Origin of the sequence: Shewanella sp. SW1 (assembly GCF_025653545.1) — a bacterium.
GTDB lineage: Bacteria > Pseudomonadota > Gammaproteobacteria > Enterobacterales > Shewanellaceae > Shewanella > Shewanella oncorhynchi.
Genome location: NZ_JAKKSG010000011.1, coordinates 56,887 through 114,557 on the forward strand (window position 1 = coordinate 56,887; position 57,671 = coordinate 114,557).

The 57,671-nt window shown below is 48.0% G+C and carries 56 protein-coding genes (2 of these 56 only partly in view); 14 read left to right on the plus strand and 42 right to left on the minus strand.

All coding sequences use genetic code 11. The features are described from left to right. Positions 1-658, minus strand: partial view of a CHAP domain-containing protein gene (locus L5M71_RS11400; protein WP_263147831.1) — the 5' portion only. 8 nt of this gene lie to the left of the window's left edge; the window shows 658 of its 666 coding nt (coding positions 1-658); the start codon lies at positions 656-658; its stop codon lies beyond the left edge, outside the window. A gap of 190 nt (positions 659-848) precedes the next feature. Next, the gene (locus L5M71_RS11405) at positions 849-2,192 is read right to left on the minus strand and encodes an anaerobic C4-dicarboxylate transporter (protein ID WP_105251110.1); all 1,344 of its coding nucleotides are present in this window, start codon (positions 2,190-2,192) and stop codon (positions 849-851) included. A gap of 264 nt (positions 2,193-2,456) precedes the next feature. Here L5M71_RS11405 and L5M71_RS11410 point away from each other — a divergent pair, with 264 nt between their 5' ends. Together L5M71_RS11410 and L5M71_RS11415 are read left to right on the plus strand one after the other, a co-directional pair. Beyond that, positions 2,457-3,635: a PrnB family protein gene (locus L5M71_RS11410; protein ID WP_105251111.1), complete on the plus strand. Its 1,179-nt coding sequence runs from the start codon at positions 2,457-2,459 to the stop codon at positions 3,633-3,635. A 4-nt stretch (positions 3,636-3,639) separates the two neighbouring features. Continuing rightward, positions 3,640-4,761, plus strand: coding sequence for an aminotransferase class V-fold PLP-dependent enzyme (locus L5M71_RS11415; protein WP_263179382.1), 1,122 nt, complete (start codon positions 3,640-3,642; stop codon positions 4,759-4,761). Positions 4,762-4,931: 170 nt separating this feature from the next. Here the strand turns inward: L5M71_RS11415 and L5M71_RS11420 are convergent, their stop codons facing one another. Further along, positions 4,932-5,255 (minus strand): YceK/YidQ family lipoprotein, encoded by a 324-nt coding sequence (locus L5M71_RS11420; RefSeq protein WP_105251113.1) that lies wholly within the window; start codon positions 5,253-5,255, stop codon positions 4,932-4,934. Positions 5,256-6,025: 770 nt separating this feature from the next. Here L5M71_RS11420 and L5M71_RS11425 point away from each other — a divergent pair. Both L5M71_RS11425 and L5M71_RS11430 read left to right on the plus strand, forming a co-directional pair. Then, a complete protein-coding gene (locus L5M71_RS11425; RefSeq protein WP_263207384.1) occupies positions 6,026-6,883 on the plus strand; it encodes a hypothetical protein in 858 nt (285 codons plus the stop codon). Between the two features lie 186 nt (positions 6,884-7,069). Continuing rightward, positions 7,070-7,939, plus strand: coding sequence for a hypothetical protein (locus L5M71_RS11430; protein ID WP_263207386.1), 870 nt, complete (start codon positions 7,070-7,072; stop codon positions 7,937-7,939). Positions 7,940-8,256: 317 nt separating this feature from the next. On the opposite strand, the gene glnA is transcribed toward L5M71_RS11430, so the two are convergent. After that, on the minus strand, positions 8,257-9,666 hold the full coding sequence (gene glnA, locus L5M71_RS11435; protein WP_113941334.1) for a glutamate--ammonia ligase: 1,410 nt from the start codon (positions 9,664-9,666) through the stop codon (positions 8,257-8,259). Positions 9,667-10,685: 1,019 nt separating this feature from the next. On the opposite strand from glnA, the gene typA reads away from it, so the two are divergent. Continuing rightward, positions 10,686-12,497, plus strand: a complete 1,812-nt coding sequence (gene typA, locus L5M71_RS11440; RefSeq protein WP_105251119.1) for a translational GTPase TypA — start codon at positions 10,686-10,688, stop codon at positions 12,495-12,497. Positions 12,498-12,609: 112 nt separating this feature from the next. Here the strand turns inward: typA and L5M71_RS11445 are convergent, their stop codons facing one another. The 4 genes from L5M71_RS11445 to L5M71_RS11460 all read right to left on the minus strand — a co-directional run bounded on the left by L5M71_RS11445 (position 12,610) and on the right by L5M71_RS11460 (position 16,193). After that, positions 12,610-13,635 (minus strand): GGDEF domain-containing protein, encoded by a 1,026-nt coding sequence (locus tag L5M71_RS11445; RefSeq protein WP_263207388.1) that lies wholly within the window; start codon positions 13,633-13,635, stop codon positions 12,610-12,612. Positions 13,636-13,807: 172 nt separating this feature from the next. Next, positions 13,808-15,022 (minus strand): 4Fe-4S binding protein, encoded by a 1,215-nt coding sequence (locus tag L5M71_RS11450; protein WP_263207390.1) that lies wholly within the window; start codon positions 15,020-15,022, stop codon positions 13,808-13,810. A 266-nt stretch (positions 15,023-15,288) separates the two neighbouring features. Beyond that, a complete protein-coding gene (locus tag L5M71_RS11455) occupies positions 15,289-15,942 on the minus strand; it encodes a DUF2959 domain-containing protein (RefSeq protein WP_263207392.1) in 654 nt (217 codons plus the stop codon). A 29-nt stretch (positions 15,943-15,971) separates the two neighbouring features. Continuing rightward, the gene (locus L5M71_RS11460; protein WP_006079786.1) at positions 15,972-16,193 is read right to left on the minus strand and encodes a hypothetical protein; all 222 of its coding nucleotides are present in this window, start codon (positions 16,191-16,193) and stop codon (positions 15,972-15,974) included. Positions 16,194-16,274: 81 nt separating this feature from the next. Here L5M71_RS11460 and L5M71_RS11465 point away from each other — a divergent pair, with 81 nt between their 5' ends. The 6 genes from L5M71_RS11465 (at position 16,275) to azoR (ending at position 20,598) form a co-directional block, all read left to right on the plus strand. Next, entirely contained in the window at positions 16,275-17,243 is a 969-nt protein-coding gene (locus L5M71_RS11465) for a virulence factor BrkB family protein (protein ID WP_063884972.1), read from the plus strand. Between the two features lie 36 nt (positions 17,244-17,279). Further along, on the plus strand, positions 17,280-18,233 hold the full coding sequence (locus L5M71_RS11470) for an alpha/beta fold hydrolase (protein WP_263207395.1): 954 nt from the start codon (positions 17,280-17,282) through the stop codon (positions 18,231-18,233). Continuing rightward, entirely contained in the window at positions 18,230-18,835 is a 606-nt protein-coding gene (locus L5M71_RS11475; protein WP_012586536.1) for a hypothetical protein, read from the plus strand. Before L5M71_RS11470 ends, L5M71_RS11475 begins: the two co-directional genes overlap by 4 nt. 17 nt (positions 18,836-18,852) lie before the next feature. Continuing rightward, on the plus strand, positions 18,853-19,290 hold the full coding sequence (gene dtd, locus L5M71_RS11480; RefSeq protein WP_263197195.1) for a D-aminoacyl-tRNA deacylase: 438 nt from the start codon (positions 18,853-18,855) through the stop codon (positions 19,288-19,290). 92 nt (positions 19,291-19,382) lie between these two features. Beyond that, complete coding sequence (locus L5M71_RS11485) at positions 19,383-19,820, plus strand: thioesterase domain-containing protein (protein WP_263207399.1); 438 nt, start codon at positions 19,383-19,385, stop codon at positions 19,818-19,820. A 181-nt stretch (positions 19,821-20,001) separates the two neighbouring features. Further along, positions 20,002-20,598 carry an FMN-dependent NADH-azoreductase gene (azoR, locus tag L5M71_RS11490; RefSeq protein WP_105251130.1) on the plus strand — a complete coding sequence of 199 codons (597 nt, stop codon included), beginning with the start codon at positions 20,002-20,004 and terminating at the stop codon, positions 20,596-20,598. A gap of 167 nt (positions 20,599-20,765) precedes the next feature. On the opposite strand, the gene L5M71_RS11495 is transcribed toward azoR, so the two are convergent. The 3 genes from L5M71_RS11495 to L5M71_RS11505 form a co-directional block, all read right to left on the minus strand. Continuing rightward, entirely contained in the window at positions 20,766-20,951 is a 186-nt protein-coding gene (locus L5M71_RS11495; RefSeq protein WP_168826480.1) for a hypothetical protein, read from the minus strand. Positions 20,952-21,026: 75 nt separating this feature from the next. Next, the gene (locus tag L5M71_RS11500) at positions 21,027-21,350 is read right to left on the minus strand and encodes a rhodanese-like domain-containing protein (RefSeq protein ID WP_219255030.1); all 324 of its coding nucleotides are present in this window, start codon (positions 21,348-21,350) and stop codon (positions 21,027-21,029) included. A gap of 119 nt (positions 21,351-21,469) precedes the next feature. After that, positions 21,470-22,045, minus strand: coding sequence for a helix-turn-helix domain-containing protein (locus L5M71_RS11505; RefSeq protein WP_219251347.1), 576 nt, complete (start codon positions 22,043-22,045; stop codon positions 21,470-21,472). A gap of 164 nt (positions 22,046-22,209) precedes the next feature. Between L5M71_RS11505 and L5M71_RS11510 the strand changes: the two genes are divergently transcribed. Next, positions 22,210-23,397 carry a benzoate/H(+) symporter BenE family transporter gene (locus L5M71_RS11510; RefSeq protein WP_263207403.1) on the plus strand — a complete coding sequence of 396 codons (1,188 nt, stop codon included), beginning with the start codon at positions 22,210-22,212 and terminating at the stop codon, positions 23,395-23,397. 51 nt (positions 23,398-23,448) lie between these two features. Here the strand turns inward: L5M71_RS11510 and L5M71_RS11515 are convergent, their stop codons facing one another. Then, on the minus strand, positions 23,449-23,925 hold the full coding sequence (locus tag L5M71_RS11515) for a GNAT family N-acetyltransferase (RefSeq protein WP_263207405.1): 477 nt from the start codon (positions 23,923-23,925) through the stop codon (positions 23,449-23,451). An 806-nt stretch (positions 23,926-24,731) separates the two neighbouring features. On the opposite strand from L5M71_RS11515, the gene L5M71_RS11520 reads away from it, so the two are divergent. Continuing rightward, complete coding sequence (locus L5M71_RS11520; protein ID WP_263207407.1) at positions 24,732-25,133, plus strand: hypothetical protein; 402 nt, start codon at positions 24,732-24,734, stop codon at positions 25,131-25,133. A 581-nt stretch (positions 25,134-25,714) separates the two neighbouring features. Here L5M71_RS11520 and L5M71_RS11525 read toward each other — a convergent pair. The 30 genes from L5M71_RS11525 to gmk form a co-directional block, all read right to left on the minus strand. Then, complete coding sequence (locus L5M71_RS11525) at positions 25,715-26,458, minus strand: hypothetical protein (RefSeq protein WP_263207409.1); 744 nt, start codon at positions 26,456-26,458, stop codon at positions 25,715-25,717. 31 nt (positions 26,459-26,489) lie between these two features. Continuing rightward, complete coding sequence (locus L5M71_RS11530; protein ID WP_263207412.1) at positions 26,490-27,749, minus strand: beta-ketoacyl-ACP synthase; 1,260 nt, start codon at positions 27,747-27,749, stop codon at positions 26,490-26,492. Continuing rightward, the gene (locus tag L5M71_RS11535; RefSeq protein WP_263207414.1) at positions 27,750-28,475 is read right to left on the minus strand and encodes a 3-ketoacyl-ACP reductase FabG2; all 726 of its coding nucleotides are present in this window, start codon (positions 28,473-28,475) and stop codon (positions 27,750-27,752) included. Positions 28,476-28,587: 112 nt separating this feature from the next. Then, positions 28,588-29,124, minus strand: coding sequence for a hotdog family protein (locus tag L5M71_RS11540; protein ID WP_411569131.1), 537 nt, complete (start codon positions 29,122-29,124; stop codon positions 28,588-28,590). 1 nt (position 29,125) lies between these two features. Next, positions 29,126-30,325 carry a beta-ketoacyl-[acyl-carrier-protein] synthase family protein gene (locus L5M71_RS11545; protein ID WP_263207416.1) on the minus strand — a complete coding sequence of 400 codons (1,200 nt, stop codon included), beginning with the start codon at positions 30,323-30,325 and terminating at the stop codon, positions 29,126-29,128. Positions 30,326-30,371: 46 nt separating this feature from the next. Then, complete coding sequence (locus L5M71_RS11550; RefSeq protein ID WP_263207418.1) at positions 30,372-31,160, minus strand: DUF3261 domain-containing protein; 789 nt, start codon at positions 31,158-31,160, stop codon at positions 30,372-30,374. 4 nt (positions 31,161-31,164) lie between these two features. After that, a complete protein-coding gene (locus tag L5M71_RS11555) occupies positions 31,165-32,454 on the minus strand; it encodes an NAD(P)/FAD-dependent oxidoreductase (RefSeq protein WP_263207420.1) in 1,290 nt (429 codons plus the stop codon). A gap of 23 nt (positions 32,455-32,477) precedes the next feature. Further along, on the minus strand, positions 32,478-34,919 hold the full coding sequence (locus L5M71_RS11560; protein WP_263207422.1) for an MMPL family transporter: 2,442 nt from the start codon (positions 34,917-34,919) through the stop codon (positions 32,478-32,480). Positions 34,920-34,921: 2 nt separating this feature from the next. Continuing rightward, on the minus strand, positions 34,922-35,689 hold the full coding sequence (locus L5M71_RS11565) for a LolA family protein (protein ID WP_263207424.1): 768 nt from the start codon (positions 35,687-35,689) through the stop codon (positions 34,922-34,924). Beyond that, positions 35,689-36,120 (minus strand): acyl-CoA thioesterase, encoded by a 432-nt coding sequence (locus L5M71_RS11570; protein WP_263207426.1) that lies wholly within the window; start codon positions 36,118-36,120, stop codon positions 35,689-35,691. Before L5M71_RS11570 ends, L5M71_RS11565 begins: the two co-directional genes overlap by 1 nt. Then, positions 36,117-37,691 carry a histidine ammonia-lyase gene (gene hutH, locus L5M71_RS11575; protein ID WP_025008040.1) on the minus strand — a complete coding sequence of 525 codons (1,575 nt, stop codon included), beginning with the start codon at positions 37,689-37,691 and terminating at the stop codon, positions 36,117-36,119. Before hutH ends, L5M71_RS11570 begins: the two co-directional genes overlap by 4 nt. Further along, the gene (locus tag L5M71_RS11580) at positions 37,688-39,547 is read right to left on the minus strand and encodes a glycosyltransferase family 2 protein (RefSeq protein WP_263207429.1); all 1,860 of its coding nucleotides are present in this window, start codon (positions 39,545-39,547) and stop codon (positions 37,688-37,690) included. Before L5M71_RS11580 ends, hutH begins: the two co-directional genes overlap by 4 nt. Continuing rightward, on the minus strand, positions 39,541-39,927 hold the full coding sequence (locus L5M71_RS11585; protein ID WP_131524001.1) for a thioester dehydrase: 387 nt from the start codon (positions 39,925-39,927) through the stop codon (positions 39,541-39,543). Before L5M71_RS11585 ends, L5M71_RS11580 begins: the two co-directional genes overlap by 7 nt. After that, complete coding sequence (locus tag L5M71_RS11590; RefSeq protein ID WP_263207431.1) at positions 39,920-41,284, minus strand: AMP-binding protein; 1,365 nt, start codon at positions 41,282-41,284, stop codon at positions 39,920-39,922. The genes L5M71_RS11585 and L5M71_RS11590 overlap by 8 nt, the downstream gene beginning before the upstream one ends. Continuing rightward, a complete protein-coding gene (locus tag L5M71_RS11595; protein WP_263140735.1) occupies positions 41,281-41,829 on the minus strand; it encodes a hypothetical protein in 549 nt (182 codons plus the stop codon). Before L5M71_RS11595 ends, L5M71_RS11590 begins: the two co-directional genes overlap by 4 nt. Then, positions 41,829-42,077: an acyl carrier protein gene (locus L5M71_RS11600; RefSeq protein WP_011787696.1), complete on the minus strand. Its 249-nt coding sequence runs from the start codon at positions 42,075-42,077 to the stop codon at positions 41,829-41,831. The genes L5M71_RS11595 and L5M71_RS11600 overlap by 1 nt, the downstream gene beginning before the upstream one ends. Before the next feature lie 9 nt (positions 42,078-42,086). Then, positions 42,087-42,341, minus strand: a complete 255-nt coding sequence (locus L5M71_RS11605; RefSeq protein ID WP_113941114.1) for a phosphopantetheine-binding protein — start codon at positions 42,339-42,341, stop codon at positions 42,087-42,089. Then, positions 42,325-43,200, minus strand: a complete 876-nt coding sequence (locus L5M71_RS11610; RefSeq protein WP_173242769.1) for a lysophospholipid acyltransferase family protein — start codon at positions 43,198-43,200, stop codon at positions 42,325-42,327. Before L5M71_RS11610 ends, L5M71_RS11605 begins: the two co-directional genes overlap by 17 nt. Then, positions 43,193-43,930, minus strand: a complete 738-nt coding sequence (locus tag L5M71_RS11615) for a beta-ketoacyl synthase chain length factor (protein ID WP_113941113.1) — start codon at positions 43,928-43,930, stop codon at positions 43,193-43,195. The genes L5M71_RS11610 and L5M71_RS11615 overlap by 8 nt, the downstream gene beginning before the upstream one ends. 337 nt (positions 43,931-44,267) lie before the next feature. Then, the gene (locus L5M71_RS11620) at positions 44,268-45,164 is read right to left on the minus strand and encodes a DUF3014 domain-containing protein (RefSeq protein ID WP_219255063.1); all 897 of its coding nucleotides are present in this window, start codon (positions 45,162-45,164) and stop codon (positions 44,268-44,270) included. Between the two features lie 203 nt (positions 45,165-45,367). Further along, complete coding sequence (recG, locus tag L5M71_RS11625; protein ID WP_263207460.1) at positions 45,368-47,443, minus strand: ATP-dependent DNA helicase RecG; 2,076 nt, start codon at positions 47,441-47,443, stop codon at positions 45,368-45,370. 191 nt (positions 47,444-47,634) lie between these two features. Continuing rightward, complete coding sequence (locus L5M71_RS11630) at positions 47,635-48,231, minus strand: DNA-binding response regulator (RefSeq protein ID WP_113941110.1); 597 nt, start codon at positions 48,229-48,231, stop codon at positions 47,635-47,637. Further along, entirely contained in the window at positions 48,231-49,310 is a 1,080-nt protein-coding gene (locus tag L5M71_RS11635) for a sensor histidine kinase (RefSeq protein WP_263207434.1), read from the minus strand. The genes L5M71_RS11630 and L5M71_RS11635 overlap by 1 nt, the downstream gene beginning before the upstream one ends. A 118-nt stretch (positions 49,311-49,428) precedes the next feature. Then, complete coding sequence (locus tag L5M71_RS11640; protein ID WP_263207436.1) at positions 49,429-50,133, minus strand: tetratricopeptide repeat protein; 705 nt, start codon at positions 50,131-50,133, stop codon at positions 49,429-49,431. Between the two features lie 248 nt (positions 50,134-50,381). After that, positions 50,382-51,326: a calcium/sodium antiporter gene (locus tag L5M71_RS11645; RefSeq protein ID WP_198572540.1), complete on the minus strand. Its 945-nt coding sequence runs from the start codon at positions 51,324-51,326 to the stop codon at positions 50,382-50,384. Positions 51,327-51,507: 181 nt separating this feature from the next. Next, a complete protein-coding gene (locus tag L5M71_RS11650; protein ID WP_263207437.1) occupies positions 51,508-53,172 on the minus strand; it encodes an AMP-binding protein in 1,665 nt (554 codons plus the stop codon). A 507-nt stretch (positions 53,173-53,679) separates the two neighbouring features. Next, positions 53,680-54,063: a RidA family protein gene (locus tag L5M71_RS11655; RefSeq protein ID WP_006079838.1), complete on the minus strand. Its 384-nt coding sequence runs from the start codon at positions 54,061-54,063 to the stop codon at positions 53,680-53,682. Positions 54,064-54,088: 25 nt separating this feature from the next. After that, complete coding sequence (gene spoT / locus L5M71_RS11660) at positions 54,089-56,194, minus strand: bifunctional GTP diphosphokinase/guanosine-3',5'-bis pyrophosphate 3'-pyrophosphohydrolase (RefSeq protein WP_006079840.1); 2,106 nt, start codon at positions 56,192-56,194, stop codon at positions 54,089-54,091. Between the two features lie 42 nt (positions 56,195-56,236). Continuing rightward, positions 56,237-56,515, minus strand: coding sequence for a DNA-directed RNA polymerase subunit omega (gene rpoZ / locus L5M71_RS11665; RefSeq protein WP_007651394.1), 279 nt, complete (start codon positions 56,513-56,515; stop codon positions 56,237-56,239). Between the two features lie 58 nt (positions 56,516-56,573). Beyond that, complete coding sequence (gene gmk, locus L5M71_RS11670; protein WP_263207438.1) at positions 56,574-57,197, minus strand: guanylate kinase; 624 nt, start codon at positions 57,195-57,197, stop codon at positions 56,574-56,576. Between the two features lie 252 nt (positions 57,198-57,449). On the opposite strand from gmk, the gene L5M71_RS11675 reads away from it, so the two are divergent. Beyond that, positions 57,450-57,671, plus strand: partial view of a hypothetical protein gene (locus L5M71_RS11675; protein ID WP_263207439.1) — the beginning only. The gene runs 1,476 nt beyond the window's last position; the window shows 222 of its 1,698 coding nt (coding positions 1-222); its start codon is at positions 57,450-57,452; the stop codon falls past the right edge of the window.

Sequence of the window (57,671 nt, forward strand, 5' to 3'; positions counted from 1 at the left end):
GCTTACTGGGGAATGGCGTATTTGCGGATTCTGCTATCGGGGATGCTGTGATTTCCGGGGCCTGCCATCTTAACCAACCTTTTACTCGAGGCGCATCAATATACCAGAGGCCGTTTTGTTGAATTAATGCCAACCGTTCGCGTGATGGGCCAAAGGGGCCGGGATTTTGCTGGGCAATTTCAATACTGCTATCGGTAACTGAGGCAATGATTGCAACGTGACCGTAGGGGTTAAATATCCATGGAGAAAACACGAGTAGATCATCCTGCATAGGTTTGGTCTGACTCGCATTAGTGTATTGCCACATAGCGCGTTTTTCATTCCACATGCCATCGCTTAACTTGTTATCAAAAAAGTCTCTAGCATGGCCTAAAGCGTCAGGCATTTTATGCTGGTAGCGTTGGTAAAAGTAGCGCTTAACAAATTCAACACATTGATATTGAATACCTAAGTTATAACCATCTATAGATAGGTTGCGTCCTGAATAGGTATTAACTCCTCCGTTATAATAGATATTAACCCCGTTTAGAGTGTCGATGACTTCTCCTACTTGATGGTGGGAATTAAAGTTAATCCGAGTTATCAGACTGTAGGCACAGTATACGAGCCCCATCAGTATCGCGAAAAAAGCTAATAGAATGGATAAGCGTCTAATCATCTTTAGTACGGCAAGCTAAAAAGAGTTGTTGAGTAAGATACTTATCTCACTTTCGGGCTGCGTATTTTATGTTCTGAAGAATATGGGCGTCTAGGGTATGGGTTTTATATTGGCACAGGTTAATACTTTTGGGTGATCTAAGGTTATCTAAAATAAAGGCCGCATCAGCGGCCTTTGTTATTTGTGGCGGTTAGAGTAAAGCGGTTGCGAGTAGATAACCGACAGCCGATGCTGTCGCTACACCGATAAACCCTGGGATGATAAAGCTGTGGTTAATAATGAACTTACCTATTTTAGTCGTACCTGAACGGTCAAAGCCGATACAGGCCAGATCACTTGGATAGGTTGGTAGCACGAAATAACCGTAGCTTGCAGGGAGGAAGGCGATTAAGAGTTTTGGATCGACCCCTAAGGCGAGTCCCATAGGTGCGATTGCTGTGAGTGCTGCCGCTTGGCTATTAACAAGCTTAGAGATGAGAAACAGCACTAAGGCATAGGTCCAAGGCTGGCTTTGTACTACATGGGACAGGTTTTCCTGCAGTACATCCATATGGCTGATGAAGAAAGTATCACTCATCCACGCCACACCAAATACTGAGAAAATTGCCACCATGCCCGCTTTAAAAACGGGACCGTTAGAGATGTTAGTCGGTTTGACTTTACAGGTCATCAGAATAAAAGCACCTGCAATTAACATCATCATCTGGATCACTAAGTTCATCGAGAGCAAGGTCGATTTACCTTTAACGTCAAAGGCGGGACGCAATTCACTAAATGAACCTAACAGTACCACAGCAGCGATAGCGGTGAAGAAAATCCCCGTTGCCCAGTAAGCTTCCTTCGGATATTTTTGATTTAACAGGGTTTCGCTCTTGTCATAGATAAAGGCTCTTTGGACTGGATCTTTAATGCGTTCTTGAAACTCTTCATCTTTATCTAAATCTTTACCACGACGCAGACTCCAAAGTGCAGCGGCCATGACACCGCAAAGCGATGCTGGCACTGACACCATTAAAATTTCGAGCAGATTGTAAGCGCGGCCTACACCCTGTTGTGATGCCAGAATTGACACCATAGACACCACAGCTACCGACACGGGCGAAGCGCAAATCGCCATTTGCGAGGCGACAGATGCCACCGCCATTGGGCGCTCTGGGCGAATATTTTTCTTCAGCGCGATATCGGAAATAATCGGGAACATGGTGTAAACCACATGGCCAGTACCGCAAAGGAAGGTCAGCGTCCACGTGGTCAGCGGCGCTAGAATCGTGATGTATTGTGGATGACGGCGCAGTAAGCGCTCGGCATACTGCATCATCACATCTAATCCACCCGCGGTTTGCAATACGGCTGCACAGCCAATGACTGCAAGTATGGTTAGCATAACTTGCACTGGCGGTTGTCCCGGCGCTAAACCGAAAACAAAAATCAGTAGAAATAAGCCAATACCGCTGATGAGGCCGAGTCCCATGCCGCCGTAGCGGGTACCTAGCAGTAGGCAGCTAAGCACTACTATAAATTCCATTAAAATCATCCGATTTACCTCTGCGGAACTTACCGCTTAGCTATTAGTTGAGTGATGAGTGTCTTCAGGAACATTCTGCGGAGTAAAAGTGTTTGAAAAATTGCGCTGGCGCATGGTGTAAATAAAAAATGGCATTAGTTTTTTCGGAAATTTGACCTAACGCTAGAAACACGTGGCGATAAGTTGCATTCTGGTTACGAGTTTTACGGATTGGGCTAACGCTTTGAGCTCACTCCGTTTAAAAGAACGATAACAATACTCAAGGATAAGCCCGTGAAACCTGCCACCTTTAATACCGAAGCCTTTGATGATTGGATCCGCAGCCGCTTTGTGGAACTCAATTCCGAGCTAGAACAGCTTTACTACCAACAAACAGATCGGGCCAATGTGCTCGATATCGGCGCAGAAGCTAAGTTGGCGCTGGAGAGCGAAGGGCGAGAGTTGATTAAGACCTTGCTCGATGAGGGGAATACTGATGAAGGTTTCGACAGTGCCTTCGATTTACTCGGCAATGTGGGCTTGTATATGGCGGCCTGTCGGCGCCATGAAATTACCGAGCCTTCGCGGGAAACGACATCGCCATTAGCTGAGGCTTCTGCGCTCGCCATGCATATTGGCGCTTCAATAGGCGTCACGCCGCGCTTTGCCACCGCACATTTAACCACACACAATCGTGCCCACAATGGCATTTATAAGCGCTTTACCGATCTGAGCGCCGAAAAGCTGTTTGTGGATTACAACACCAAAGGCATTTTGGCCTATAAACGCGCCGCCGATGCGCTATTGAAGATCCAGCCTTTGGGCATTTCCCATCCCATCAGTCACGATTTACTGCGAGTCGCTAAACAAGCATTACAGGATGTGATTGAGTCGAATACCCAATTATTTAATCGATTAGATACTGACCGTTTCTTTTACTGTGTTCGCCCTTACTACAAACCTTATCGGGTGGGCTCGGTCATTTATCGTGGCGCCAATGCAGGAGATTTTGCGGGGATTAATGTCATCGATTTAACGCTAGGTCTTTGTTTTGCAAACGAAGCCTCCTATTCGCAAATGCTGGTGGACAAGTTTTTATACATGATGCCGGAGGATCAACAGATATTGCGTGAGTGCATGCGTCGGCCGAATTTGATGGATGACTTCCTGCAGGCAAAAGACTGCTCAACCCAAGATTGGTATCAAGAAAACTTGCGACTCTTTATCGAAGTCTGCGAATTACATGGCGAGACTGCGATTCAGCATCATAATGAGTTAGTAACTAAATATATTGCTGAGCCTTCGACAAGTATGGAGCAGCAGCATTTAGCTAAAGTTACCGCGAGTGGTCCGCCACTGCATGTGCTACTCGGCTCATTGGAGCGACTCAGAGACAGACGCGCCGCTGCTCAGCGCAGCGATATTCGGACTCGTTACTGTGATATTAAAAAACTAAAAGAGAGTTTGAGATAACACTATGTTTGAAGATTTTAAAAAGGACTTTTACCTAGCAGGTCCAGGATATCTATTAAACCATTCCGTTGGCCGGCCATTAAAATCGACCGAGCAGGTCTTTAAAGAAGCCTTTTTTGCGCCTTGGCAGGAGTCGGGGCGTGAACCTTGGGGCCAGTGGCTGGGTGTGATTGATGATTTTACCTTTGCTTTATCTAAACTATTTAACGGCCACCAAAAGGATTTTTGCCCTCAGGTCAATCTTTCCAGTGCGCTGACTAAAATTGTCATGTCCCTCGACAGATTGAACCGCGAACACGCCGTTGTGTTAATGAGTGAGATTGATTTCCCCAGCATGGGTTTTGCCCTTAAAAAAGCGCTGCCTGCCAGTTGCGAAGTACGTTTTATTCCTAAAGGGCTCGATATCACCGACCCTAATGTGTGGGATGCGCATATCAGCCGCGATGTGGACCTGGTGTTTGTTAGTCATGCTTACTCGAATACGGGGCAGCAGGCGCCATTAGCTAATATTTTCACCATAGCCCGTGAGCGAGGTTGTTTGAGCTTAGTGGATGTAGCGCAATCGGCGGGGATTATTCCGCTGGATCTCGCGCGCCTACAACCCGATTTTTTAATCGGCTCGAGTGTGAAATGGCTCTGCGGCGGCCCTGGTGCTGCCTATCTTTGGGTTAATCCCGCCATATTGGAGAGTTGTCAGCCTAAAGATGTGGGTTGGTTTAGCCACGAGAATCCGTTCGAATTTGATATCCATGATTTTCGTTACCAGCATTCCGCACTGCGCTTTTGGGGAGGGACACCATCAATCGCGCCTTATGCCATTGCCACCCATAGCATTCATTATCTTGCTGGTTTAGGTACTCCGTTGCTGCGTAAATACAATCAGCAATTGATTGATGCTGTGGCACAAGAGCTCGACCATGAGTTTGTGTCGCCGCGGGATACTGAAAAGCGCAGCGGCACGCTTATTCTGCAGTTCGGTAAACAGCAGCATCAAATGATGACGGCATTGGCGAACGCGAATATTAGTGTTGACGCCCGCAGTATGGGGATCCGGATTTCTCCGCATATTTATAACAATATGTCTGATATCAAGTTGTTACTTGATGTGATTAAAGCAAATCGCTAACTTAAATGATTTAAAATGGCTTGCTAGGCTAGGCTAGGTTGTACCACGTAATTACAACTAACAAGGCACAACACTCTGGGAGGCAAACCGCGACATGGTCGTTCCCGTATGCCGGCGTTAACTCACCGTCACACAGGCAACTTGAGGTTATTTATTGGGTGCGATCATGCTTAAATCTTGTAGTCATAGCGGCAGACCATAGGTCGCGGGGTGTGGAGCTTGGGATCGCTGGGCGTGATCGCTAAATCTGCAGGTAGCATAACAGTATCGATGATCAACGCACTGCTCATATCAACGAGTGTCAGCGGGATTGTAAAGAGCAGCAAGGGCGGGGCCGCCAACGCGGAGATAATCATACACTCCTCGCCATTATCAACAGCCGTTTGCACACTTGAGAAAGAATGACCCCAAGTTGAATCTTCTCCCATCCTCGACGTTATCGTTGCACATCCCGTGAGAGAACAGCACACGACCAACCAAGTCAACCAACGCATAACCACTCCATTGTTTATATGTGAAAAACTGTATTGCTTCGGTATGACCTACTCACTTGATCAACTGAGAGCGTTAGTGATGTGGAACCAGATCTGGTTTCATTTGACGCCAACCTGTTCTGTTTCAACAGCTTGGCATTCTAACTATATGATTATATCTGTCAATTATTCATCAACAGAAACGAGATACAGCCAACCTCAATAACCTAGTTGTTAACGGCGACTATTGTTTTGGATAAGTATTATACCAATCACATTAAATATCTCATCAGTTCAGAGCCTCACAAGCATCTCAATCCAAGGCGTATTGACGCAGAAATGGTATTCCCTTTTAAGTCAATGCAACACCGGAGTGGGATGCTTGTGTGGCTCCCGAAGGGCGGCTGATGTTCACTACATGGCAACGCGCTTTATACTGCGTTTAAGGCTTTCGACAGAGCACCACTATGCCTTCAAGCCTTCGCCTTGTCTAAAGCGCGTTGAACTCCCGCTGAATGAACAGATATTTAATACGATTGGTATTAATCATTGAGGTTTGTATGCCGTGCTCTTGCAGAACTCAGATGAGTTTTGAACATACTCTTTAAAATCAGTCTCCACTTCCCTCACTGGCCATCTAGCTACTTTTATTACTTTCCTTAAAACTGTTTCAGTAAATATTCGCTTGAGGGTAGGCCGAGAGCATATTATGTTGCTGATTTAAAATGGATGACTGGATTTACGCTTGGCGATGGCCACGCTACAAGTAGAGTCTACCGAGAGGTAACAGGATGAACAATAAAGCAGCGGCGTCGACAGAGCAAGACACACAACCGTTGAACGACAGCCGGTATGAAGACCTGCCGCGCAGTGAGTTCCTGCAATTACCCCAAGAGGAGCAAGACCGGCTCAATAAGCTACGTCAGCAGCGGGTACGCGAGGCACCGACCCTCTATGAGTGGGATATTAAGGTAGCGACTGTGTATGGCATTGGGTGGATCATGGTCCTTATTCCGTGCGGGATTACGGCTCTAGTTGGGTTGGTGACATACTGGTATGGATTTGAGCAATGGTATTATTTTCTCATCATAGTGATGATTTTTGGGCCATTTATGCGCTACCTCTGGTTGGCCGACAAACAGTACCATTATCGGCTCACCACTGAGGGTTTAGTTACTACCTATCATGACGCGATTCCGGATGCAGCTTACGCGGTAGTGCGGGGGTTGGCTTGGTTTGGGGTGGTGGTTTGTATTGTCGGGGTGGCCTTTTTAGGCCCAGCAGCGCTGATTGGTGCAGGTGGAATGGCTCTGGGGGCATTTTTCTTTACTGGTTTTAAAAATGTAGAAACCACCTCAATAAGTGCTATCAAGCGTGGACACTCCCATATGATAAAAGTGACCCACAAGAGGCCATATATATCGTGTGATACAGACAGGTTTTATTTCGGATATTATTCAAATCTCGACTGTTATTGTCATCCCGAAGATATGCATAAAGTGTTGTCGCTACTGATGAAGCAATTACCGGGGTCGGAACTCTTTTTATTGAAAAATGAACGAATAGTTGGCCTCTCTAAAGTTGGTACCCGTGACGGCGAACCTGCCCAACTGGCAGATTTTACCCCTGACAATCCCCTGCCCAGTTAACGTTTTTTCTCGCGCCTATTATTTATTGGCGCGAGATTCGGTGTCCATCAGTGGCTGCTTTGCCACTAAGATGCTGGCAGGCCTTTCGCGGCGAGGTCGTCAAGAGCGAGAAAACATTAAGTACGAGCTGTGTGGGTAGGTTAACGATGACCGTGCAGTCCGTGGGCACAGCAAAGGAATCGCTATATGAATAAGAGATCAGCGCCGCAGTTGGCGTCGACAGAGCAAGAGACACAACCGTTGGACGACAGTCTGTATGAAGACCTGCCGCGCAGTGAGTACCTACAATTACCCCAAGAGGAGCAAGACCGGCTCTATCAGTTGCGTCAGCAGCGGGTACGCGAGGCACCGACCCTCTATGAGTGGGATATTAAGGTAGCGACTGTGTATGGCATTGGGTGGATCATGGTCCTTATTCCGTGCGGGATTACTGCTCTAGTTGGGTTGGTGACATACTGGTATGGATTTGAGCAATGGTATTATTTTCTCATCATAGTGATGATTTTTGGGCCATTTATGCGCTACCTCTGGTTGGCCGACAAACAGTACCATTATCGGCTCACCACCGAGGGGTTAGTTACCACCTATCATGACGTTATACCGGATGCCGCCTACGCGGTAGTGCGGGGGCTGGCTTGGTTTGGGGTGGTGGTTTGTATTGTCGGGGTGGCCTTTTTAGGCCCGGCCGCCTTGGTCGGTGCAGGAAGTTTTGCCGTGATGGCATTTTTCTTTACTGGTTTTAAAAATATAGAGACTACTTACGAGAGCCCTATAAAAAATGGGCATCGTCATTTGATTAAGGTAACGCGGAATCGTCCATTTATTGCCTGCCAATCGGATGTACGAACAATGGGCTTACGCGCAAGCATTCGTCTTCATTGCCCATTGGATAAGATGCACACTATCTTGTCATTGCTAATGACGCAGTTACCTGACTCTGAAATCCGTGTATTTAAAAATGAGCGCGTGTTAGATGGCGTACCATTTGCGTCATTTGAGTTAGGCGAACCTGCCCAACTGTCAGATTTCGCCCCTGACAATCCCCAGCCTAGTTGAATAAAGCGTGGACACTTAACAATAATGGCGAGGTAGTTAACTTCCGACTATATAGGTGGTTTTTCTGCTGCACCCTCGTTTAATTTAGATCAGTTTTTAACCATCTATCTCTATTGTTGCTGTTGTCTGGCGTGCCTTCTCTGAATGATAAAAGAGTGGTTGGCGATGATGCCTATTTAGAGAACAACGCGATGATTGAATCAGAATAAAAGTTGTATATACCTTCAAAATACAAAAAGCCCCGATAGCGTTGTTATCGAGGCTTTTATATTTATGTATCAATTACATAAAGCGAGCCGGTTGTATAGCGCTAGCCATTACAGACTGTAGTACATTTCAAACTCAAGTGGGTGAGTTGTACGTGCTACGCGCTCAGCTTCTGCTGTTTTCAGTACGATATAAGATTGGATGAAATCTTCACTGAACACGCCGCCTTTTGTCAGGAACTCATGGTCAGCTTGCAGATTTTCAAGGGCGTTTTCTAATGACGTTGCCACTTGTGGGATTTCTGCCGCTTCTTCTGGAGGCAGATCGTACAGATCTTTGTCCATCGCTTCACCTGGGTGGATCTTGTTTTGGATACCGTCAAGACCCGCCATTAGCAGCGCTGCGAAACCTAAGTATGGGTTTGCATGTGGATCAGGGAAACGCGCTTCGATACGACGGCCTTTAGGGCTTGGTACCACTGGAATACGGATTGATGCAGAGCGGTTACGGGCAGAGTAGGCCAACATAACAGGTGCTTCAAAGTGTGGCACTAAACGCTTGTAAGAGTTAGTGCTTGGGTTAGTGAAAGCGTTCAGCGCGCGAGCGTGCTTGATGATACCACCGATGTAGTACAGCGCCGTTTCACTTAAACCTGCGTATTTGTCGCCAGCGAACAAGTTAACACCGTCTTTTGCCAGAGATTGGTGAACGTGCATGCCGCTACCGTTGTCACCAACGATGGGTTTAGGCATGAAAGTCGCCGTCTTACCGTAAGCGTGTGCCATGTTGTGCACTACGTACTTCAGAATTTGGATTTCATCCGCTTTCTTAGTCAAGGTGTTGAAGCGAGTTGCGATTTCGTTTTGACCCGCAGTCGCCACTTCGTGGTGATGCGCTTCAACCACTTGGCCCATTTCTTCGAGCACTAAACACATAGCGCTACGTAGGTCTTGTGATGAGTCAACCGGTGCAACTGGGAAGTAACCGCCTTTAACAAATGGACGGTGACCTGTGTTGCCGCCTTCGTAGCTAGTGCCTGAGTTCCAAGCCGCTTCTTTAGCGTCGATCTTAACGAAACAACCTGACATGTCAGTACCGAAACGGACATCGTCAAATAGGAAGAATTCTGGTTCTGGTCCAATCAATACAGTATCAGCGATACCAGTAGAGATCAGGTAAGCTTCTGCTTTTTTAGCAATTGAGCGTGGGTCACGGTCGTAACCTGTCATAGTACCGGGTTCAAGAATGTCACAACGGATCAGCGCTGTGGTTTCTTCGGTGAAAGGATCCAGTACGAATGTCGTTGGATCTGGCATCAGTACCATGTCTGATTCGTTAATGCCCTTCCAACCTGCGATAGAAGAACCGTCAAACATTTTGCCGTCTTCGAAGAAATCAGCATCTACCTGATGAGAAGGAATAGATACGTGCTGCTCTTTACCTTTAGTGTCGGTAAAACGTAAATCAACGAACTTAACTTCTAATTCTTCAAGTTGCTTTAAAACTGATTCAACTGACATTCTCAAGCCTCCGGTAGGGTAAAGGGATGCCCCTTCTATAATCTTTTAACTCAAGTGATTTATCTTGAGCCAAACTTACGAGCTATAAAGCGATATCCATGCCAATAATTTAACTTACTGATTAACATGGTTTAAAATCTTTGTTGCACTTAATTGGATTCGCGTGTGCACCATAATAGTGCTTTTGTCTGTGGCATTTTGGTGCATTACTCCATTTTGGTGCGCACTGAATTGATTCATGCAAACCTTAAGCTGGGATGCACAGCGATAACATGCACCGCTTATATGGCACTGAGATGGCAATGACGCTTTGGCTTTCACTATCTCAGTAAGTACCGCCTCTGTGAAGCTTGCACATACTTGCAGCACTGCACGAGACTATTTATCACCACCATAACCGCCGCATAGCCGCATAATTGTCATAAAACCACGCTAGTCTGTCCAACTATGCCACGCATTATCAATCCAATAGTGGTTTATTATCATATTATTAGGAAAGAGTTCGTTCTCATGTGCGAAATGTCTTTGCTGTTCACAGGCCAAGTGAAATCAGTGATGCGTAAAAAGGTATCCCGTGACAATGAAGTGAGTCTTAATGCCATCGGGTGTAAACGCCAACATGAACGTTAGATTAAGTGTGCCGCAGAATTTATTGCAGTGTGTTCACGTGGTAATTTCTCTGTGTCTAAGTCGATTTTGCTGATGCTTAAATCGACATTAGCAGTGCTAACATTGAATACGAAAAATAGCAAATTCAGCTGCTTAACTCGGATTTTCCCTACGAATATGGCAATTAAACAGAGCGTTAACTCTGGCTATAGAGGATTTCATTCAGTGGATGATTGGCGGAAATTACCCAAGGATTGGCAGATTGTTTTATAAGTGTTCAAAAATAATCCTGTGCGCCAAGGCCGCTCTGGAGTAGAATGGCACGCTTTTTATTGTGGCGGATCGAGCTCGATCGCCATAACGAATTACTGAAATATCCCTATTTTTGTTTGATGGTAAGAGGTTTATCCGTGCTAGAGAATTTACGTAACATCGCCATTATTGCACACGTTGACCATGGCAAAACGACCCTGGTAGACAAGTTGCTGTCACAGTCAGGCACCCTTGCAACCCGAGGAGAAGCCACTGAGCGGGTGATGGACTCCAACGATCTTGAAAAGGAACGTGGGATCACGATTCTGGCAAAGAATACTGCCATCAAGTGGAACGACTACCGTATTAACATCGTTGATACCCCAGGCCACGCCGATTTCGGTGGTGAGGTTGAGCGTGTTCTGTCTATGGTTGACTCAGTATTATTGCTGGTTGATGCTGTTGACGGTCCAATGCCACAAACTCGCTTCGTAACGAAGAAAGCGTTTGCTCAAGGCCTAAAGCCAATCGTTGTTATCAACAAAATTGACCGTCCAGGTGCACGCCCAGATTGGGTTATTGACCAAGTATTCGACCTGTTCGATAACTTAGGTGCAACTGACGAGCAGCTAGATTTCCCAATCGTCTACGCTTCTGCGTTAAACGGTTTTGCAACTTTAGATCCGGATGTAGCGAGCGATGATATGACGCCGCTGTTCCAAACTATCGTTGAAAAAGTATCTTTCCCAGATGCTGACGCCGAAGGTGCGTTCCAGATGCAAATTTCGCAAATCGACTACAACTCATACGTGGGTGTTATCGGTATCGGCCGCATCAAGCGTGGTAGCGTTAAAACTAACCAACAAGTGACTATTATTGGCGCTGATGGCAAAACTCGTAACGGTAAAATGGGCCAAGTATTAGGTTACATGGGTCTAGACCGTACTGAAGTTGAAATTGCTAACGCTGGCGACATCGTTGCTATCACTGGTTTAGGCGAGCTGAAAATTTCTGACACTATCTGTGCCGTTGGTGCAGTAGAAGCTATGCCACCTTTGACTGTTGATGAACCTACTCTGACCATGACTTTCCAAGTTAATACTTCACCTTTTGCAGGTAAAGAAGGTAAGTATGTGACTTCACGTAATATTCTGGAGCGTCTGCAAACAGAATTAGTCCACAACGTGGCACTGCGTGTTGAAGAAACAGAAAGTCCAGATCGCTTCCGTGTATCTGGCCGTGGTGAATTGCATTTATCAATCCTGATTGAAAACATGCGTCGTGAAGGTTACGAGTTAGCCGTATCACGTCCAGAAGTTATTCTGAAAACTATCGACGGTGAACTGTGTGAACCATTTGAAACCTTGACTGTTGACGTTGAAGAAGAAGATCAAGGCACAGTAATCGAGAAATTAGGTACCCGTAAAGCTGAAATGAAAGACATGCAGCTTGATGGTAAAGGTCGTGTACGTATCGACTTCATCATCCCAAGCCGTGGTTTAATCGGTTTCCAAACTGAGTTTATGACAGCGACTTCTGGTACTGGTCTAATTTATCACTCATTCGACCATTATGGTCCGCACAAAGGTGGCGATATCGGTCAACGCGCTAACGGCGTATTGATCTCTAACGCAACGGGTAAGGCATTGACCTTCGCACTGTTCGGTCTGCAAGATCGTGGTCGTCTCTTTATCGGCCATGCCGCTGAAGTATACGAAGGCCAAGTGGTTGGTATTCACGCTCGCTCAAACGATCTGACAGTTAACTGTTTGAAAGGTAAGCAGCTGACCAACATGCGTGCTTCTGGTACTGACGAAGCCCAAGTGCTGACGACGCCAATCACAATGACACTTGAGCAAGCGCTTGAGTTCATCGATGATGATGAATTAGTTGAAGTAACGCCTAAGAACATTCGTGTTCGTAAGAGACACTTGACTGAAAACGATCGTAAGCGCTTTAACCGCGGTTAATGCCAGCCTATTAATTCAGGTGATTCGCCCTTAAGGTGAGCCAATCGGTTTAAAAAGCCCTGCATAGGAAACTGTGCAGGGCTTTTTGTTGGGATAAATTGAGTAATGGGTATTAGTCGTCCTCATCTATCACCCGTATGCAATTGCGGCCAGCGGATTTTGCGCGGTAGAGGGCGGCGTCCGCTTGGCGAACGAGTTCTAAAGCATTTTGTTTGTTAGAGGGTTGCAGATAGGCGACGCCTGCGCTCACTGTCACAATCCCAAGGTCGGTATTTGCATGCGGAATGGCAATGGCTTGGATCAGCTGATGTATATGCTGCGCTGTATCGAGTACCGTTTGTTTGTCGACATTCGGTAATAGAATGACAAATTCTTCGCCCCCGTAGCGAGCGACTAATTCGCCCGCTCTGCGACCGGACTGGGACAGTGTACTCGCTAATTGTTTAAGGCAATCGTCTCCGGCGAGGTGGCCATAGTGATCGTTAAATTGTTTAAAGTGGTCAATATCGAGCATGATGAGGGCCAGTGAGGAATTACTCCTTTGTCCTCGACTCCACTCTGTTTGTAACATCATGTCAAATAGGCGGCGATTGCCTATATTGGTTAAACCGTCGGTATTGCTGAGTATTTCAAGTTGCCTATTGGCTTCTGCCAGCTCACAGGTTCGAGCTGTGATCATGGATTCAAGTTCGACGTTACGTTCCTCTAATCGCGCGATCGGGTAAATCTCCCCTTTGTGGGCTAAGCCGTAGGGGATGGATATGCCACTGTGGACAATCATCCAGTCGTTGTTTTCTCGGTGAAATATCAACACTAGCCGTGCTGTCTCGCGGGAAAGCATAGGATTAGGGATAGGTAAGTGGATATGGAAAAAGGCAGTCACAACCACGAGGTTGTCGGCAAGGTCTTGTAAAGAAAGATCTAACATTTCGATGTGGATTCGCTCAGGCACTTGTGCAAAGTCCTGACGAGTGATTCGCACCCATTCTTCCCTGCTGGTGACAAGCTGGTCACTGCTCCCTGCATAGCCGCTAAAGTTATCACTAAAGCGACGAGTTAGCCTGTCATCACGGGAGGCATACATCTCAATATATTCGTCAAATAACGAATGGATCAATTGCTGTCGGTCGGGTCGCATAGGTTAGCTCCGTTGGGGAACATAAAACCATTTTTCTAATATCCGTATAGGAATATTATCTGCGATAAAGTCTAGCTGTTGCCTGATTGTAATCAATTTTATGACGTATATATTAAAAATACTGCAGAGAGTGATGTAAGCCATTATCTGCAGTATGCTTTGGGGATATTATCTAGTGCCCAATTCTATTAATCACTTGGATCAATTCCATGCGGATGTTGTCTGGTGTTTGGCTATGCCAGAACCCCGCTAAGTAAGCGCCCAGCGGTAGGATAAATAATGCGATGAGCACTAATGCGAGCAATCCCTTATGACCGAGTCTGTGGCCAGATTTCAGTCCAAGGCCGAGGGCGGCGGATTTAGGGCAAGCCGCGACACAGCGCATGCAGGCTTGGCACTCGTCACTGCGAACCGTGGTTTTAGTGTGCACTATGATGTTTGCTGGGCAAGCGCGGGTACACTTGTCGCATTTCATCCCTTTTGCTTCGATAAGGCAGTGCTGGGTATTGCGGCGAATTTTTAATGGGCTTGCAAAGCTTAAGATCCCAAGCATAGCGCCATAGGGACACAAGTAACGGCAGAATCCCTGACGACGCCATGCCGCTAAAGCGAGGATCAGCGCAAATACCAGTAGCGTGATTAGGCTGGGTGTTAGGAAGAACAATGCCATCTTCAAGTCGGCAATCTTATGATAATTACCTTCAAGATAATGGGGGATGGATTGTGCTGGCATACCAATGACTATGTAGCAAAGTGCTAGGAGTAATAGATATTTCAACATTCGCAGTGGCCAATCTAGCCAAGCGGGTGGTGTAAGCTCTGATTTAATAAAGCGTTTTCTAAAGGAATACAGGTATTCCCCTGCCAAACCTAATGGGCAAGCCCAACCGCAAAATGCCCGCTTGCAGAGTAAACCTGTGAGTAATACCGCCGCTAGCATGACTGCTGCCGCAGGATGGGTTTGATCCCACAAATTGAGGCTGATAATGGCTTTAAGCTCAATGCCACCCGCAATCGGTAAAAAGGCATCGACTACGTCGGGGCGCATTAGCCAAGGTGTGATTCCTTGCTTAAGCAGTACGGTATTGATTGTGTATTGTATGGCAACCAGCAAGAGCGATAGCGCTAAGGCATGTTGAGTCCCTTCACGAAGGGTATTGATTTTAATTTCACCCTTGAGTGCATCAGGCGCAAATTTATGCCCAAGTAGCATCAGTGGTAGTGCAATAAGAAGCCCGAGAGCCAGTGGCCAACAAAGACTCATTGCCACCGCACCGATACTGAGCAACAGTGTGGCGACCGCGCCCCATTTCTGGCCGCTCCAATAGCTGAGGGAGGCGAGATACATGAGTGCCAACATCAGCGTGAGTGATTCGATAAAAGTCATAGTGATGAATACAGCTAATAAGTTACAAGTACAGGCTCTGAGTGGTGAACTGAGGATAAGTTTTTGAGTAATAAGTGAAATTGTGCGTCAGATCTAAGATTCGCGCTATCAATCAATTAAAGCGCGCCATAGCTCACAAAGCTAAGTGTTTTAGTCTTGCACAAATAAAGTATGGCTTGCAGGGACATAGGGCGAGGTCACACAAAGAATAAAAAGCCCCAGCAATTTATTTTGCTAGGGCTTAGGAGTTCAGTGGGGCATTTGGATTAATTTTTTGATTTTTCGAGTGCTTCGATAAATTTGCTCGATTCGTTAATCGAGGTGTTCATCTCTTTAATCAGGCCAGAAATATCGGTTTGCAGACTCGCAAATTCGCTTTTAATCGCACCAATGGCTTGGGCGTTCAAGTTATGCTTGAGATACAGCATATTGTCTTTCATGGCGGTGAGTATCGGCGGCATTTTCGACTCGGCACGGCGCATACTTTTGATCAATTGTTCATAGGCGCGGCGCGTTTCTTTGAGTTTAGCTTCACTGTTGCGGCGTAGATTAGCTTTACTGATCTCGCTAATTTCATTTTGCCATTCATCGAACAGGGCTTCGGCTACATCTTCGACTTTATTGATGCGGTTGCTGACGTTATCGGCGGCACTTTGAGCCGATTCGTATTCATCTTTCGCTCTGCTATAGGCTTTTTCTAAGTTGCCATCACTGTAATTGAGCAGTGCTTGCATTTCTTCTAGGGCAGAGCTGAACTCTTTTTGAGCATCCTGTTGGGATTTTTTCGCATCTTTAACTCTGTCGACCATAATATCGCGTTTATGGTAACCGACCTTTTCCATTGCGCCGTAGTAGGCACTCTGGCAACCACTAAGCAGGAGGCTTGCGGCAATCAGGCCTGAAGTTATCAGTCTTTTCATTGGGTATTCCGTCACTGAGTGAATTGAAATTAATCGGCCTTAAATCGGGCCGCATCGATAATGCTCCACAGATGAAAGATAGCACCTATTACTGCGGGCACAATTAGCCACCAGAGGGCATAACCCACCACTGTGATAATGAAAAATAACAGTGCGGCCATAATGCGGCCTTGTAATAGTTGGCCTAACCCAGGGAAAAATAGGCTAGCAATAGCGGAAATAACGTTACCCGCAGATCCTTGTTGAGACATCAATTCACTCCTTAGACTTGTAAATTAAGTGTTTATTGTACGAAGATAACGAGTCTATACCAACAGAATCAAGAGAAACCCGTGACTAAGAAGATAGAACTGGCACAAATTCGCGTCTTATTCCTCGGGATTTGGCACTTCCTGCTGCATTTACAGCGGCGTTTAGTGGAAGATCAGATCAATATCCGCGCCGGACATTTGGCCTATGTCACGCTATTGTCACTCGTGCCTATGGTGGCCGTGACTATGTCTATGTTGTCGGCGTTTCCGGTGTTTAAGGGCATACGTGGGCAGATAGAAGGCTTTGTTTATCAGAACTTTTTACCCGCCGCTGGCGATACTGTACAAGTGTATATCAATGAGTTTGTCGCCAACGCTTCTAAGGGCACAGCCGTGGGGATTGCCGCTTTAGTGGTGGTCGCTATTTTGCTGATTTCCGCTATCGACAAATCCCTTAATAACATTTGGCGTACTAAAGAGAAGCGTTCCGTGGTGGTCGCATTTTCTATGTATTGGATGGTCATCACTTTGGGCCCTGTTTTGGTGGGGGCCAGTTTGGTGGCGACTTCCTACGTAGTGTCATTGAAGGTTTTTGACGGTCAGTTGTCGGGTGTGGTGCCCGTGTTTCTTGAGCGCTTGCCCATGCTGTTTTCAGTTGCGGCATTCTTGCTGTTGTATATGGTAGTGCCTAATCAAAAGGTGAAGTTTCTACATGCACTATTAGGGGCGATTGTCGCCGCAATCTTGTTTGAGTTAGGTAAAAAAGCCTTTGCCTTGTATGTGACTCAGTTTCCGAGCTATGAAGCAATTTATGGGGCTTTAGCCGTGATCCCTATTATCTTTGTCTGGGTGTATTTATCGTGGATGATAGTATTACTCGGCGCGGAAATTACCGCGGCTATGCCAGAGTATTTAGATTATGAGTCGAGCTCCGATGAGGATGAAACGGATCTAGATGGTAAGCCTTTACAAGACTGCCAAGATAATCAGCCTGTAACCTTAACTTCGGCAGAAGTAGATGCACTCAAGGCCGTGGCGAAATCGGAATGACATCCCTAAACGGTTAAGTAATGGCGATAACACTTAATGCCTGAATCCTTTCCTCCTTTTATCCGCCGCGACTGGTTTAGCGTTGGCAATGGTCAGCAATTACATCTGGCGCAATACGGTAATCCTCAAGGTATCCCGCTGTTGTATTTGCACGGTGGTCCGGGAGCGGGTTGTGATATCGGTGATTTAGCCTTATTTAATGGCGAACAATATTGGATTTTGCTGTTAGATCAACGAGGTTCTGGGCAGTCCTTGCCCTTTGGCGATTTAGCCCATAATCATCTTAATGGTTTGATCTGCGATATGGAGGCGATTCGCCTCGCGTTAGGTATTGAGCGCTGGTGTTTAGCGGGCGGCTCCTTTGGGGCCACATTAGGCTTAATTTACAGCGGATTATTTCCCGAACGGGTGATAGCGCAAGTGCTGTGGGCGTTATTTATTCCGTCTAAAGAAGGCATCGATTGGCTCTATGGCGCTGACGGCGCGGCAAAATTGCAACCAGCGGCTTATCGACTCTTCAGTGGTAATGCGCCCGTTGCGCCATCGCTGGCTGAACTGCTGGATTCGTACCATCAAGGTTTGGCATCGGCCGATGAAAACCTGCGGCACCATTTTGCGCGGCGTTGGGTTCAGTGGGAGCTAAAGCTCGCGGGGGCGAGATTGGTGTTGCCAAGACAGTTACCCGACCCAGTATTAGCGTTAGCTGATATCGAATTGCACTTTGCTCGGCATGATTACTTCAATGCCATGAGTGTGTTGCAACGCGTGACGCCTAGGGTGAAGGCGCGTAGTGTGTTATTGCAAGGAATGCAGGATGCGATTTGCCCAGCGGCGCTATTACGCGATTTTTTGGCTGGGTTAGAGCATGCTATTACGATTCAATCTGTTGCCGACGGCGGACATATGCTCAATAGCGAGTCGTTGTTTTTGGCGGTCACAGCAGAAATCCATGCTATGTGGTCGTGGATACATCAAAGGGAAATACAATGAAAACATTGCTCATCAGTGCCAGTTTACTCGGATTAACTGCCTGTGCCGCCACGGCGCCCTCGCAAACCAGCGCGATTGACCCAGTGGTGGCTCAGGAGAACGTGAGTGCACCCGTCGCGCCCAAAGTCGTTGAACTGGGTGGATTGACCAATGAAGCTGCCGCGGAGCGCTTGTATCAAGCGTTGATTAACGCTAACTACTTGGCCACCAAAGTTGCGCCAACTAAAGTCGCGGTGCAGTTTGGCGATAACCAGTTTTTGCTTGAGCCGAGCATTAATTCTGCGGGCATTGACCGTATTTTAATGAATCGTTTCTATGCCGTGCATCCGCAATTACAGGCTAGCCAAGAGCTGCCTGTGGTGATTGGCACTTTGAATCAAAAGCTTAATTTTGCCAAGTTCGTGTTGCTGGACCAAGGCGCTGTGATCCAAATACAAGGCACAGTCACCTTTGCCGACCGTGTTGAAATCGAAGAGTTACGTCGCTTTATGTTATGGACCAATGGCGGTTTGGCACAAGTCGCGCAATCCCTGCCAGATGGCATCGATCAATATATTCGTCCTATCCCGCTCATGCAGCAAATGGTTCCCGTTAAGCCTTAATCTAAAAAGGAAAAGTTGTGATTGCGTTAATTCAAAGAGTGAGCCGCGCCAGTGTAGTGGTTGATAACCAAACCCTAGGTGAAATCAATAAAGGCTTGTTGGTTCTGCTCGGTGTCGAGCAAGAAGATACCCGCGAGAAGATGGAAAAATTGGCGACTAAAGTCATGAATTATCGCGTTTTTTCAGATGAAAATGGCAAGATGAATCTCAATCTAGAACAAGTCGGTGGGTCTTTATTAGTCGTGTCACAATTTACCTTGGCCGCTGATACAGGCCGAGGCTTGAGGCCGAGTTTTTCAGGGGCGGGTACGCCGGATCAAGCCTTAGGCTTGTATGAAGAGTTTGTCGCATTCTGCCGCGCTAAGGGCGTTCACACAGAAACCGGACAGTTCGGCGCCGATATGCAAGTGTCCTTAGTCAATGATGGCCCAGTGACCTTTAATCTGCAGGTGTAGTTTCTATCGTGATGTTTATCTAGGGGTCTAGGTGATGGGGTGCTAGGCATAATCAATGTCGCTTGTACCAAGGGAGTATTAAGGGAATGCACATGGATCAATTACTCATTAAATTACGCCAGACTTGGCACAGTACGATCCCCGTTAGCGAGTTTATGCAGATAGTGCCACTCGATTACAGCGAGGGAGAATTTCGAGTCACAGCGCCGATGACGCCCAATATTAATCTGCATCAGACCATGTTTGCGGGCAGCATTTATACCTTGATGACCTTAACAGGCTGGGGTGCCGTGTGGCTAAATCAACAGTTGGTGGGCGTGGCGGGTGATATTGTGCTCGCCGATGCCCATATTCGTTATCTTGCTCCTGTGACTTGTGACCCTGTGGTAAAAGTGCAATGGCCAGATGTGGATCTCAGCCCGTTACAAAGGGGGCGCAGGGTTAAGGTGAAGCTGGAAGTGCAATTGTATTGTATGGATTCACTGTGTGCGGTTTTTGAAGGCCTGTATGTTAGTACGTCGAAAGCATGAATGCGTCGAAAACAACTTAGTGTATCTGTACGTCGAAGGTGACGTATAACCTTTCTAAAAAATCGAAGCTAATCTCAGATTTTATCCGCTTTATTTCTTTTTTATGGGCTAATACACTAGCGTCATAGAGTTGAGATATTCCATCTGACTCTGAGTCATTTACCTATTTTCGGAGCAGATTATGTCTAAAGTCTTAATTTTAAAATCAAGCATTCTTGGCGGTTATTCACAATCTGCCGTGTTAATTGACCACTTAGCGAGTCACTGGGAAACCCAAGGCGCCGCTATTACAGTGCGTGATTTAGGCGGTAAAGACGTACTGCCTATGGTAGACGGTGAAATCGCTTCTGGGTTACGCGGTGGTGCAGAATTATCGGCACGTCAGCAAGAAATGCTCGCCTTATCAGATACCTTAGTCGCTGAATTAAAAGCGAACGATACGATTGTTATCGCTGCACCTATGTACAACTTTACGATACCGGTTCAACTTAAAAACTGGATCGATTTTGTCGCCCGTGCCGGTGTGACTTTTACTTATACTGAAACGGGTCCAAAAGGATTAGTGGAAGGTAAACGCGCTGTGTTAGTGACGACCCGTGGCGGCGCTCACAAAGATGGCCCAACGGATCATGTTGTACCTTACTTGAAAACGGTTTTAGGCTTTATGGGGATCACTAATGTTGAAGTGGTTTACGCCGAAGCGCTGAACATGGGTCCTGAAGCACACGACAAAGGCATGGGCGAAGCGAAACACAGTATCGATCAGCTGAAAGCTTAATTGTTCCGTTGATTAGCTGAGTCATTTGATTTAGCTGAATAAATAATGCCAGCCTTTAATAGGCTGGCATTTTTGTATGTCCATTTCAGCTAAGCACGCTTGGCTTAAGTGGCTAGGTTTGAGCAACTAGACTCGAGCGGCTAGTTTTAAGTCGCAGATTTAGCTGTTTATTCGCAAAGGCTGCAGCCTTTGGCTAGGGTGCTTGTCTCAACATAACGCACCTTAGTGCTGGCTTGGTCGCGATTACGACTGATGCTAAAGCGTGCATGGCGCTCAGTTTCAAGCGGCTTTTCAGCAGTGTTACCCTGTGTGGCTTCAAACTGTAACGCTTTGGCATGATTTGTTTTATGCATACACCACCTCGCAGATATTTAAGTCATCACAATGTACAGACTGGCCTGATTAGCGCCGCACAACCAAGGCTTAAATTAGCTCGGCTGGCAGCAGACTAAATCTTTAAGCGAACCGCCATTTACCACGCAGCTAAAGCCATTGGCCTTGAGAATGTCGCAGCCTTTTTGCGCTCGAATACCCGCGCCACAATAGAGCACGAAGGGATGCTGTTTATTGTCAACTTGGTGTAACCATTGGTCGAGCATTGGCAATGGCACATTAATGGCTTGGGGCAAGTGACCGGAGGCAAATTCCTCTGGTGAACGCACATCAATCACCCGTGCGCCTTGCTCAATCAATTGCCAACATTTTTCGCCTGAGTGGCTGCCGGATAACTTAGCCAGTAAAGATTGAAACATAGCATTGCCCCTACCATTAGAAAATTTTCAATAAGTTTATTCTAATGAATTGGCGAGTGCAAGCGCTGCAGATTATCGGCAGTGAATGGTTTTTGGCATTGCCGGCACTAGGCAAGTAGTTAGAGGCTAGACACATTAGCTCTTTGATAGTGAATGATGTCGTGGAATACCACGGCTTGCTCGTTTAGATTGCGATAGCCATGGGGTTTGTCGGCCGCAAATCGTACCGCTTCACCTTGCTTGAGTGGTTGCCACTCGCCATCGACTAGCACTTCCATAGTACCGCTCAAGACAATGACATGCTCAGTGACACCCGTTTCATGGGGCTCAGAAAGCCGCTCATAGTTTGGCAGCAGGGTCAGTTCAAACATCTCGAAACCGAAGCGCTCTTCAAAGGGGAAGAGTGAGGCGACTAGCATGCCGTCGGTGGCGGGTTGTTGGCGTAACTCGTCGGGCTTACGGAATACTGCGCCTTGGCTCTGGGGTGTGGGTTCGAGAAAGGTCGACAGCGAGATATTGAATCCACTGGCAATTTTCCACAGCGTCGCAATAGTTGGGCTTGATTCACCGCGCTCGATTTGTCCTATCATGGCCTTACTAACGCCCGTCTCTTGGGCGGCTTTATCTAAACTCCATCCCTTTTGGTTGCGAAGTGCTTTAAGCGTGGTGGCGAGATAGCTGTTTATCGTCTGCACAATGGCCCCATCATTTTTATGAAAATTTAGTTTGTACGTTATAACGCACAGGTGCTATCTTGTCCATCTCGTACGTTATAGCGCACAAAAAGCGATCTTGTTCATTTTATAAGTTATAGCGCACAAAGTAATGGCGACATCAATTGCAGAGAAAGGGAGTGGATATGTGGCGAGATGCAGGGAGTTTATTAAAAATATCAGCGGGTTTTATTGCGGTATTAGTGGGTTATAGCAGCTCGGCGGTGATCATCTTTCAAGCGGCGGAGGCCGTGGGGGCGACACCAGCACAGATTAGTTCATGGCTGTGGGCTTTAGGTGTGGGCATGGGCGTAACCAGCATAGGGTTATCGCTTTACTACAAGAATCCAATTCTAACGGCTTGGTCTACACCGGGCGCAGCGCTGATGGTGACAAGCCTTGCGGGGTTGAGTGTAAACCAAGCCATAGGCGCTTTTCTGGTGAGTTCAATTCTAATCACCCTTTGCGGGGTGGCGGGCTGGATGGATAAGCTTATCCGCATCATGCCGCAGTCGGTGGCTTCCGCCATGTTGGCGGGGATTCTGCTGCAATTTGGCCTAGGGCTATTTCAGGCGATGCAAACCCAGCTGAGCCTAATATTAATCATGCTGTTGGTGTTTGTCGTCGTTAAGCCTTTTGCGCCGCGTTACATCATCTTGCTGACCTTGCTGGTGGGCATAGGCATGAGTTTTCAATTAGATTTGCTCAAGCTAGATGCGGTTCAGTTGCAACTGGCGATGCCGGTGTGGACGACACCTGAGTTTTCGTTGGCGAGTGTGATTGGCGTGGCGCTACCGCTGTTTGTAGTGACTATGGCCTCGCAAAATATGCCGGGCGTTGCTGCGCTGCACGGTAATGGCTACAGGCCGCCCATTTCACCTTTGATCACGACTACAGGATTCATCGGGGTTATCCTCGCGCCCTTTGGCGGTTTTGCTTTTAACTTATCCGCCATCACAGCCGCGATTTGTATGGGTAAAGAAGCTGACCCGAATCCCGCGACCCGCTACTGGGCGGCAGTGTGGGGCGGCGTATTTTACTTTATCACTGGGTTACTCGGCGCCACTGTGGTCGGCCTGTTTTCCGCTTTCCCTAAGGAATTAGTACTGGCCATCGCCGGATTAGCACTGCTTGGCACTATCGCCAATAGCCTGACCGCCGCATTAGCTAAAACCGAAGATCGCGAAGTGGCGGTGATCACTTTTTTGGTCACGGCATCAGGTTTTAGTGTGCTGGGCATCGGCAGCGCATTTTGGGGGCTGTTGCTTGGGTTTATTATCCATTGGTGGAACGGGCACAGAACTGCATCAGTAGTTAAGCGAGCGAATACTTAACTGCAGCAAAGCGCCTTAGATATGAATTTCAAAGACTAAGGCGCATGTGTTTTAGATTTTCTTCGTCATAAACACGCTATTGGGATCGAGTTGGTAGCCGTCGAAGGGGCCACAGATTTCAAAACCAAATTTGCAGTAGAGCAGGCGGGCAGGATTGAAGAAGTCCATCGAACCTGTCTCTAGACTCAGACGTTTGATACCTGCGGCTTTGGCATCGTTAATCAAGTGCTGCAATATTTTAGACGCTATACCTTGCTGCTTATAGGGCGCGGCGGTGCGCATGGATTTGATCTCCGCGTGCTCGGCATCTAACCATTTTAGTGCACCGCAGCCCGCTAAATTGTTGCCATCCCACAGGGTCCAAAAGCGAATATTGGGCTGACGCAGGCCGTCAAGATCTAATGCGTGAACGCTTTCAGGCGGAGAGGTTGCCCGCATATCGTTGAGGTGTTCCTGCAGTAATGCCGCTATCTCTGGCCCTGTAAGGTCATCTAAGGTGATTTTCATGGCTCTTGTGGTGGATTTCATGGCAGATCGGGTGCTCCCTATTATTGTGGCTTATCCATAATGGCGTCATTGCTTTGTTATCTGTTTGCCAATGCGCCGTGATAGATAAGCAAATGTTAGGCCAAGCGTTTTTAGCTTTAGCTAAAGCTAAACGCAGAATCAAAGTCAAAGTCGTGGGGTTTCACCCCCCTGATTTTTAATCAAGAGTCGACCAAAAGGGGAAAAGCGCCTGTTCCCCTTTTGGCTTATTTATAAAACATGGCCCGGCGTCCCCAACGGAGTTGAAAGCCCCTTGGGCATTAAGCGTCCTTATGCTATCGCGTCAGACGCTCGTCCCTGATTCGACTGACGCTATCTCGGCATCTGATAGGCAGGACGCCTGAATGTCGAGAAGGGCATGGATGCACGAGAACGACCATGCCTCGATCACACAACGAGCGCTAATGCCCTGCGGCAACTCCGAGGGGATGGTGTATTTTTTTGACTTTAGAGTTGTCCGATAGTCCTTAAAGCATAAAAGAGTTGTTGACCTGTTTCTGTCGTTGTACGCGTTTTAATCTGAACTTAGGGCTGGAATGCAGTAAATCAACGTCATGTATTTACCTAAATTTAGCGCGGAAGAATAGTAAAGCTAAAACAATATCAAGTGATTACGATCTTGGCTGTATAAAAAACAGCTACCCCCAAAAAGCAAATTCCTATAGCATCATTTATACCGATTAATATGGGCGTGGCAGTAGTCAAGTTCAACAAGCGATTTATGTACTGCGAACTGCGCAACGCATAAATACTCGGACGTTATACGTCGCACGCAAAGGCTAAACAATATGGATTGGAAAATATTAATACCAACGACCATTGCTACCATGGTAGCAATTATTGGTTGGGTTGTAGCGCACAAGTTTAATGCTGAGCGGGACGTTAAAAATAAGCAGCGAGAACTCAGAATAAAACATCTTGCTGAAAGCTATGAAGTATTTATTGAGTTAGGTAGAAATATTGACATCCTTGGCAATTACAGAGAAGTAGAGCGAGCAATTAGCTATATTCATCTATATGGAAATACTAAACAAATTGAGTTGTGTGAACAATTTGTAAACGAAATAGCATTGTTAGGAAGTGCAAATCATACGGAATTAGTTATTGAAATAAGAAACTTTATTAGAGAAGAGCTTGGTCTTCAAATAGTAAGCACAAAACTTAGTCTATTGAAAATAACTCCAAAATAAACAAAAAAGGTATAGCAAGACTTCTATTGTGAGTTTTTTCAAAATGGTTGCTGGAGCGAGCTATGGTTAAATATTAGCTCTAGTCTTTTGAACTTAGAGGCTACGTTAATGCTCGAAAAATTTAACAAGCCACCCATTGTTAAATTTCCTAAATGTTCAGTTGTAAATAGCAATTTTTCAAAGTGTTAATCTGACTCTAGTCTTTTAAGCCTAGAGATTACGCTGATGCTCGAAAGGCAAACCATGGTGATTGGTGAGACGACCGTCCGCCCCATGGACGGGGCGGTCGAGCATCCAAGGATGGACTTGCTGCGGGTCGTAGAGCCTGTACCATGGTTGGCCTCACTCTGAATAATATCTATGTTTAACTGCCTCTTCGCCTTCCGTAACTCTCGTTTATCAACTTAGATTTCACTGTGTCGCTGAGTGATTGCCATGGTAAGCCTGTATAGGTGAATATCAGCAAGCGCTAATGCCAACAGTAAATTTTCTTTTAATTTAAAAAGTGATCCAAACGGATATAAAAATGGCCGAGTATAAGCTCGGCCATGATTTGTTCTATTAAGCTTAAACGGGTAGGTTTAGTAGTATTTCTTCAAATAACTCTCGGCGTAGTTTTTGAGTTTTTTGTTTGAGCTCATGGTTGCCATATTTTCAATCACATCGCGGTAAGCGGTATTCCCCGAACTAGCTAGCGCTTTTGCCATGTTGGCATAGGTATCGATGGCGAGTTTGTCATCGGCCATTAAGCGTGGTGTTTTCAATTCGTTACTGAGTACGGCCAGGATAAAATCATCGTACTGGCGGTCATCCATGATGCGTTTAGCTGCGAGACGCATTAATTCTAAATCATTGCTGCGTAGGGCATTGGCAAAGGCATTATTTTGCTGACTTTGATCGGCAGTATATTGGCTTTTATCCGCAAGAATCGCATTCCATTTTTTATATATTGTTATGTTTTCTAAAGCTTGACCTGCGTATTTTTTGAGTTTTTTAGGATAATCACCATTAACAATCTTATTGATGGCTTCGCTGTACTTATCATTGCCTGAATAAGCTAAGCCTTTGACTAACCAAGCACTGTAGTCAATGGCATTTTTTTCAGTGGCTTGGGGCAAAGATGCGAGTAGCTTTGCTTCGAGCGCATCAAAAATGGCAGGATCGGATAAACCAGCGATGGTGAGTGATTCAATGGCTTCTTTTTGCTTGAATTGGTTATCACCCTTAAAGATTTCTTGATAGGTTTCAACTGTATATTCCTGAGCCAATAAAGGCGAGCTTAATAAACTGATGCTAAGCAGCATACCTGCAAACAGTGGTTTCATGGTGATGTCCTTATGTGGTTTTTATATGTTGTTATTGGGCCCAGCGTTTAAAAATCAGCGAGGTATTAATGCCGCCAAAGGCGAAATTATTACTCATCACATAATCTGTATCGATTGGGCGTGGCTCGTTGCGGATATAGTCCAAATCGGCGCATTGTGGGTCGATACCCTCAAGATTGAGTGTCGGCGCAAACCACCCCGCATTCATCATCTCAATACTCACCCAAGCTTCTAGTGCACCGCATGCGCCTAAGGTGTGGCCCGTGTAGCTTTTAAGGGATGAAATCGGCATGTTAGTGCCAAATACCGCATGGGTCGCGTGACTCTCGGCAATATCACCACGGTCGGTCGCCGTGCCGTGGGCGTTGACATAACCTATGGCGCTAGGCTCAAGCTGGGCATCTTTGAGCGCCAACCTGATAGCGATTTCCATGGTCTGCGCGTTTGGTTGGGTGACGTGTTGGCCATCTGAATTCGTGCCAAAACCGACTAACTCAGCGTAAATCTTGGCACCGCGCGCCTTGGCGTGTTCTAGCTCTTCGAGCACCAGCGTACAGGCGCCTTCGCCAATCACTAGACCATCACGGCTCGCATCGAAGGGGCGTGGCGTGAGTTCGGGGGTGCTGTTTTTAGTGCTAGTGGCAAACAGGGTATCGAACACGACAGCTTCTGTGGGGCAGAGTTCTTCGCCGCCGCCCGCCAACATTAAGGTTTGATGACCGTATTTGATGGCTTCATAGGCGTAACCTATGCCTTGGCTCCCCGAGGTACAGGCGCTGCTCGTGGTGTGAATTCGGCCTTTTAAGCCGAAAAATACCCCCACATTCACCGCTGTGGTGTGTGCCATCATGCGGATATAACTCGTGGCGGTGACGCCCGACATATCACCGGTCTTCAACATATCGCCAAAGGCGATGATGGCATCGGTACTGCCAGTGGACGAGCCATAGGCGATACCCATTTCACCCGAGGACACGATAGGATCGTCCAATAATCCCGCATCAATAAGAGCAAGCTCGCTGGCGCGGGTCGCCATGATAGAAACCCGACCCATAGAACGAATTTTCTTGCGCGAATAATGGCTTGGCACTTCAAAGTCGGTAATGGGGGCGGCTAAGCGGGTATTGAGGCCATCGTATTTATCCCATTCGCCCATAGTGACAACACAGTTTTTCTGCGCCTTAAGGCTCGCCGCTATCGCCTCCCAATCATGGCCCAGGGCGGTAATGCCGCCAATGCCAGTGACGACCACTCGTTTCCCTAAGCGGGTTTGATTTGTCGGTTCGCTCATTTAGATCATGCCTCCATTGACCGATATCACTTGGCGAGTGATATAGGCGGCATCGTCAGACATTAAAAATGCAGCTAAGGCGGCGATTTCACTGGGTTTACCCATGCGGCGCATCGGCACTAATTGTTCTACCATATCCTTAGAAATATCGGCCACCATGTCGGTTTCAATCAAGCCGGGGGCGATACAGTTGACGGTAATTTTGCGTTTTGCCAGTTCTAATGACAATGCCTTAGTCGCGCCGATAATACCCGCTTTTGAGGCGCTGTAATTGACTTGGCCACGGTTGCCCGCAATCCCAGAAACCGAAGCTAAGGTGATGATGCGCCCGCCCTTTCTACCTTGTACCATAGGCATGACGCAGGGGTGGATGACATTATAAAAACCGTCCAAGTTAGTGTGGATGACGCTGTCCCACTCACTTTCTGTCATAGCAGGAAAGGCGGTGTCGCGGTTGATGCCAGCATTGAGGATCACGCCATAATAGGCACCATTGGCCTCAATGTCGGTTTCAATGGCGGCTCTGACGGTTGCGCGGTCGGCGACATCAAATTTCAGCAGGCTCGCATTCACTCCAAGCGCGCGGATTTGCGCGGCAGTGTCATCGGCAGCCGCTTGGTTACTGTGGTAATGCAGGGCGATATCGAAACCCGCAGCGGCGAGTTTTAGGGCGATGGCTTTACCAATACCGCGGCTCGAACCGGTAACTAATACTCTGTTATTCATCTGTTTTCTCCACCCCATTTTATCGTTATGTGTCGGTATGGGGTTTCATGTATTTATGGTAAAAAGGTCGATTGTTAAGGCGCTTTAAGGCTTTTTTATCTACATCATTGCTTTAGTGCCCAAGACTTCTATTTGCCGCGTCTTGATTGCCTGCAAGGTAGGCTTGTGTGTCCTGAGGCTGGAACACATTCACATTGGCTTGGGCCACTAAGCTCTTTTCTAGGTTAGAGCCGGCTTCGGGCAGCAGATAAATTTGGCAATCGAATACCGCTAATCCCGACTCCTCTTGATAGAGGCGGCTGACTTGGGTGCGATAGGTGCGCCCGAGCTCATATTGCTTTGCATACAAGGTTAATTTGCGCGAACCCAATAGAAACCCGACGCGGATTTTATCATCGCGAAGCTTTGCCTCAACCCCAGCAAGGGCGGCAATACTTTGGGCCATATATTCGATACCCACATAATTGGGTACGGCTCGATGTTTGTCATCGAAATAGGGGCTCTTGGCCGTGATAGTGACTTCGGTCTCTAGGTTATCGCGCCGATAGCCAATGATTTTATCGAGCAAAATCATCGGTGCCCTATGGGGAATAAAATCGGCAATATCCTGTTCGGCAAAGGGTTTATTGCATTGTATAAAGGGCATCATTTTAGGCCTCGTTACGGCAAAAAATCAGGCTGGCATTACTGCCGCCAAAGGCGAAGGAATTGCTCATCACATAATTAAGCGCGCCCTTAGCGGCAACTTGATGGCGCTCGACCAAGGCAATGGACGGATCCTGTGGATCGACTTGTCCGTCCCATTGATGGGGCGGCAGGGCTTGGCTGTGATTATGTGCTGAAAGTAATAAATAACAGAAGGCGGCTTCAATGGCGCCAGCGGCACCTAAGGTATGGCCGACTAAGGGCTTGGTCGAGCTGCAGGGCGGTACGTTTACACCAAACACTTCAACCACGGCGCGGCTTTCCATCGCATCATTTTTAGGCGTGGCTGTACCGTGCAAGTTAATGTAACCAATGTCTTTTGCTGCAATGTGTGCATCTTGCAACGCTGCGTGCATGGCTTTGATCGCGCCTTCGCCTTCGGGGTGTGGCGCCGACATATGGTGCGCATCGCTCGACTCGCCAATACCCGCTAGCATGACCTCTGACTCGCCCAACGTCAGGACGAAAAGCGCCGCGCCTTCGCCGATATTGATGCCATCACGGTTGATACTAAAAGGATTACAGTGGCCTTTCGAGACAGATTCTAAGGCATGAAAACCATTGACTGTGAGTTGGCATAAACTGTCGACACCGCCGACAATCATCATATCGCAGAGGTTAGCCTGTAATAGGCGTTTGGCACTGGCAAAGACTTTGGCGCTGGATGAGCAGGCGGTTGAAATTGTGTAGCAAGGACCATCGAGCTCAAAATATTGGCGTAAAAAGTCGCTGGTGCTGCCGAGCTCCTGCTGGAAATAGTGGTAATCCGCCGGAAAGTATCCGTGTTGATTGCGGTAGCTCAGCGCGGCTTCACCTTTTGAAATCCCTGACGTGCTCGTGCCTAGCACTACACCAATACGGGCATGACCAAAATCCCGTTTCGCTTGTTCAACTGTGGTCGCAATTTGCAGTGCGGCGCACAGCAGTAATTGGTTGTTACGGCAATCGAACTGAATGAGTTTTTCGGGAATGGTTGGTAGTGCTGCCGTCACGGGGGCAACTAAGGTTGGGTGCTCGAACAGGAGAGTGTCACTGCGCAGCATCGCACTGGTATCACCGGCGATCAGGCGGTCTAAAACCTGCTGGGGATCTTGCCCTAGCGGGGTACACAATCCAATCTGTGTAATAGCTACTCTGTTCATCATTGTGTGTCTTTTTACCATGGCACAGTTAAGTGCGGATGCTAACAGATTAAATAGGTTCGATTTCTAGCTCAAACTTAGCTTGTGGCATAGTTAAGCTGATGTGGGCTTGCCAAAGAGCATCGCCGATATTTTGTTGATAACGGATTTGCACCACATGGGTTTGCTGGCCGCTTTTACTGATCAAGGTGTCTTGACTATAGATCTGGCGACAGGGGATTGTATTCTCTCGGGTGCCTATAAGCGTATCGCCCTGATTTCCCCCAACCGTATCGCAAAGGCCTGTGACTAAATGACCACCTTCTAAATGGGCGCGAATACTCTGCTCAGGCCAATAGATCAGTTGCATCATCGCCATTAAATACTCAGCTTTAAAACTGTCCCCTAGCAGCACGCTTTGTTCACTGCTGAGTGTATTACCATCATAAACTAAGGTAAACAAAGCCTGTCCGAGTGGCGCTAAGCCAACGAGCGTCATGCGCTCGCCCTCTAACTCCAATTGAGTGAGCAGTTCGTGGGACTCTTTCCCCACTTTAATACTGACTTTTTGGCTAAAGGACTGGGGAGAAGATACGCCTGTGTTGCTGTCGGTTTGCTGACTCGCCATGATGGCGGGCTTAGTTGTAGGCTCAGTCGTGGACTTTATCCTTGGCTGAGTCAACGGCTTATCGGTCGCGGGAGCAAAATCATGGGGCAATGGTGCCAAACAATAACGCATATCCTTAGCGAGTCCGACACAGGTCTGCCTGAACAGCAGTTCACTACAGCCCGTTAGCCCAAGGCTTGCGAGCAATAGCGCGGGGATGATTAGCCATTTAGCGTTAAGGTTTAGCAGCATGCGATTAGACCTCTGCGAATGCTGGAGTGGCGGCTGGATTTCGGCACAGTTCGACTATCATATTCAGGCGGCGCTCCGAGTCTTTAACAAAGGGATTATTCGTATCCCAAGCATAGCCCGCCAGAATAGAACAAATCATTTGCTTGATACGCTCGTTCGGTTCTTCATAGAAGACCACATCCTGAAAGCGGCCATCATACCAAGCTTGCACATAGGTGCGGAAGGCATTCACGCCCTGCATCAAAGGCGTTGAGTAATCGGCTTGCCAGTCAACCGCTTCGCCATTGAGTTGTTTCGTTAGGCATTTTGCCGCCATAGACGCCGATTGCATGGCGATAGTGACGCCGGAGGAAAACACAGGATCGAGGAATTCGCCCGCATTACCCAATAGCGCGAACTTGTCGGTCGCAAGGCGTGACACATTGGCAGAATAACCTTTGAGCGTGGCGCATTCCTGCACCACTTTCGCATTGGCCAGCAGGGCTTTTAGTCCTGGTTCTTCATTGACTATGCTCATCAATTGTTGCTCAAGCGAACCTTGTAAACGCGCCAGTAATTGCGGTTCTGCCACTACGCCGAGTGAACAACGGCCATTGCTAAAGGGAATGAGCCAATACCAAATGTCTTTATGCTCAGGGTGGACACTGATTAAAATCTTATTTCGATCAAAGTGAGGATCGCTGATGTTGTCTTCCACATGGGTAAAGATGGCGCTGCGCTGTGGTAGGCAAGATGGACTTTCTAAGTCGAGCAAGCGTGGCAACACACGGCCAAAACCACTGGCATCAAGCACATATTGGGCGCTGATTTGATAAAGCTCGCCCTGTTCATTGCGCACCATTAAGCATGGATTCTCGGTTAAATCTATCGCCTCGACGGTTTCGCCATAGCGGATGTCGACCCCTTGGCTTTGGGCGGTATCGGCTAACAGTTTATCAAAACTGGCGCGCTGCACTTGGAATGTGGTGCCCGGCCCTGGGGTAAATTTATCGGTAAAATCGAAGGTAGTGTAAGTGCCATTGCGACGAAAGGCGGCGCCATTTTTATGCTGGAATCCAGCGGCATTGAGTGCGTCTAACATGCCGGCTTCTTCGATGAATTGCATGCAGCAGGGCAGTAAACTTTCACCGATGGAAAAACGGGGGAAATGTTGTTTTTCTAACACCAGCACGCGCTTGCCTTGTTGGTGTAGCAAGCTGGCGGCAATGGCGCCTGAAGGTCCTGCGCCGATAATAGCCACATTGACGGCAAGTGAATTTGGCATAGCTGATAAATCGTGAGCGGGTGTAGTCATGTAAAGTACGTTCCTTGTCGTTATCAGGACTTTTTAGTCGTTAAAATCAGTGGCGAAAGTAAAAAGGTTAAACCTATACCTAGTGACAGGGTTAAACCAAAATAATGAATCGCTTGGGTCTGGCTAAAGGCGAGTAAACCAAAGGCTAATAGGGTCGAGCAGGCGGACATAAATACCGCCATCATCACTGCCTTGCCGTGGTTTTGAGCAGAGGCAAAGAACAAGCTGTAGTCTATCCCAATCCCGAAAACTAAAATGAGCGCGAGTGCATGGAACAGACTCAGCGGCGAGCCTGTTAAGCCTAAGGTTGCAAGCGTTAGCAAGGCCGCAAGGGCTGGAACGGCAACCACAACCGTGGCTTTTTTAATGCCAAAATTCAGGCTAAACAACAAGAGTGCGATACCAAGTGCGAGCGCTAACAGCTTTAGGGTTAACAGTCGGTAATGGCCCATGACGGCGGAGATATCCGCGACTTTATCGATAAGTTGTACGCTTTGATCATTGGCAAAGCGCGCCTTGATCGCGTCGATCTGTTTAATGCCGCCAAGCAAGACAATGGCACCATGCTCAGCGCTCGCGCCGCCATCATTTAGCGCTTCATAGTCGGTGGCGTTGCCATTTGGTGCTAGCCACAGCGGTGCGAGTTGCTTGCCTGCCTCTAGCTTAAAGAAATCCGCTGGGGCGATATATTGGTCTTTAGCCGCTAAGTAGCTTGCTTGCAGCTCTGGCTTTAAGTTCTCATCCAACCCAAGGCTTGTGAGCACAGTATCTATCTGAGTTTGATAGATTTCACCCTGTAAGCGATAAGCCGTGTCTTGCCTTTGATGGCTGGGAAGATATCGGCTGAGGCTGACGTAGTTGCCTAACTCTTGATTCGCAATAGCGGCATCGAGTAGTGGCGACACTCGCTCAAGCTGTTGTAGTAGTGCTTCTTCATTCGCGGCGCGTACCAGTAAGAATTGATTATCTGTGCCGCCGCTGAGTAGCTGCCTGAGCTTATTTTCAGGTTCAGTCACGCTCGCGGGGCTTTGCTGTAAATGGCGAATATCGTCATCGACGGTTAACTTGGTTACGCCAACCAGACACCACATTACTATCACTAAAGCAAACATGCCCATGCCTAACGGCGTGGTCAATCTGTTGGATAACTGAGTGAGGTTGGCAAGGTACTTCCCCGCTAACGCTAATGGGCGGGAGCCCGATGGCAAACGACTTCCCGCTAACAGTGGGTAGGCGAGAATGAGGGTGAGATAGGCCCCGAGCAGTCCCGCGGCGCAGAAAATCGCCACTTGCTGCATCCCAGGAAACGGCGCTAACCCTATGCCCACATAAGCTAAGGCACTGGTGATAAAGGCAAGCGTCACCGTTGGGAATATATACGCGACCGTCGCCTGAGCGCTCCGCTCTGTATCGCTTAAGCGCTCGCAGTAAAAATGAAAGCTGTAGTCGATGGCAATGCCAATCAAGCTAGTACCAAACACTAAGGTGAGTAAATGCAGCTCGCCAAACACGCTTAAGGTAAAAGTTACGGCCAGCAACAGCCCGCTGGAAATGGTAACGATTGCCAAAAGTAGCGGCATCACAGAGCGAAACGCCAGCCAGACTAAAGCTATTACCCCAAGTAAGGATGCAAGACCGAGGATCGATATTTCACTCTTAGCCGTTTGTGTCGCCGCAATCGCGTGAAACAGGGCGCCAGCCTTAAGCACGGTAATATCGGGATAGTTTTTTTCAACGGCATCCAAAGTTACTGTTAATGCCGTCATCTGCGCTAATTGCGCATTGGGATTAAAGGCACTTTCTTGGCCCTTTGCCATAACAACCGCGGCAACATTATCGCCTTGATTAGCCAGCAGAATACCTTGGCTGGCTCTGACTTTTGAACTCGGCGCGAGGGCGAGTAAATTGGCGGGGAATAACAGCAGCGGATCTTGGGCAAGCAAGTTGCTATTGGCGTAACTAAAGGCGTTGTAAAGCTGTGCGGTGGCCGCTTCAATCAGATTTCCAATGTCTTTCGTTGCTAACGCCTCAGCTTGTGGCACTGTCAGTAATTTAAATCTGTGGGGGAAATAGTATTGCCCCAAGGTTTCACCGATCTGCATATTGGCGCTGCGAATATCTGTAAGTGCAGCATTTTTGCCAGTAGCAACAAGGTCAGTTTCAAGCTTTTGCATCAACAGCTTAGCCGCAGCGATTGCCGTGGTTTCATCCTTGGCGACGAGCGCAATATAGACTTGATCGGCGAGCGTCGCTTCAACTTGGTTAAGGGCGCGTTCTGTGAGTTTGTCCTGCTGTAAATGGGGCAGCATGGCGAGAATATCGCTCTGCACCCTTGCGCCGTTTTGCCAAAGTTGCAACGTCCATAGACTAGCAGACAGCATCAATAGCAACCAAATGGCGAGGCGCCATTTAGAGGATGATTGTATTAGCGCTTGATTGGCGCGCGCGGTGAAATTGGCGGCCATGGTTAAGGTTTATTCGCCTCTATCGCCACAGCATACTGCGTCAATTCGGTTTCGCTGAGTTTACCTTGGGAAAGCGCACTAAAGTCGATGCGGGTCATATCCTGTGGGCTCACACTCGGCGCTGCGCTCAGCAGCACTAAGGATTGCAAGGTATCGCCACCCTCTAACACCATATTGGCGATGGCTTTTTTCATTAAGGGATCTTTGGGCGTTAGGCCTAATTGCCATTGGCCGTCTGTGTTCAAGCTTTCTGTTATGAGGAAGTGCAGTTCAAAGTTTTCACTTAAACCGGAAATATCACCGCCGAGCATAGCGCGCACTAGGCTGGGTAATAAATCGCCCATAGCGGCGGTGCTCGCCGAGGCATCTGCCTTGCTGACTTGGACTCGACCTTGGCTATCGCGCTGAATAAGCTGCTTATCTTTTAAAATCAGCAGGGATTCGAAGGGCTTTATCTGCTGCCATATCAGCCCTTGGGTCTGATCGAAGATAAACTGACCTTGGCTGATTAACGGCTTTTTGAGCACCTTCAACTGCCGAGATTGCACAAAGTTGCCACGAACCGTTTCGCCCAAGTTAAGCTTTTGGCTTAAGGCGACAAGCTGCGCGGTATCCGCAGTTTGGCTAAAGAGTGTTTGATAAGCGCTGGGCTCTGCTAAGGTTTCTGCTTTGAGTGGCAGGGTTATCAAAGTACAAGCCAAGCCGCAAGCAAGGCAGAGGAGTAATACACACTTCGTCAGCGCAGAGCTCTTGGCGAGTACTGATTTCATTAGTCTTCAACCTTAGCGAGCAGGATGGCTATTTTGTCACGGAACACCTCTGGGGTGACAAAGCACAATTCTTGGGTGCTCATGTCTACTGCTGCCTGAATGGTATAACCCTTAGTGATGCGCGCACCCGTTTCGACATCGCGAATTTGATAATTGATTTTTAAGCGGTTTTCCCACTCGACTAACTCTGCGCGCACTGTGATTTTTTGCTCGAAGGTGCTGGCTTTGACGTATTTAATCTGCAAATCGATAATAGGCCACGCATAGTTAGATGCTTGCATTTGGCGGTAGTTATAGCCCAGCTCATCGAGCAGTTTGCAGCGAGCAATCTCGAAATAACGCAGGTAATTGCCATGCCAAGTGATCCCCATGGAATCCACATCGTGGAAGGGGATTTGCATTTCCATATCGATAGTGAGCAATGATTTCATCGGCACACTTCCCATTCGCCCGCTTGGATTTTAGCTATGGTTTGGCGCAGCACGGCTTCAAGCGGTCGGTCTTCGATTAAGGTCTCAAAATCACCGCGCACTTGAGCGAGGGTTTTCGCCAATGAAGGGGTGAGCGAGGCTTCGTCCAGTTCATTTTGGGCGATACGTAAACCAATACCTTGGGTCATGGCGAGCAGGGCTGCCGCTGCGACTTGTTCGGTCAATTGCAGCACGCGCATACAGTCGCGGGCGGCGATGGTGCCCATGCTGACTTTGTCTTGGTTGTGGCATTCGGTCGAGCGCGAGAATACGCTGGCGGGCATAGTGTGCTTGAGCGCTTCTGCTGTCCACGCCGATACGCCAATTTGTACCGCTTTAAAGCCATGATTAATCGCGCGGCGCGGGCCGGTTGAGCCGGATAAGTTAGCGGGTAAGCCATTGTTAAACTTAGGGTCCATCACTAGCGCCATTTGGCGATCGATAAGATCGGCTAAGTTGGCCACAGTATTCTTGAGTGAATCCATCGCAAAGGCGATATGGCCGCCGTAAAAATGGCCACCGTGGAGAATATGCTCGCCTTCGCCGTCGACAATCGGGTTGTCGTTGGCGCTGTTGACTTCGGTTTCGATAAACTGACGCATAAACGGCAGCGCATCCTGTAACACGCCGATAATGTGCGGTGCGCAGCGGATGGAATATCTGTCCTGCAGCCTGTCCGAATTGCGCGGATGTTCGTGGTGATTTAAATCTTCCCGTATCCAAGTGGCGATTTGGTTTTGTCCCGGATGCGGTTTAGCGGCAAATAAGATTTCATCAAAATGGTTCGAGTTGCCCTTCAGCGTCAACGAAGCCATAGCGGTAATGCGGCTACTTAAGCGGGCAAGATATTGGGCGCGATCGAAGGCTAAACAGGCCAAGGCCGTCATCACAGCCGTGCCGTTCATCAGGGCTAAGCCTTCTTTTGGACGCAGGACATGCGGGATAATGTTGAGCTTAGCGTACACAGCTTGAGTCGCTTGGCGCTCACCTTGGTAAATCACTTCGCGCTCGCCGACTAACACGGCGGCCAAATACGACAGCGGCGTTAAATCACCGCTGGCGCCGACCGAGCCTTCCTCTGGGATCACTGGCACTATGTTGAGATTGAGCAAAGTTTCGATGCGCTTTAATAGCTCATAGGTCACGCCAGATTTGCCAATGGCTAAGGAGTTTAAACGGCAAGCCATCACAGCGCGGGCCTGCATTATGCTTAAGGTCTCGCCTAAACCGCAGCCGTGGAAGCGGGTTAAATGCAGTGGCAATTCGTGGACCAGATCTAAGCTCACATTGACTGTGCAAGAGTCGCCATAACCAGTTGTTACACCATAAACCACGCCTTCTTCGTGCAGTAGACTATCGATAAAGCGCGCACCTTTTTGAATGTATTCTTGATAATCCGCATCATCACAGAGCTTGACTGGTGCGCCCTTGGCGACGGCAACCACTTGTTCTAAGGTAAGAAATTGACGGCCGAACTCAACAGTCTTTAAGTCTGATTGATTCTTTGAGTCGGCGGCTTGGGTGTGGCTCATGAATGACTAGTCCTGTCTGTCTTATGATCCTGCTCTGGGATCTGCGGTGATGTTGACTCTGCTGTTACAGCATCGGCTTGTACTGAATTGGCTGATACGCGTCCTAACTCGCTGTCTTTACGCCAAAAATCGAAGAAGTTAAACCATTGCAAAGGCTCGCGTCTGGCAAAGTATTCTAAACGTTCGCTGTAGCGATTTACCGCCTGCTGTAATCTGTCCATTCTGCCCGGCCTTGGGCCTTTAAGTGTTTCGGCGAAGTGCTCTAAATGCACCCGATAACGGCCCTGTTCCCGCAGGCAAAACATTAAAAACACAGGGCAATCGAGTAAGCCTGCCAAAATAAACGGCCCTTGGGGAAACGCTGCATCTTGCCCCATAAACGGCGCGTACATGACGCGACCTTGGGTATTCGGCGAGGTTCTATCGCCCGCGATCACCACCAGTTCACCGTCTTCTATTTTTTGCTGCAACAGCATAGACGTCGCGGGGTTAAGCTCGGTCACTTGAATAAGATTAAGCGTGCTATCAGGGTTTAACTGCTTAAGTACCTTATTGAAATTTTCAGCATGGCTAGTTAACACCATGACGTTTACTTTGACCTTGCGCTGGTGGATGGAAATGGCGCGGCAGAGTTCTAAATTGCCAAGGTGCGACACCAATAACACCGCGCCTTTACCGCTTTCGAGCTGGTCGGCCAGCACTTGGCGATCGGGGAAATCCACTTGGCTCAATTGGATGCGATCGCACCATGCATCGATTCTATCGAGAGCGGCATTGCCAAAGGCTAAAAAGTGATTCAAGCTATCGCGCCAGCCTATGGGCTGATTGAGCTTAGGATGTTGCGGCTCAAGCATTTGCACGCGGCGCAGGAAATCTAACGAGGCTTCGCGGGTGACTTTGCCCGTGAGAAAGAAATAACAAATCACAGGATACATAATGGCGCGGCACAACCAATGGCCGCCAATACGATAGCTCTCGGCTAACAGTTTGATGCCCCAGTAACTGCCGCGCTCCTTCATGCCCGACCAATGGGTGGCTGAAGTTGATGATGTTGCTGACGAGCAATGGGAGTTTTGCGCGGCTTGTTGCTGTGATTTACGCTTCAATAGCCAAGGCAGGCGTTTGAGCATGCCGAAAAACAACTTGGTATGCAGTTTAGTGATGCGCACATTGTCGGCCACACCTTGAAAGTGACTAACACCACCTTCGGGATAAATCACCTTAGTCGGCTGGAATAAAATTTCCACCCCTTGCCAGTAGAGTTTGACGAGGATTTCAATATCAAAATCCATTCGCTCCGTTAATGCTTGCTGGCACAGTAATCGCTCGGTGGCGGCGAGGGGATAAACGCGAAAGCCACACATAGAATCTTGAATATCAAAGCTTAAGGTTTCGACCCACACCCAAAAATGGGTGATATAACGGCCATAGAGCCTGCCCTTAGGCACGGATTCATCGTACTCGGGTTTGCCTGAAATCAGTGCATCGGGTTTAGCCTGCGCCCTTGCTACCATAGCTGGAATATCGGCTAGATTGTGTTGACCATCGGCATCGACCTGCAGTGCATGACTAAAGCCATCGCGGTAGGCTCGGCGTAGGCCCGTCATCACAGCAGCGCCTTTACCACGGTTGTAAGGATGCAGCAGCAAAGTCACCCAAGGATAGGTTTGGGCTAAGGATTGCAGTAGATAACGGGTTTCGTCATTGCTGCCATCATCAATCAAATAACAGGGCAGATTAAATTGGGCGAGTTCGGCCAAGGTCTGGGCAATTGCGGCACTGTGATTGTAATTGGGGATCACTAAGGCGAGCTTGATGGGCGCCGACTCAACTAAGTCGCTGGGAGGTGTTAGCACTGGCTCGCCCCATCGCTGCTGTTAACTGGCGAGATATCGAAGGCGATACGACCTGACGCGTAGCGGTTTTCACCATCGCTATAGGCGAAGGTGAGTTTCCCCTTAGCCGCATTGTTGCTAATGCTTAAGGTGACTTCTTGCCCCGGCAGTATGAGTTGCTGAAACTTAAGCACTTCTAAGTTGGCTACGGCTTCGTAATAGCCGAAATATTGGCAGCCTAAACGCACCGCCCAATCTAATTGCGTCACGCCTGGCAGTACGGCTTGTTCGGGAAAATGTCCCTTAAAAGATTCAAGGTCGGCCGCCACTAACAGACGTAATTCAATATTATCCATGCCGATATTGGAATGCAGGATCGGCGGTAAACTCGATTTAATCATGATCAAATAACTCGACTAACTGGGCAGTGACACGCTTACCCTGAGTGTTAAGCGGCAAAATATCGGGATAACGCCAGCGGCGTGGCAGGGTGACTCGCTCAAATTGCGTCAGTAAATGTGCTTTTAACGCATTGTTGATACTGAGTTTCCCCTGCTCTTGGTGCACGCTGCGGCCAAGTGCTGAGAGAGTTATCACAGCGCCCAGTTGGGATTTAAACTGCGGCAATACGACAAGTGCGGCTTGCTCAACATAGGCGTGGCTGCCTAGCAGCGTTTCCATTTGTGCCAGTGATAGACGTTTTTCCTCTATCTTAACGATGCGATCGAGTCGGCCCTTGAGTCTAAACTGGCCATTTTCGGTCGGTTCGATTTTATCTTCGCAGCGCAACCATTCATCGTCGGCTAAATAGGGTGATTTCAGCAGCAAGGCTCCGTCGCTAGGATCTTGATCTATCGATATTCTGTCAAATACTTGCCAAGGTTCATCGGCCTCATGCTGACGGCGATAGGCGATACCGCCCGTTTCTGTGCTGCCAAAAATTTCGATGGGCAGGTGGCCATAGCATTGGCTAATCCCTTGAGCCGCCGCAAAACTTAAGGGCCCGCCAGAGCTAAACACTAAGCTAGGTGAGCGCAGCTGCCGCTCGTGCTCTAAGGCCTTAGGTAAACGCGATAACTGGGCAGGGCTACTGATCAAACACAGGTTTGGCAGTAAGGCAGTGTAATAGCTTAAGGTTTCTGGGTATTCAATCTGCTCACTTAAAAACGGCCGGCTGGCGGCGAGTGGCCACAAAATCTTGAATAACAGGCCATAGATATGCTGGTGGGAAACCGTTGAAACCACACTGCAATGGGGTAAATGTTCGGCAAAGGTATGTTCGAGCACTGAGACTTCAACGTCTAATTGCTGAAGTGTTTTACGGATCGCCTTAGGTTCGCCACTGCTGCCTGAGGTAAATAGCACAAGTTCACCGATAGCCTCGCTCGCCGGCCAAGGTTTGCTCGGCAGGCTCAGCTCTTTTCTCAGTAGAATAAAGGCCTGACTTTCACACAATGGCTTGTCCGACAATATGCCTTCAAACTGGTGGGTTAACTCGCTCAGTGTGCCCGTTTGGGTGTTGGCTGGTAAGATAATTTCCTTGCCTGCTAACAGCGCCGCACATAAACCCACAGCAAACAGATCGCTGGTATCACTCGCGAGCAGCCATTTTTTCTCTGGCGCGGCCAGCAGTTGCTCGTAAAAATACGCCACCTGATTGGTAAATAATGCACCTGTGACTATGTCGTGGTGATTAAAGCTGATCAGTTGTTGGGCAAAGGGCCCTTGGGTTAACCAGTTTTTGAGTAGCTGTGTCATGTTTTCTTCAACCAAAAGCTGCGATATAACCATTCCCCACCGAGGAGCAGTCCCATGAGTACGTATGCAATCAAACCGTTATACAAGGTCCAGGTTGCTAAGCTAGTAAAGCCAGCGGTGTAAGCCGCCATAGTGCCATTGAAGATAAATAAGCCGCACCAAAGTAGCGTGACTTTTTTAAGATACCCAGTGGCTTCATCCGGTAAATCGGGTTCTTTCAAACGGGCTAAACGTTCGATCATGCTAGGGCCAGTGTGCAGTGAATAACTGAACAGCGCCAGCATAGTGAGATTTATCACTACTGGGTAATACAGCAGCCAATCACTGCGCTTGGCAAGATAACTGCCTGCCGTGAGCACAATCCCCACCAATAGTGGTAAAACTAATGTCTTAACCCTTTGCTTTTGTAGCATTAGCCGCATTATCAGCAATAAACACAGCACGAGCGCTATGGTGCCAGCAGGCAAGTAACTGAGCCCTAAATACACGGCAACGGGGTAGGCCAGCAAAGTTAGGGCGGTTAAGACCTGTAGCAAGGCTCGCATTAGGTTTTAACTAAACCTTCGATAGCATTAATCACATCGTTGATTGTGCGAACTGATTTAAATTCATCGGGTTGGATCTTTTTACCTGTCAGTTGCTGCAGTTTTATCACTAAGTCGACTGCATCAATACTGTCGAGATCGAGCTCTTCATACAGGTTGGCCTCAGGCGTAATCGCCTCGGCATCAATTTCGAATTCGTCCACTAAAATAGTGGTCAGCATAGCGAGGATTTGTTCACGATTTTGCATATTCCTCTCCTATGGACGCTGTGATTCGATAAAGCGAGCTAAGCTGGCAACACTGTGGAAATGGGCCTTAGTGGCATCCGAATTGGCTTCGATTTTGACATCAAATTTTTTCTTGATGGCTAAGCCGAGCTCGAGGGCGTCGATAGAATCTAAGCCTAAACCTTCGCCAAATAGCGGTGCATCGGTTTGGATATCATCAATGCTGACGTCTTCTAGATCGAGACAGTCGATGATTAACTGCTTTATTTCATTGTTTAAGTTCATAATTATTTTCGAGTTGTTGTTTATAGTAATGTTCAAGATCCCGCGTCAGCTGCCGGGCCATTTTTGCATGCTCACCTAAAGCCGCTTGGTACTTCTGGTAAGAAACGATTGTGCCGATTTCAACGGCCATTCCCATGGTTTGCCTTGGGATTTCATACCAAGGTTGCTCCTTTGTCAAACCACGCACATTGGTACGTAGCACCACAGGTAAAATATCCGCTTCGGCCCTTAAGGCTATATTGGCAGCGCCGCGGGCAAAGTGGTTAATGGTCGCACCGACCACCGTACGCGTGCCCTCGGGGAAGATAATTAAATTGGTGCCTCTTGCGAGCACTTCGCGGCAATCCTCTAGCATGAGTTCGGCGCCGCGATTGGGAATATAACCCGCGCAGGACACCACACCACGCAAAAATGGATTACGCCACAAAGCTTGTTTGACTATGCAGCCCGCATTGGGCATGAGACTTATCAATACCACCACATCGACTAAACTGGGGTGGTTGGCAATGACGATAACGCCTCTGGCATCATGTAATTTTTGGGCATCGTGGCTGCTGACCTTAATCACACCTGCCCAAGTGAGCATGGCGACAAAGCCTTTGAACATTAAATGCACGGCCTTTTGTACCCGAATAATCCGCGCCTCTGGTGTGCCTGGCCAAAAACGCAGTAGTGGCAGAATGGTCAAGGAGCTTAATAAGCCGCCTAAGCCAAAGGCGATATAACAACTTACACCGCCTAGCCAACGTGGCACATAATTCAGCCCTTCGCGGCGAGTTTCCGGCAAGGTATAAGCGGCATTGAGCATTGAATCTTCATGGCCCTTAGCGGCGTCATGGCTGTGGGCTGCATCAAACATGCTCAAGTCTCCAATGCCATTGGGATAAGCAGCCTGAAATATTTTGCGCCGTTGCTAGGGCGTGGATAAATGCACCATAGGTCAGCGGATTTAAAGCTGTTGCCTTAGAAATGCGGCTCACCGTGAGCTTGGCCGAAGCGGGTGTATCGAAGGGCGCGAGCTGTAGGCCTAGGGCCAAAGGTAATTCAAATTCTTGGGTAAACTCATCGTACACAGGTGGCACTGGATCATCACCGAAGACTAATAACAATGGTTCTGGCGATTGATGTAATTGGGCGAAGGCTTCGACCATAGCTTGGGACAGGGTTTCTGTGCCCGCCGCAACTGAGGTTGAAGGCGCGGTATTGGCCGCCACTATGCCAAAAATGCCGCTGGCGGTGTTGTGCACCGACTGACTAAAACCTAAGGGCGATAAGGGCTGTTTGGCGATAATGTCTTCGAGCAGGCCAATGGTGCGCTGTAACTCTCCATGGCGCGAGGCAAAAATAGAGCGACAATTTGCAGGCATTTCGCACTGAAAACTCACCTCTAACATCATCTTAGTCAAGCGACTAAAACGGCGGCGCTGCATGGCGGGAATTTGTTTGAGTGCGGGAGCTGTGGTATCCGACTGTGGTGGCGTATCGAGATTGAGCTCAGCCGAACTCTCGCACCAAGTTTGCCAACTTTGATGGTGCTGATATTGGGGGGCCCAAGCGCCCCAAGAGAGAATGCTGAATGTTAGTTGCACTACTTTGCCTCGACACTAAATTTAAGCTGTCTTAGTTATCCCTAACTAAGTTAGAACATTAATGGATTGCCATACCATAGTGAGGAGTATACGCGTTAGAAGAATGACGCTCGAAATGCCCTCTACAGCGTGGTCATTCTACACTATGCCCTTTCTTTTTATGAAGCCATTTGCATTGTGCGGGTTAACGGAATGGGATCAAGTGCTGTGATTTGCAGCGCTTATTCGACATTGAGTAACAAATATCGCAGTGGCTATCTGATTTCGCAGATGCTTTAACTTACAGGTTAAAATGAAAAAAGGCGCACTGAGCGCCTTTTGGCATGAGCTTGATAACCTATTGCGACAATTGATTCTCGATTTTACGCAGCGCTACTTTCAACTTGCGAGTATTTTCTGGACCCATACGGATCAACAGTTTTTGTGCACTGGGTAGTGCCTCTAAGTTAGGGTCAACGAATTGATAGTTAACGCTAATTGAATTCAGCTCAATCGGATCTTCAATAATAGGTGCTGCGAGTAACATTTTAATTGCTTGCAGCATTCTGTCGTTAAATTTGGCGTTGCTGTAGCCGAGTTCGGTAAAAGCTTCCTCTAGGAGCGGCGTCAGTTGCTTGTAAGTTGTGATTAAGCTCTGTTCGTCCATTTTGGCAATCGAGTCAACATAGGCATCGTATCTGTGGAAACCCTCAGGATTTAAATACACTTTGTTGGTGATTTCTGAGACTGAGAACAGCTTCTCTGGTCCTTTAAGTGGGCTAACTTTACGGGTTAATTCACCCTGAGCTAGGTTATCCACGAATACCACAAATTGGCGGACGAGATCTTGCTGCACTAACGAAGAACTCAGCACATTGTTATTGATCATGGCGAGAGCTTTTTGTTGCACAAATGCATCACTTTCAGCCAGCACAGGCACAGGTTCTACGACAACTTCAGGCTCTGCCACTGCAGTGGTTTCAGTGCTATTGGTGTTCGTTTCTGTAACGGCAGGCGTCGTCTCAGTGGTTTCAGGCTCTGGCGCACTTTCGAGCGTCATAGGTTCAGATGGCGGTGTTTCAGGCAATACAATAGGGGCGTTAGGGATGAGTTTAGGTGAGTCAGAATCACCGCTGTAGTAATAATATCCTCCGGCAGAAAGTAGCACGACGAGCACTATCGCAAAAAGCGCAAAGCGATTGCTGCTAGAAGAAGTCTCTTGAGGTGTTATTCTATCATCTTGATTAACTTGCATTTTACATCCTTCGCTTGAGTGTCAAGGTAACTTGGTGAATACATGCAGCTAACATTAAAGTGCAAGAGCGGGCTATTTGAAGGCCGCAGGTTCATTTTGCAAGTTTCCATGCGCTTGTCTATAGCGCTTAGCTGAACATAAACAATTTATTTCGAGTAAAGGCAGATGTTACGCCTCGTTCTTTACCCTTTAATATTTACGGCTTAAGCTTGCACATAGTGCTGTCTGTGCCCGAGCCAACGTAAAATAATTGCATCGACTTTTTCGGGGGCTTGCGCCATTACATGGCTCGCTAATTTCTGAATGTGTGGGATCAAAGCTTGATCGCGCACCAGATCGGCAATTTTGAGCTCAGCCAGTCCCGTCTGCTTAGTGCCAAGCACTTCACCTGGGCCACGAATTTCTAAATCTTTCTGCGCTATGATGAAACCATCATTGCTTTGTCTGAGTACACTCAGTCTTTGGGTGGCGGTATGGCTCAATGGCGCCTTGTAGAGTAACACACAATGGCTTGCGATGGCGCCTCGACCGACTCGTCCGCGCAGTTGATGTAGTTGTGCTAGACCTAAACGTTCAGGGTTTTCAATGATCATCAGGCTGGCATTAGGTACGTCGACGCCCACTTCAATCACGGTTGTCGCTACCAGTAGATGAATAATGCCTGCCTTAAAGTCAGCCATGATTTGCTGTTTCTCGGCGCTCTTCAACCTGCCATGCACTAGGCCAATATTGAGCTCGGGCAGGGCGAGGCGCAGTTCTTCGGCTGTGTCTTCGGCGGCTTGGCATTCGAGCACTTCGGATTCTTCAATCAGAGTACACACCCAATAGGCCTGACGTTTATCTGTGATGACGGCGTTACGCACCCGTTCAAGCACTTCGTTGCGGCGTGAATCAGCAATCGCCACTGTGGTTACTGGAGTTCGCCCCGGCGGCAGTTCATCGATAATGGACGTGTCGAGATCTGCATAGGCCGTCATCGCCAGCGTGCGGGGAATGGGTGTGGCTGTCATGATCAATTGATGCGGGTGGAAACCTTGGTTCACGCCCTTTTCCCGCAGGCCTAAGCGTTGGTGTACGCCGAATCTGTGTTGCTCATCTATGATAATTAACGCAAGTTTGTTAAAGACCACATGCTGCTGGAAGATGGCATGGGTACCAATCACCATCTGGGCGGCGCCGGATTCAATATCCGCAAGGGATTGGGTTCTGGCCTTGCCTTTTAGTTTTCCCGCCAGCCAACCTACCTTAAGTCCGAGTGGCTCAAACCAAGCGGCAAAGTTAGTTGCATGTTGCTCGGCCAATAACTCGGTCGGTGCCATCATGGCAACTTGATAACCGTTTTCAATCGCTTGTAATGCCGCCATCGCCGCGACTAAGGTTTTGCCAGAGCCAACATCCCCTTGCACTAAGCGCATCATAGGGTGCGGTTTTTCTAAATCTTTGCCTATATCAGCCACGACTCTTTGCTGGGCGCCAGTCGGTTTAAAGGGCAAAGCGGCGAGGAAAGGATTGAGCAACTGCCCCGTGGCCTGCATGGTGACAGCGGCATCTAAATTACTGCGCTGCCTTAGGCGTAACATGCTGAGATTGTGGGCGAGTAATTCTTCCTGCACGAGTCGTTGCTGGGCTGGGTGTTGACCTAGCTCTAAATCGAACTGAGAGATCCCCGCAGGAGGGCGATGTAGCGTCTGCAGCGCTTGTTTAAGGCTGATGTTGTTAGGTTGCAATTGCGGTGGCAGAAGTTCAGTTAAGCCACCCTCTTCCAGCAATACCAAGGCTTGCTCCGTCAGCTTTAGCCAACTCGCCTGTTTTAAGCCCTCAGTCGTGGGATAAATCGGCGTTAGGGTATCACTCAGGTGAACATCTTCACCGGGATACACCACTTTATATTCTGGATGCACTATCTCAGCTTGATGACTACCACGGCGCACTTCACCATAGGCGCGGATCATCAAACCATTTTGCATGGCATTACGCTGAGCAACGGAAAAGTTAAAGAAGCGCAGGCTTAAGCTGCCCGTATCGTCGCGCACATTGCAGACCAGCATGCGCTTGCGGCCTTGGATGATTTGTGTCGATTGGATTTCAGCTTCTATAGTGCCATAACCGCCTAGGCTGAGGGCGGCAATGGGATAGATTTGGGTTCTATCTTCGTAGCGCAGGGGTAAGTGAAACAGCAGATCTTGTACTGTTGTGATGCCGAGCTTTGCGAGTTTCTCCGCGACCTTTTTGGCGACGCCTTTGAGGTCGGTGATCGGAACAAGATCCAATTGCTGCAAGTCGTTAGCACTCAATCACTGTGAATTTATACATATATTAACAGAGAATAAGCGTAAGGCAATCTCAAGGGGAATTAGGGTGTTATCAAATTTTGTTTGGAAGCATAGCTAATATCTTTCTGCGACCTTAAGGCCGCAAAATTGTTGATAAGAGATCGTTAGGCTGAAAGCGTGGTTAACTGTGAGTGTTATTACAACCAGCCTTTTTGTTTGGCGATGCGCGCTGCATCGATTCGATTGCTGGCATTGAGTTTGGCTATGGCTTCAGAGAGGTAGTTGCGAACAGTCCCTTCAGCGATAAAAAGAGTTTCGGCGATGTCGGAGGTGGATTTGCCTTCGCTAGCGAGGCGAAGAGCGCGGCGTTCTTTGTCGTTGAGTGGGTCGACATCGCCAATCGCCATCATGGCAAGTTCAGGATCGATCACTCGTTTTCCCGCCATCACTTGTTGAATCGCGTTGACTAAGGTTTCTGAGGGTGCATCTTTAAGCAGAAAGCCGCCCACACCCGCTTCGATGGCACGTTTAATATAGCCCGCACGGCCGAAGGTGGTAATGACCACTATCTTGGTTTGGCTATGTTGCTCCTTTAACCATGTAGCCAGCTCTAAGCCTGTGCGGCCGGGCATTTCGATATCCGTTAGCAAGAGATCAAAGCTTTGCTGTTTGAGTAAGCTTAGAGCTTCGTCGCCGTCACTCGCTTGGGTGATACTAAAACCCCCTGCAAGCGTGAGGAGTGCGGCGAGCGCTCCTCGCACCATAGCTTGATCTTCCGCCAATAAAATCTTCATTAATTTGTTGCTCCCTGCAAAGGTAAACTGACGGTAAATGTATATCCCTGTTCGAGATTATAGCTCAAGCTGCCGCCTAAACTGTCGAGGCGCTCGCGTATACCTGTGAGGCCATTACCCTCTATAAAAGGTTTGGCCGCGGCATTGTCTTTGACTTCGAGCAGCAGGTGGTCTGATTGCTTAGAAAAGTGGATAGAGCATTCACTTGCACCGCTATGGCGAAGAATATTATTAATGAGTTCGGTGAGGATCAAACTCAGTTGGCTTTCTGTGCTTGCACCTAGCTTGGGTAGCTCACCACTGAGCTCGACACTTAAGCCTTTATCCCTTAATGATTTACAAAGCTGCGTCACGCAACTCTCTAGACCCTTGTGTTTGTAGTCTGACACTGTGTGGCGGATCTGGCTTAAACTTTCCCTCGCAATTTGTCCTAGCTCAGTCAATTGGGTTGATGCGAGTTCATATTCTTGTTTTGCGATAAGCTTTTCGGCTAGCTCAGCCTTAAGGGCGATGGAAGAAAGGCTATGCCCCATAATGTCGTGTAGATCCCGCGCGATACGTTCACGCTCAAGCATAGTGGCCAAGGTGGTAATTTCTTGGGCACTTTGCTGTTCTTTCAATTTATGCCGATAACGTCTGCGTTCGGCGACACCAAACATGCCCACGCCGAGCACTAATCCCGAGCCGTAAAGCGGAAAGTAGTAACTGTTAAAGTGGTAAATCTCATTGAGGGCAAACAACAGGCCGATGAGTGCTGTAATAGCCAACAGACAGGTCCGGAGAGGATAAAAAAAGCCAATGAAGAAAGCGGCAAAGGTAAATAGCGATATAGAGCCTGGGTTGATTGGTGTGATCGCTATTGCTATGGCCACCATAATGAGAATGGGCAGATAGGCGCTACGGCTATTGCACTTATAGGTCCAAAAATAACTGACAATAAAAGGGATTAACACGGCAAAACTGAGGGCGATTTTCCAGCTTGGATAGGGATTTATGGCAAGTGGGATCAGATAAAACACTAAGTTTATCAAATACACCCAAGCAAGTTTTCGTTCGAGCTGAAGGGGAGTGCTTATCATGATGCCTCTGTGTCACTGAGTTGGTTGTTGAATGCCCACCGATGGCATCTGTTTTAATTTATTCTTTTTAGGGATTGGCGCTATCGTCAGCGCCATAGATCCCCGTTAGCAACTTTGTCTATTTTGCACTTAACTGCTGATTTTGTTGAAGCAAAAATTTTGCCCAACCGTAATCTGCTTGTACTTTGATCGCTTGTTGCCAATCTTCAATCGCGCCTTGGCTATCGCCTAATTCCTGTTTAGCGAGCCCGCGCCACGTGTAGGCTTCGGCTTCACCCCAGCAAATGTTGTCGCAAGGCTGGGCGAATCTTTCTATGGCTGTAGTGGCTAAGGTCTTAGCATTTTGCATGCTGCCGCCAAATATGGCTGGCGTGTTATAGGCGGCGATGGCTTTAACAAGCGCTACCCGTGGATTTTGTGGTTCTAATTGTTCGGCACTGGCAATCGCCTTGGCGGATTTCATACCGAGCGTTGCACCTTTACTATTGTCTAAGGCGATTTGCATGCCATAAACCGACGATAACAGGGCAAGGGATTCTGCATTCGCTTGGCTGGTTTCGAGTGCTTCTAATGTGGTTTGCGCTGTAGTCAGTGCGCTGCTAGCGAGTGTTTTCTGCCCCATTACATTGGCACTGATGGCTAAGCGATAGTTCGCATAGGCTTTATCATAATCTTGAGTGCTACCGCTCAGTTGTTGTAATTGCGTTAGATTCATCGCATTCGAGGCCGCGTCTACATTGGTGATGTTAGTGTTTGATGGCGTTGCTGCAAACGAGTGAGTACTGATAAGCAAAAAGCTGGAGGCGAGGAGTAATGTTTTCATGGTATTTCCTTATTGAGTGAGTTTCCCAATGTTTGGGTACGGGCTCATTATCAGAAATTCGATAGAAGAAGTGCAGACACAAAGGTCATGGCTTTGGCATGACAAATGTCATCAGTTGAGTTGTGTGCTTATATTTTTTATGAGGTGTGCTTTAAAGAAGGTGCGTGATTAATAAAGTGGACAATACCTAGAGAGCAAAACACCGGAGAGGCTCCGGTGTTTTTTTATCGCAAATGATCAGCTAAGTGTTATACCACAGCTTGAGTGCTTGCTTGGTTTATTAGGTAGCCCAAGTAACCTAAGTAGCACAGTAGTAATACTGAACCTTCGCGGCGGCCAATACGAAATCCTGTCCAAGCGAAAGGTAAAATCATGATAGCAAATGCCAACATCACGATGAAATCAAAGGGTTGGAAGCCAAGAGATGATACCGGCTGTACTATTGCAGTAATACCTAAAATACCCAAAATATTGAATATGTTAGAACCGACAACGTTACCTATGGCTATGTCACTCTGACCTTTCAGTGCTGCGAGAACAGAAGTTACTAACTCTGGCATACTGGTACCAATCGCCACGATCGTTAAGCCGATAATGACTTCACTGATACCGAAGGTCTTGGCTAAATCTACTGCGCCGTTGACAAACAAAATACCGCCACCGACTAACATACCAATACCGACTAAGATAAATAGGGCTGAAAGTAGCGGATTATTTGGACCTGCTTCAATCTCTTCCTCTTCATTACCATTTTTCGAGCTGATGTAACTAAAGGCTAAATAACCGAACAGTAGTGACAGTAATACTACACCGTCAATTAGGCTGAGCTCGCCATCTAACAAGAGTGCCCAGAACAACATAGAAGCCAATATCATCAAAGGGATATCACGCTTTACGACTTGAGATTGCACTTGAATAGGGCGGATAAGTGCCGTGATGGCTAAAATCAAACCTATGTTAGCAATGTTAGAGCCTATAACGTTACCTAAGGCGATACCGCTGTTTCCTGCTAGAGCAGATTTTACACTCACAGCCAGTTCTGGTGCGCTAGTACCAAAGGCTACAATAGTTAAGCCTATGATAAGTGGCGTAATACCTAAACGTAGAGCGATTGAACTCGCGCCACGCACTAGGGCTTCAGCGCCTAAGGTTAAAATAATAAAACCGCCAATAATCGATAGTGTAATTAGCATCGTTAGACTCTGTTAAACCTAATATTGAATGGAAAAGTACAAGGGAATTGCCCCTTGGCCGACTGGCGCACATGATACGTGGTTTTATCGGATTTTGACAGAATATGTCATAAAAAAGCACACCCTAGGCGTGCTTAGTTTTAGCTGATGACCATGCTCGCCAACTGATTGTTTGGCCTAGTTATTTTTGAGTTAATTCATCTTCCCAGCGGACTTGGGCGCCACGAATGCCGTCAACTCGTTCGCTAAAGGCTTTTTCAAGCACATGGCGTTTGATTTTGAGGGTAGGCGTGAGCGCATCATTCTCAATCGTCCAAGGATCACTGACCACGACAATCGCATCGACATGTTCGTGTGACTCTAAGTGCGGATTAACGCTATCGAGCGTCGCTTTGAGTGAGGTGCGGACTTCTTCGCGGGCTTGTAGATTTGCCCCTTCGGATAACTGCACTAGTGCGATGGGATGTGGCAGACCAGAACCAATCACGCAGATCAGTTCAACATGGGGATCCTGTGCCAGTTTACGTTCGATAGGCACGGGCGCTACATATTTGCCCTTGGCGGTTTTAAAGTTGTCTTTCACTCGGCCAGTAATAGTGACACAACCATCGGCATCAATTGAGCACAGATCGCCTGTGTGGAAGAAACCATCAGCATCGAATGCCGCTGCGGTAGCTTCTGGCTGAAGGTAATAAGCAGTCATTAATCCCGGACTCTTAAGCAGTAGCTCACCATCCTCGCCTTGGCGGATCTGGCAATCCTCTACTGGGCGGCCAACAGTACCAATTTTACGCGCATCAAAAGGATAGTTGATGATCGAATAGGCACAGTTTTCTGTCATACCCCAAGCTTCGCAGATATTAAGACCAATACTGTGATACCAGTGGATCAGTGATGGCGGAATAGGTGCCGAGCCAGAGCCGAGTAGACGACAATGGTTCAAGCCTAAACCCTTATGGATTTTGTATTTCACAAAGCTGCTAAGCAGTGGGATTTTCAGCAATAGATTAAGTTTACTGACCCCAATTTTGTCGATAATGTTTTTTTGAAACAGGCTCCATAACCGTGGTACTGAGAAGAATACCGTTGGTTTTGCCCGTTGAACATCGACAACGAAGGAGTCGAGACTTTCAACGAAAGCCACCACACTACCTGAGTAGAAGGATGAGCCTTCAATCGCAACGCGCTCTGTGATGTGGGCTAAGGGTAAATAGGATAACAGTCTATCGTCGCCATCGGTGCGCAGGTCACGGACGACCGCTTGGCAAGTCCAGCCATAGCTGGCGAAGGTTTGAATCGCGCCCTTAGGTTGGCCAGTCGAGCCAGAGGTATAGATGAGTGTCATCACTTGATCTGGAGTGGGTAGCGGGGCATTAACTAAGGGATAGCCTAGTTTAAGTAATTGTTCCCATTGATATTGTGCTGGCATCGTATCATAGGGCATGGCAAGGCGTAGTAGCTCGCCGCCGACACCAGCCTCTTGGTCAGCCCAATGGTCAAGCTTGCCGAGAAAAATGGCTTTTGCGCCACTGTGTTGCAGCACATAGCGAATAGTATCTGTGTTGGCGGTAGGATAAATAGGTACGCTGACATAGCCGCCGTGCATCAACGCGAGGTCGGTGATAAACCATTCGGCACAGTTTTTAGAGAGAACGGCAATTTTATCACCACGCTCTAAGCCTAAGTGATGTAAGGCACCGGCAAGTTGTTGAACTTTTTCTTGAACTTCAGCCCAAGTAAAATCAAGGAATTGACCCTTGATCGGTTGGCGTAAATAGACTTGGTCCCCCTGAGTATTAGCCCAGTGCGCCAGCATTTCAATTGGCGTCTTAATCGCTGTATCCATTGGCAATTCCCTGTTATTTATTGTTCTTTTGGCTGTACCCAGTATGGCGAGTTTTGTGAGCTCGCGCAAATAGTTTACAAGATTGTAAAATATGAGAATGGAGCGCAAAGCCTACAAGTTGAGTGTTATACCAATCGTATTAAATATCTGTTCATTCAGCGGGAGTTCAACGCGCTTTAGACAAGGCGAAGGCTTGAAGGCATAGTGGTGCTCTGTCGAAAGCCTTAAATGCAGTATAAAGCGCGTTGCCATGTAGTGAACATCAGCCGCCCTTCGGGAGTCACACAGGCATCCCACTCCGGTGTTGCATTGACTTAAAAGGGAATAACCATTTCTGCGTCAATGCGCCTTGGATTGAAATGCCTGTGAGGCTCTGAACTGATTAGATATTTAATGTGATTGGTATTAAAGCAAGATGAAGAGAGTGGCAAGCGGAGTGTTGGATTGTGTTGGCAACAAAAAGGCGCCGTAGCGCCTTTTCGTTTATAGAAGGTGAAATGCTAGCGCTTACAGCTCCATCACGCCGTCCATTTCAACTTGAGAATCCTTCGGCAATTGCTTCACGCCGATAGCAGCACGTGCTGGATATGGCTGGCTGAAGTAACGGCTCATGATTTCATTCACTTTAGCGAAGTGGCTTAAATCAATCAGGAAGATGTTGAGTTTAACGATATCGTTGATTGAACCACCCGCAGCAGTACAAACCGCCGTCAGGTTTTCAAATACTTGCACGACTTGCGCTTCAAAATCATCGCTGACGATTTGCATTGTGCTTGGCACAAGCGGGATTTGGCCAGATAAATACACTGTGCTGCCGACTTTAACCGCTTGTGAATAAGTGCCTATGGCCGCTGGGGCGTTTTCGGTCGCTATGATGATTTTTTCTGCCATGACGCTCTCTCTAGTGTTGAGTTAATTAACGATTACGGGATGTGCGCAGTACTTCGGGCAGTACCCTAATTCGGCGCATCACGTTGGCTAAATGGATCCTGTCTTTCACCGAAATCCGCAGGTTGATCAAATACACGCGACCATCACGTTCTTCAGTGCTGAGGTTGTGAATGTTTGAACCTTCGGCGGCAATGATCGAGGTGATCTTCGCCAGTGCGCCTTGGTGGTTAACGATTTCGACCCGCAGATTGGCTTGGTAATCAACGCCTTCGACATTATCCCATTGCACAGGAATATATTTGTCAGGCTCGCCTTGATAACCACGAATGTTAGCGCAGTTTTCCATGTGCACCACTAAGCCCTTACCTTGGCTCACGTGGGCAATTACGGCATCGCCAGGGATTGGGCGGCAACAGTTAGCGAAGGTAACGAGCATGCCTTCAGCGCCACGAATTGGCATCATGTGGCCGTCGCGGCTTTCTTGATTCTCAAGATTATCGCCAATCAAACGCTGGGCGATAACGATGCTCATGGCATTGCCAAGGCCGATGTCGGCGAGCAGTGAATCGAGCGTGGTGTGTTTAGTATCGCGAATGACTTTTTCAATTTGCTCAGGCGGAATGCTGTCGAGCTTGGTCTTGCCGAGCGCATGGTTGAGCAGGCGGCGACCGAGCGCAATCGCGTCATCACCCTTAAGGCTTTTCAGCACTTGGCGGATTTTGGCGCGGGCCTTACCGGTTACCACAAAGTTCAGCCAAGCGGCATTCGGACGGGCGCCTTTGGCGGTAATGATTTCAACAGTTTGGCCTGAAATTAACGGCTGGCTGAGCGGATACGCTTGGCGGTTAACGCGGGCACCGACGCAGGTATTACCCACATCTGTATGCACTTCGTAGGCAAAGTCTACTGCGGTGGCATTCACGGGTAATTCCAGAATGCGACCTTCAGGGGTAAACACATAAATCTCTTCTGGGAAGAGTTCCGTCTTCACGTTTTCAACGAATTCGAATGAGGTGCTGGCGCTTTGTTGTAATTCCAACAAGCTTTGCATCCACTTACGGGCACGCACTTGAGTCGTCGTGCCTTGGCCTGTTTGCGCACCGCCTTTGTAGGCCCAGTGTGCGGCAACCCCTTTGTCGGCCATCTGGTCCATATCTTCGGTACGAATTTGGATCTCAACGGGCACGCCGTGTGGACCAAACAAAGAGGTATGGAGTGACTGATAACCGTTGGCTTTAGGGATAGCGATATAATCTTTGAAACGACCGGGACGAGGCTTGTACAGTCCATGCATGGCGCCGAGTACGCGATAACAAGTGTCGATGGAATCGACTATCACCCTAAAGGCGTAGATATCCATGACTTCTTGGAATTGCAGCTCTTTACTCTGCATCTTGTTATAGATGGAGTAGAGGTTTTTCTCGCGACCTTTGACTTTCCCTGGAATACCCGCATCGTTTAAGCGTGTATACACAGCGGCTTCGATGCCTTGGATCAATTCTTTGCGATTGCCACGGGCGGCTTTAACGACTTCTTTAAGCACCCGATATCGCATTGGATAATAAGCTTGGAAACCTAAGTCTTCTAACTCTGTCTTGATGTTATGGATACCGAGACGGTTAGCGATGGGTGCGTAGATTTCTAAGGTTTCGCGGGCGATACGGCGACGTTTGTCGGGACGCAGTGCGCCTAAGGTACGCATGTTGTGGGTTCTATCGGCAAGCTTGATGAGGATAACGCGGATATCCTGCGTCATCGCCATCATCATTTTACGGAAGTTTTCAGCCTGAGCTTCTTTCTTGTCGCGAAATTTAAGCTTATCGAGTTTTGACACGCCTTCGACGAGTTCGGCCACCGCGACACCGAATAGTTCGGCTAAATCGTCTTTGGTGACATGGGTATCTTCGATAGTGTCGTGGAGCAGTGCTGCCATCAGCGTCTCATGATCAAGACGCATGTCAGCAAGGATGCGGGCAACCGCAACCGGATGAGTAATATAAGGTTCGCCACTCGTGCGCATTTGCCCTTCGTGGGCATCGCGCGCAATCTGGTACGCCTGTTTGAGCAATTCTACCTGTTCAGGTTCTAAGTAACCGGAAGCAGACTCCTTTAGACCTTCAAACAGATACAAGTGGCAGCTCTCCTTTTACCTAAATAGGTTTTTACTCAAAAACTATAATGAACGACCTTCAGCAATGGCTGCAACCGCTGCAATTTCAGCTGCTTCACGTTCACGCACCGTTTGACGCTCATCGGCATCTAAGGTGTGAGCATTAACTAAACCTAGTTCGATTTCACGCAGGGCGATAACCGTGGGTTTGTCGTTCATCTCTTCAACCATAGGGTCTTTACCCTGCACGGCGATTTGGCGAGCACGACGCGCCGCAACCAAGATCATATCAAAACGGTTGCCGATTTGTTCTACGGCGTCTTCTACAGTTACGCGAGCCATGTGTTGAAACTCCAGTTTATCTAGGGAAAAAATGACGCAAAATTGTACACTATGACAGCTATCCTGCCAACAGATCGTGAAGCATATCATTTTGCGCGTGGATCTGACTAGCACTTGTTAAGCGCTGACTGCGAATGATGGCACGCAAATCGGCTAAGGCAGTGTCAAAATCGTCGTTGACGATAATAAAATCATATTCTTTATAGTGGGACATTTCCGATACGGCTTGTGCCATACGGCTGGCGATAACATCGCTACTGTCTTGTCCGCGACCTGTGAGGCGGCGCTCTAGCTCGGCTTTAGAGGGTGGTAGAATAAACACACCAACGGCCTCTGGCATCACGGCTTTAACTTGTTCGGCACCTTGCCAGTCGATATCGAGGAAAACATCGATACCTTGGGTGAGCGTATGCTCGATCACATGGCGCGAGGTACCATAGTAATTGCCAAACACTTCTGCCCATTCAAAAAAGGCATTTTCAGCAATTAAGGCTTTGAATTGGTCAACATTAACGAAGTGATAGTGTTGACCATCAACTTCACCTGGGCGTGGTGCGCGGGTGGTATGAGATACCGAAACCTGCATGTCGGCTGGCTTGTCTTTAAGCAAGGCTGAAATCAACGAGGATTTACCTGCGCCACTTGGCGCCGACACAATAAATAAATTTCCGCGTGCGGTCATGAGCTAAATATCCAATGGGTTAACGCAAGAAGGGCCCAGAAAGCCGAGTATTATACCGATTTTGACCATAGAAATACTAGGGCTTGTTGGCTGGCAATTTAAGCCTATTTTAGATTTACTTCGATATTATGTGCATTTTTATCCGACTTGGGTCGTAGGCACTGACAATTGCGGGTAAATTGGTTACGCTCGTGCGAATAAGGCAATGAGTGTCTTTTTGTATCTCGTTTTTACAACAATAAAGGAAGGGTCGTGCTGTTAAAATCTCTTTTCTGCCTTCACGGGCGTGATTCTCGTCCCCGTTTTGTCGCAATCAGTGTTGGCGTTTATGTCTGTATTGCATTTGCAGCCGCTGCTTTTGGGGCTAATTTTCTGATGTATTTACTGGCATTGTTGGGTCTACCTTTATTAGGGCTCACCAGTTTGCGTCGTTTGGCCGATGCCGATAAGTCAAAAGGCTTGATTGGCGTATTT

Coding starts and splice junctions, on each gene's coding strand:
- L5M71_RS11420 (WP_105251113.1), bottom strand. CDS start 5,255: ATGCGTTGGTTGACTTGGTTGGTCGTGTGCTGTTCTCTCACGGGATGT.
- L5M71_RS11620 (WP_219255063.1), bottom strand. CDS start 45,164: ATGCAAGTTAATCAAGATGATAGAATAACACCTCAAGAGACTTCTTCT.
- gmk (WP_263207438.1), bottom strand. CDS start 57,197: ATGACCGCACGCGGAAATTTATTTATTGTGTCGGCGCCAAGTGGCGCA.
- L5M71_RS11450 (WP_263207390.1), bottom strand. CDS start 15,022: ATGACTTTTATCGAATCACTCACGCTGATGTTGGCACTCATGTATCTC.
- L5M71_RS11570 (WP_263207426.1), bottom strand. CDS start 36,120: ATGAAATCATTGCTCACTATCGATATGGAAATGCAAATCCCCTTCCAC.
- L5M71_RS11495 (WP_168826480.1), bottom strand. CDS start 20,951: ATGCATAAAACAAATCATGCCAAAGCGTTACAGTTTGAAGCCACACAG.
- L5M71_RS11535 (WP_263207414.1), bottom strand. CDS start 28,475: ATGAATAACAGAGTATTAGTTACCGGTTCGAGCCGCGGTATTGGTAAA.
- L5M71_RS11560 (WP_263207422.1), bottom strand. CDS start 34,919: ATGGCCGCCAATTTCACCGCGCGCGCCAATCAAGCGCTAATACAATCA.
- azoR (WP_105251130.1), top strand. CDS start 20,002: ATGTCTAAAGTCTTAATTTTAAAATCAAGCATTCTTGGCGGTTATTCA.
- L5M71_RS11645 (WP_198572540.1), bottom strand. CDS start 51,326: ATGCTAATTACACTATCGATTATTGGCGGTTTTATTATTTTAACCTTA.
- L5M71_RS11605 (WP_113941114.1), bottom strand. CDS start 42,341: ATGAACTTAAACAATGAAATAAAGCAGTTAATCATCGACTGTCTCGAT.
- L5M71_RS11530 (WP_263207412.1), bottom strand. CDS start 27,749: ATGAGCGAACCGACAAATCAAACCCGCTTAGGGAAACGAGTGGTCGTC.
- L5M71_RS11515 (WP_263207405.1), bottom strand. CDS start 23,925: ATGAAATCCACCACAAGAGCCATGAAAATCACCTTAGATGACCTTACA.
- L5M71_RS11600 (WP_011787696.1), bottom strand. CDS start 42,077: ATGCAAAATCGTGAACAAATCCTCGCTATGCTGACCACTATTTTAGTG.
- L5M71_RS11500 (WP_219255030.1), bottom strand. CDS start 21,350: ATGTTTCAATCTTTACTGGCTAAGTTATCCGGCAGCCACTCAGGCGAA.
- L5M71_RS11455 (WP_263207392.1), bottom strand. CDS start 15,942: ATGAAAAGACTGATAACTTCAGGCCTGATTGCCGCAAGCCTCCTGCTT.
- L5M71_RS11460 (WP_006079786.1), bottom strand. CDS start 16,193: ATGTCTCAACAAGGATCTGCGGGTAACGTTATTTCCGCTATTGCTAGC.
- L5M71_RS11430 (WP_263207386.1), top strand. CDS start 7,070: ATGAATAAGAGATCAGCGCCGCAGTTGGCGTCGACAGAGCAAGAGACA.
- L5M71_RS11555 (WP_263207420.1), bottom strand. CDS start 32,454: ATGACTACACCCGCTCACGATTTATCAGCTATGCCAAATTCACTTGCC.
- L5M71_RS11470 (WP_263207395.1), top strand. CDS start 17,280: ATGCCTGAATCCTTTCCTCCTTTTATCCGCCGCGACTGGTTTAGCGTT.
- L5M71_RS11635 (WP_263207434.1), bottom strand. CDS start 49,310: ATGATAAGCACTCCCCTTCAGCTCGAACGAAAACTTGCTTGGGTGTAT.
- L5M71_RS11630 (WP_113941110.1), bottom strand. CDS start 48,231: ATGAAGATTTTATTGGCGGAAGATCAAGCTATGGTGCGAGGAGCGCTC.
- L5M71_RS11445 (WP_263207388.1), bottom strand. CDS start 13,635: ATGCGACCCGACCGACAGCAATTGATCCATTCGTTATTTGACGAATAT.
- L5M71_RS11425 (WP_263207384.1), top strand. CDS start 6,026: ATGAACAATAAAGCAGCGGCGTCGACAGAGCAAGACACACAACCGTTG.
- L5M71_RS11550 (WP_263207418.1), bottom strand. CDS start 31,160: ATGCTGCTAAACCTTAACGCTAAATGGCTAATCATCCCCGCGCTATTG.
- L5M71_RS11540 (WP_411569131.1), bottom strand. CDS start 29,124: ATGATGCCCTTTATACAATGCAATAAACCCTTTGCCGAACAGGATATT.
- L5M71_RS11565 (WP_263207424.1), bottom strand. CDS start 35,689: ATGAAATCAGTACTCGCCAAGAGCTCTGCGCTGACGAAGTGTGTATTA.
- L5M71_RS11545 (WP_263207416.1), bottom strand. CDS start 30,325: ATGATGAACAGAGTAGCTATTACACAGATTGGATTGTGTACCCCGCTA.
- L5M71_RS11585 (WP_131524001.1), bottom strand. CDS start 39,927: ATGATTAAATCGAGTTTACCGCCGATCCTGCATTCCAATATCGGCATG.
- L5M71_RS11510 (WP_263207403.1), top strand. CDS start 22,210: ATGTGGCGAGATGCAGGGAGTTTATTAAAAATATCAGCGGGTTTTATT.
- L5M71_RS11640 (WP_263207436.1), bottom strand. CDS start 50,133: ATGAAAACATTACTCCTCGCCTCCAGCTTTTTGCTTATCAGTACTCAC.
- glnA (WP_113941334.1), bottom strand. CDS start 9,666: ATGTCAGTTGAATCAGTTTTAAAGCAACTTGAAGAATTAGAAGTTAAG.
- L5M71_RS11520 (WP_263207407.1), top strand. CDS start 24,732: ATGGATTGGAAAATATTAATACCAACGACCATTGCTACCATGGTAGCA.
- hutH (WP_025008040.1), bottom strand. CDS start 37,691: ATGAGCCACACCCAAGCCGCCGACTCAAAGAATCAATCAGACTTAAAG.
- L5M71_RS11525 (WP_263207409.1), bottom strand. CDS start 26,458: ATGAAACCACTGTTTGCAGGTATGCTGCTTAGCATCAGTTTATTAAGC.
- L5M71_RS11415 (WP_263179382.1), top strand. CDS start 3,640: ATGTTTGAAGATTTTAAAAAGGACTTTTACCTAGCAGGTCCAGGATAT.
- L5M71_RS11475 (WP_012586536.1), top strand. CDS start 18,230: ATGAAAACATTGCTCATCAGTGCCAGTTTACTCGGATTAACTGCCTGT.
- L5M71_RS11485 (WP_263207399.1), top strand. CDS start 19,383: ATGGATCAATTACTCATTAAATTACGCCAGACTTGGCACAGTACGATC.
- L5M71_RS11595 (WP_263140735.1), bottom strand. CDS start 41,829: ATGCGAGCCTTGCTACAGGTCTTAACCGCCCTAACTTTGCTGGCCTAC.
- L5M71_RS11590 (WP_263207431.1), bottom strand. CDS start 41,284: ATGACACAGCTACTCAAAAACTGGTTAACCCAAGGGCCCTTTGCCCAA.
- L5M71_RS11610 (WP_173242769.1), bottom strand. CDS start 43,200: ATGTTTGATGCAGCCCACAGCCATGACGCCGCTAAGGGCCATGAAGAT.
- L5M71_RS11650 (WP_263207437.1), bottom strand. CDS start 53,172: ATGGATACAGCGATTAAGACGCCAATTGAAATGCTGGCGCACTGGGCT.
- L5M71_RS11655 (WP_006079838.1), bottom strand. CDS start 54,063: ATGGCAGAAAAAATCATCATAGCGACCGAAAACGCCCCAGCGGCCATA.
- rpoZ (WP_007651394.1), bottom strand. CDS start 56,515: ATGGCTCGCGTAACTGTAGAAGACGCCGTAGAACAAATCGGCAACCGT.
- L5M71_RS11405 (WP_105251110.1), bottom strand. CDS start 2,192: ATGATTTTAATGGAATTTATAGTAGTGCTTAGCTGCCTACTGCTAGGT.